The sequence below is a fragment of the Streptomyces sp. NBC_01171 genome, assembly GCF_045039805.1.
Lineage (GTDB): Bacteria > Actinomycetota > Actinomycetes > Streptomycetales > Streptomycetaceae > Streptomyces.
In genome coordinates this window covers 2,513,385-2,570,436 of the sequence record NZ_CP108609.1, presented here as the reverse complement: position 1 = coordinate 2,570,436, position 57,052 = coordinate 2,513,385, and the positions used below count along the sequence as shown (strand labels likewise).

The 57,052-nt window shown below is 71.5% G+C and carries 53 protein-coding genes and 1 pseudogene (2 of these 54 only partly in view); 31 read left to right on the top strand and 23 right to left on the bottom strand.

Features of this window, described 5'->3' with window-relative positions:
* From OG448_RS11645 to OG448_RS11635, 3 genes are all read right to left on the bottom strand, one after another.
* A protein-coding gene (locus tag OG448_RS11645; protein ID WP_030806556.1) for a succinate dehydrogenase hydrophobic membrane anchor subunit crosses the window boundary here: on the bottom strand, positions 1-4 show its beginning. 470 nt of this gene lie to the left of the window's left edge; the window shows 4 of its 474 coding nt (coding positions 1-4); it begins with the start codon at positions 2-4; its stop codon lies beyond the left edge, outside the window.
* Between the two features lie 5 nt (positions 5-9).
* Positions 10-390 (bottom strand): succinate dehydrogenase, cytochrome b556 subunit, encoded by a 381-nt coding sequence (sdhC, locus tag OG448_RS11640; protein ID WP_037774792.1) that lies wholly within the window; start codon positions 388-390, stop codon positions 10-12.
* A 188-nt stretch (positions 391-578) separates the two neighbouring features.
* Positions 579-1,109, bottom strand: a complete 531-nt coding sequence (locus tag OG448_RS11635; RefSeq protein WP_405558777.1) for a 2-oxo-4-hydroxy-4-carboxy-5-ureidoimidazoline decarboxylase — start codon at positions 1,107-1,109, stop codon at positions 579-581.
* 244 nt (positions 1,110-1,353) lie between these two features.
* On the opposite strand from OG448_RS11635, the gene OG448_RS11630 reads away from it, so the two are divergent.
* From OG448_RS11630 to OG448_RS11610, 5 genes are all read left to right on the top strand, one after another.
* On the top strand, positions 1,354-2,928 hold the full coding sequence (locus tag OG448_RS11630) for a beta-N-acetylhexosaminidase (protein ID WP_405558775.1): 1,575 nt from the start codon (positions 1,354-1,356) through the stop codon (positions 2,926-2,928).
* Positions 2,929-3,035: 107 nt separating this feature from the next.
* Positions 3,036-3,695, top strand: a complete 660-nt coding sequence (locus tag OG448_RS11625; RefSeq protein ID WP_405553323.1) for a DUF4328 domain-containing protein — start codon at positions 3,036-3,038, stop codon at positions 3,693-3,695.
* 92 nt (positions 3,696-3,787) lie between these two features.
* Complete coding sequence (locus OG448_RS11620) at positions 3,788-4,324, top strand: hypothetical protein (protein WP_405553321.1); 537 nt, start codon at positions 3,788-3,790, stop codon at positions 4,322-4,324.
* Positions 4,325-4,438: 114 nt separating this feature from the next.
* Complete coding sequence (locus tag OG448_RS11615; protein WP_405553320.1) at positions 4,439-4,840, top strand: hypothetical protein; 402 nt, start codon at positions 4,439-4,441, stop codon at positions 4,838-4,840.
* 142 nt (positions 4,841-4,982) lie between these two features.
* A complete protein-coding gene (locus OG448_RS11610; RefSeq protein ID WP_405553319.1) occupies positions 4,983-5,426 on the top strand; it encodes an Rrf2 family transcriptional regulator in 444 nt (147 codons plus the stop codon).
* A gap of 8 nt (positions 5,427-5,434) precedes the next feature.
* Here OG448_RS11610 and OG448_RS11605 read toward each other — a convergent pair whose 3' ends face one another.
* Together OG448_RS11605 and OG448_RS11600 are read right to left on the bottom strand one after the other, a co-directional pair.
* Positions 5,435-6,178 (bottom strand): SDR family oxidoreductase, encoded by a 744-nt coding sequence (locus tag OG448_RS11605; protein WP_405553318.1) that lies wholly within the window; start codon positions 6,176-6,178, stop codon positions 5,435-5,437.
* 106 nt (positions 6,179-6,284) lie between these two features.
* Entirely contained in the window at positions 6,285-7,115 is an 831-nt protein-coding gene (locus tag OG448_RS11600; protein WP_405553316.1) for an alpha/beta fold hydrolase, read from the bottom strand.
* 408 nt (positions 7,116-7,523) lie between these two features.
* On the opposite strand from OG448_RS11600, the gene OG448_RS11595 reads away from it, so the two are divergent.
* Positions 7,524-8,186, top strand: coding sequence for an RNA polymerase sigma factor (locus OG448_RS11595; protein WP_405553314.1), 663 nt, complete (start codon positions 7,524-7,526; stop codon positions 8,184-8,186).
* Positions 8,186-9,208, top strand: a complete 1,023-nt coding sequence (locus tag OG448_RS11590) for a hypothetical protein (RefSeq protein ID WP_405553312.1) — start codon at positions 8,186-8,188, stop codon at positions 9,206-9,208. Before OG448_RS11595 ends, OG448_RS11590 begins: the two co-directional genes overlap by 1 nt.
* Before the next feature lie 85 nt (positions 9,209-9,293).
* Here OG448_RS11590 and OG448_RS11585 read toward each other — a convergent pair whose 3' ends face one another.
* On the bottom strand, positions 9,294-10,085 hold the full coding sequence (locus OG448_RS11585; protein WP_405553310.1) for a L,D-transpeptidase family protein: 792 nt from the start codon (positions 10,083-10,085) through the stop codon (positions 9,294-9,296).
* Between the two features lie 80 nt (positions 10,086-10,165).
* Here OG448_RS11585 and OG448_RS11580 point away from each other — a divergent pair, with 80 nt between their 5' ends.
* On the top strand, positions 10,166-11,746 hold the full coding sequence (locus OG448_RS11580; protein WP_405553309.1) for a methylmalonyl-CoA mutase: 1,581 nt from the start codon (positions 10,166-10,168) through the stop codon (positions 11,744-11,746).
* 32 nt (positions 11,747-11,778) lie between these two features.
* Positions 11,779-12,432 carry a leucine efflux protein LeuE gene (leuE, locus tag OG448_RS11575; protein WP_405553307.1) on the top strand — a complete coding sequence of 218 codons (654 nt, stop codon included), beginning with the start codon at positions 11,779-11,781 and terminating at the stop codon, positions 12,430-12,432.
* Between the two features lies 1 nt (position 12,433).
* On the opposite strand, the gene OG448_RS11570 is transcribed toward leuE, so the two are convergent.
* Positions 12,434-13,807 carry an FAD-dependent monooxygenase gene (locus OG448_RS11570; protein ID WP_405558773.1) on the bottom strand — a complete coding sequence of 458 codons (1,374 nt, stop codon included), beginning with the start codon at positions 13,805-13,807 and terminating at the stop codon, positions 12,434-12,436.
* Positions 13,808-13,890: 83 nt separating this feature from the next.
* Here OG448_RS11570 and OG448_RS11565 point away from each other — a divergent pair, with 83 nt between their 5' ends.
* Positions 13,891-14,541, top strand: a complete 651-nt coding sequence (locus OG448_RS11565) for a TetR/AcrR family transcriptional regulator C-terminal domain-containing protein (RefSeq protein ID WP_405553305.1) — start codon at positions 13,891-13,893, stop codon at positions 14,539-14,541.
* 9 nt (positions 14,542-14,550) lie between these two features.
* Here OG448_RS11565 and OG448_RS11560 read toward each other — a convergent pair whose 3' ends face one another.
* Genes OG448_RS11560 through OG448_RS11550 form a run of 3 tightly spaced genes read right to left on the bottom strand, consistent with a single transcriptional unit; the run spans position 14,551 to position 18,007 of the window.
* Complete coding sequence (locus OG448_RS11560) at positions 14,551-15,657, bottom strand: acyltransferase family protein (RefSeq protein WP_405553304.1); 1,107 nt, start codon at positions 15,655-15,657, stop codon at positions 14,551-14,553.
* Between the two features lie 41 nt (positions 15,658-15,698).
* On the bottom strand, positions 15,699-17,033 hold the full coding sequence (locus OG448_RS11555; protein ID WP_405553302.1) for an alpha-2,8-polysialyltransferase family protein: 1,335 nt from the start codon (positions 17,031-17,033) through the stop codon (positions 15,699-15,701).
* The gene (locus tag OG448_RS11550; protein ID WP_405553300.1) at positions 17,030-18,007 is read right to left on the bottom strand and encodes a glycosyltransferase family 2 protein; all 978 of its coding nucleotides are present in this window, start codon (positions 18,005-18,007) and stop codon (positions 17,030-17,032) included. Before OG448_RS11550 ends, OG448_RS11555 begins: the two co-directional genes overlap by 4 nt.
* 198 nt (positions 18,008-18,205) lie before the next feature.
* On the opposite strand from OG448_RS11550, the gene OG448_RS11545 reads away from it, so the two are divergent.
* From OG448_RS11545 to OG448_RS11530, 4 genes are read left to right on the top strand one after another with little or no spacing between them, the layout of a single operon-like run.
* The gene (locus OG448_RS11545; RefSeq protein ID WP_405553298.1) at positions 18,206-19,513 is read left to right on the top strand and encodes a DUF6716 putative glycosyltransferase; all 1,308 of its coding nucleotides are present in this window, start codon (positions 18,206-18,208) and stop codon (positions 19,511-19,513) included.
* Between the two features lie 35 nt (positions 19,514-19,548).
* A complete protein-coding gene (locus OG448_RS11540; protein ID WP_405553297.1) occupies positions 19,549-20,805 on the top strand; it encodes a cytidylyltransferase domain-containing protein in 1,257 nt (418 codons plus the stop codon).
* A gap of 11 nt (positions 20,806-20,816) precedes the next feature.
* Positions 20,817-21,755 carry an N-acetylneuraminate synthase family protein gene (locus OG448_RS11535; RefSeq protein WP_405553296.1) on the top strand — a complete coding sequence of 313 codons (939 nt, stop codon included), beginning with the start codon at positions 20,817-20,819 and terminating at the stop codon, positions 21,753-21,755.
* Between the two features lie 46 nt (positions 21,756-21,801).
* The gene (locus tag OG448_RS11530) at positions 21,802-22,893 is read left to right on the top strand and encodes a hypothetical protein (protein WP_405553295.1); all 1,092 of its coding nucleotides are present in this window, start codon (positions 21,802-21,804) and stop codon (positions 22,891-22,893) included.
* A 20-nt stretch (positions 22,894-22,913) separates the two neighbouring features.
* Here the strand turns inward: OG448_RS11530 and OG448_RS11525 are convergent, their stop codons facing one another.
* Positions 22,914-23,564, bottom strand: coding sequence for a class I SAM-dependent DNA methyltransferase (locus tag OG448_RS11525; RefSeq protein ID WP_405553293.1), 651 nt, complete (start codon positions 23,562-23,564; stop codon positions 22,914-22,916).
* 232 nt (positions 23,565-23,796) lie between these two features.
* Here OG448_RS11525 and OG448_RS11520 point away from each other — a divergent pair, with 232 nt between their 5' ends.
* The 10 genes and pseudogenes from OG448_RS11520 (at position 23,797) to OG448_RS11475 (ending at position 34,251) form a co-directional block, all read left to right on the top strand.
* Positions 23,797-25,023: a M20 family metallopeptidase gene (locus tag OG448_RS11520; RefSeq protein WP_405553291.1), complete on the top strand. Its 1,227-nt coding sequence runs from the start codon at positions 23,797-23,799 to the stop codon at positions 25,021-25,023.
* Positions 25,024-25,320: 297 nt separating this feature from the next.
* Positions 25,321-26,376 (top strand): BMP family protein, encoded by a 1,056-nt coding sequence (locus OG448_RS11515; protein ID WP_405553290.1) that lies wholly within the window; start codon positions 25,321-25,323, stop codon positions 26,374-26,376.
* Between the two features lie 150 nt (positions 26,377-26,526).
* Positions 26,527-28,113, top strand: coding sequence for an ABC transporter ATP-binding protein (locus OG448_RS11510; protein WP_405558771.1), 1,587 nt, complete (start codon positions 26,527-26,529; stop codon positions 28,111-28,113).
* The gene (locus OG448_RS11505; RefSeq protein WP_030806647.1) at positions 28,110-29,237 is read left to right on the top strand and encodes an ABC transporter permease; all 1,128 of its coding nucleotides are present in this window, start codon (positions 28,110-28,112) and stop codon (positions 29,235-29,237) included. Before OG448_RS11510 ends, OG448_RS11505 begins: the two co-directional genes overlap by 4 nt.
* The gene (locus OG448_RS11500; protein WP_405553287.1) at positions 29,237-30,523 is read left to right on the top strand and encodes an ABC transporter permease; all 1,287 of its coding nucleotides are present in this window, start codon (positions 29,237-29,239) and stop codon (positions 30,521-30,523) included. The genes OG448_RS11505 and OG448_RS11500 overlap by 1 nt, the downstream gene beginning before the upstream one ends.
* Positions 30,520-30,921, top strand: coding sequence for a cytidine deaminase (locus OG448_RS11495; RefSeq protein ID WP_391295022.1), 402 nt, complete (start codon positions 30,520-30,522; stop codon positions 30,919-30,921). Before OG448_RS11500 ends, OG448_RS11495 begins: the two co-directional genes overlap by 4 nt.
* Positions 30,922-30,991: 70 nt before the next feature.
* The gene (locus OG448_RS11490; RefSeq protein ID WP_405558769.1) at positions 30,992-32,275 is read left to right on the top strand and encodes a thymidine phosphorylase; all 1,284 of its coding nucleotides are present in this window, start codon (positions 30,992-30,994) and stop codon (positions 32,273-32,275) included.
* A 178-nt stretch (positions 32,276-32,453) separates the two neighbouring features.
* Positions 32,454-33,167: a hypothetical protein gene (locus OG448_RS11485; RefSeq protein WP_405553285.1), complete on the top strand. Its 714-nt coding sequence runs from the start codon at positions 32,454-32,456 to the stop codon at positions 33,165-33,167.
* Positions 33,168-33,357: 190 nt separating this feature from the next.
* Positions 33,358-33,860, top strand: a pseudogene (locus OG448_RS11480) (Uma2 family endonuclease); the annotation flags it as partial.
* A gap of 10 nt (positions 33,861-33,870) precedes the next feature.
* The gene (locus OG448_RS11475; RefSeq protein WP_405553284.1) at positions 33,871-34,251 is read left to right on the top strand and encodes an STAS domain-containing protein; all 381 of its coding nucleotides are present in this window, start codon (positions 33,871-33,873) and stop codon (positions 34,249-34,251) included.
* Here the strand turns inward: OG448_RS11475 and OG448_RS11470 are convergent.
* Positions 34,135-35,148, bottom strand: a complete 1,014-nt coding sequence (locus OG448_RS11470) for a sigma-70 family RNA polymerase sigma factor (RefSeq protein WP_405553283.1) — start codon at positions 35,146-35,148, stop codon at positions 34,135-34,137. The genes OG448_RS11475 and OG448_RS11470 overlap by 117 nt on opposite strands.
* A gap of 130 nt (positions 35,149-35,278) precedes the next feature.
* The gene (locus OG448_RS11465) at positions 35,279-36,580 is read right to left on the bottom strand and encodes an MFS transporter (protein WP_405553281.1); all 1,302 of its coding nucleotides are present in this window, start codon (positions 36,578-36,580) and stop codon (positions 35,279-35,281) included.
* 63 nt (positions 36,581-36,643) lie between these two features.
* Between OG448_RS11465 and OG448_RS11460 the strand changes: the two genes are divergently transcribed.
* Positions 36,644-37,597 (top strand): LysR family transcriptional regulator, encoded by a 954-nt coding sequence (locus OG448_RS11460; protein ID WP_405553280.1) that lies wholly within the window; start codon positions 36,644-36,646, stop codon positions 37,595-37,597.
* A gap of 6 nt (positions 37,598-37,603) precedes the next feature.
* On the opposite strand, the gene OG448_RS11455 is transcribed toward OG448_RS11460, so the two are convergent.
* Positions 37,604-38,365, bottom strand: coding sequence for an alpha/beta hydrolase (locus OG448_RS11455; RefSeq protein ID WP_405553278.1), 762 nt, complete (start codon positions 38,363-38,365; stop codon positions 37,604-37,606).
* A 464-nt stretch (positions 38,366-38,829) separates the two neighbouring features.
* Here OG448_RS11455 and OG448_RS11450 point away from each other — a divergent pair, with 464 nt between their 5' ends.
* Complete coding sequence (locus OG448_RS11450; protein WP_405553276.1) at positions 38,830-39,183, top strand: ATP-binding protein; 354 nt, start codon at positions 38,830-38,832, stop codon at positions 39,181-39,183.
* Positions 39,184-39,309: 126 nt separating this feature from the next.
* On the opposite strand, the gene OG448_RS11445 is transcribed toward OG448_RS11450, so the two are convergent.
* The 5 genes from OG448_RS11445 to afsQ1 all read right to left on the bottom strand — a co-directional run bounded on the left by OG448_RS11445 (position 39,310) and on the right by afsQ1 (position 43,321).
* Positions 39,310-39,513: a PspC domain-containing protein gene (locus OG448_RS11445; protein WP_030806720.1), complete on the bottom strand. Its 204-nt coding sequence runs from the start codon at positions 39,511-39,513 to the stop codon at positions 39,310-39,312.
* A gap of 122 nt (positions 39,514-39,635) precedes the next feature.
* Positions 39,636-40,316: a VanZ family protein gene (locus OG448_RS11440; RefSeq protein ID WP_405558767.1), complete on the bottom strand. Its 681-nt coding sequence runs from the start codon at positions 40,314-40,316 to the stop codon at positions 39,636-39,638.
* Positions 40,317-40,455: 139 nt separating this feature from the next.
* The gene (locus OG448_RS11435; protein WP_405553275.1) at positions 40,456-41,067 is read right to left on the bottom strand and encodes a hypothetical protein; all 612 of its coding nucleotides are present in this window, start codon (positions 41,065-41,067) and stop codon (positions 40,456-40,458) included.
* A complete protein-coding gene (locus tag OG448_RS11430) occupies positions 41,064-42,647 on the bottom strand; it encodes an ATP-binding protein (RefSeq protein WP_405553273.1) in 1,584 nt (527 codons plus the stop codon). The genes OG448_RS11435 and OG448_RS11430 overlap by 4 nt, the downstream gene beginning before the upstream one ends.
* The gene (afsQ1, locus tag OG448_RS11425; RefSeq protein WP_158707462.1) at positions 42,644-43,321 is read right to left on the bottom strand and encodes a two-component system response regulator AfsQ1; all 678 of its coding nucleotides are present in this window, start codon (positions 43,319-43,321) and stop codon (positions 42,644-42,646) included. Before afsQ1 ends, OG448_RS11430 begins: the two co-directional genes overlap by 4 nt.
* A 271-nt stretch (positions 43,322-43,592) precedes the next feature.
* Between afsQ1 and OG448_RS11420 the strand changes: the two genes are divergently transcribed.
* The gene (locus OG448_RS11420) at positions 43,593-44,372 is read left to right on the top strand and encodes a SigE family RNA polymerase sigma factor (protein WP_405553271.1); all 780 of its coding nucleotides are present in this window, start codon (positions 43,593-43,595) and stop codon (positions 44,370-44,372) included.
* A gap of 220 nt (positions 44,373-44,592) precedes the next feature.
* Here the strand turns inward: OG448_RS11420 and OG448_RS11415 are convergent, their stop codons facing one another.
* The gene (locus OG448_RS11415; RefSeq protein WP_405553269.1) at positions 44,593-45,228 is read right to left on the bottom strand and encodes a uridine kinase; all 636 of its coding nucleotides are present in this window, start codon (positions 45,226-45,228) and stop codon (positions 44,593-44,595) included.
* 127 nt (positions 45,229-45,355) lie between these two features.
* On the opposite strand from OG448_RS11415, the gene OG448_RS11410 reads away from it, so the two are divergent.
* Positions 45,356-45,778 carry a hypothetical protein gene (locus tag OG448_RS11410; RefSeq protein WP_405553267.1) on the top strand — a complete coding sequence of 141 codons (423 nt, stop codon included), beginning with the start codon at positions 45,356-45,358 and terminating at the stop codon, positions 45,776-45,778.
* A 61-nt stretch (positions 45,779-45,839) separates the two neighbouring features.
* Here OG448_RS11410 and OG448_RS11405 read toward each other — a convergent pair whose 3' ends face one another.
* The 3 genes from OG448_RS11405 to deoC are packed head-to-tail and all read right to left on the bottom strand — an operon-like array spanning position 45,840 to position 49,154.
* Positions 45,840-46,754, bottom strand: coding sequence for an aldehyde dehydrogenase family protein (locus OG448_RS11405; RefSeq protein WP_405553265.1), 915 nt, complete (start codon positions 46,752-46,754; stop codon positions 45,840-45,842).
* On the bottom strand, positions 46,747-48,183 hold the full coding sequence (locus OG448_RS11400) for an aldehyde dehydrogenase family protein (protein ID WP_405553263.1): 1,437 nt from the start codon (positions 48,181-48,183) through the stop codon (positions 46,747-46,749). Before OG448_RS11400 ends, OG448_RS11405 begins: the two co-directional genes overlap by 8 nt.
* Positions 48,184-48,188: 5 nt before the next feature.
* Complete coding sequence (gene deoC, locus OG448_RS11395; protein WP_405553262.1) at positions 48,189-49,154, bottom strand: deoxyribose-phosphate aldolase; 966 nt, start codon at positions 49,152-49,154, stop codon at positions 48,189-48,191.
* Between the two features lie 142 nt (positions 49,155-49,296).
* On the opposite strand from deoC, the gene OG448_RS11390 reads away from it, so the two are divergent.
* The 3 genes from OG448_RS11390 to OG448_RS11380 form a co-directional block, all read left to right on the top strand.
* A complete protein-coding gene (locus tag OG448_RS11390; RefSeq protein WP_405553260.1) occupies positions 49,297-49,995 on the top strand; it encodes a PH domain-containing protein in 699 nt (232 codons plus the stop codon).
* A 120-nt stretch (positions 49,996-50,115) separates the two neighbouring features.
* Positions 50,116-50,736 (top strand): BMP family ABC transporter substrate-binding protein, encoded by a 621-nt coding sequence (locus OG448_RS11385; protein ID WP_405553258.1) that lies wholly within the window; start codon positions 50,116-50,118, stop codon positions 50,734-50,736.
* Between the two features lie 220 nt (positions 50,737-50,956).
* A protein-coding gene (locus OG448_RS11380; protein WP_405553256.1) for a LamG-like jellyroll fold domain-containing protein crosses the window boundary here: on the top strand, positions 50,957-57,052 show its 5' portion. The gene runs 4,560 nt beyond the window's last position; only the first 6,096 of its 10,656 coding nucleotides appear in the window; its start codon is at positions 50,957-50,959; its stop codon lies beyond the right edge, outside the window.

The window sequence follows — 57,052 nt, the reverse complement described above, 5'->3', positions numbered from 1 at the left end:
ACATCGGCGTCAGCTCCCGAACAGGACACGAGCGGCGTGGCCGAGGACCGGGTACAGGGCGCCGGCCATCAGGATGATCCAGACGCCGAGGACGCTCCACAGCATCTGCTTCTGGTAGCGCGGGCCCTTCGACCAGAAGTCGACGGCGATGACGCGCAGACCGTTGAGCGCGTGGAAGAGGATGGCGGCCACGAGGCCGTACTCCAGCAGCGCGACGATCGGGGTCTTGTACGTGGCTACGACCTTGTCGTAGTCCTCGGGGGAGACACGCACGAGAGCGGTGTCCAGCACGTGAACGAACAGGAAGAAGAAAATGAGGACGCCGGTGACTCGATGAGCCACCCAGGACCACATACCTTCCCGGCCGCGGTACAACGTTCCAGCCGGCACGGAAGAACCCTCCGGATGCGGGGACTAGGGCCGCGCCGGCTTCACTGTCGGTCGGGCCCGGCCGGGTACGGTCCACCGGCCCTCAGCATCGTATCCATGAGGCGCGGCGCGACGGACGGGGGGCCTGTTTCGGGTGATCCGGCCGCTTGTGGCATTCCGGCTCGTGCGGATCAGGACCGGTTCGCCCCTTATACGCCCGGCCGGGGCGCGTAGTGGCTGGTCGCGCGGGTGGCGACGGTGCCCAGATGAGCCGTGAGCCGGTGCCGGGCCAGGCCCCGCAGTTCCTCGGCGGCGATCACCCGCTCGTCCTCGGGATCGTTCGCCAATCGTGACCGGATGCCCTCCAGGACCCGGTCCAGCGCCTCCTCGGGGGAGGCGCCGCCCGGTGCGATCACGAAGACATGGCCGAAGCGGGCCTCGTAGGCGGCGTGCGCCGCGCCCAGCGCGGTGTGGGCGGCCGAGTAGGTGTCCTCGGGCAGCTCGGGCAGGGACTCGCTCGCCAGGGCGTCGGCCAGGTCGACGACCCGCAGGTCGTAGGCCGCCTCGTCCGCCGCCGCCAGCAGGGCGGCCAGGTCGGGGTAGGGGCGGTGCTCGGCGAGCCGGTGCGCCCAGCGGGCGTTGCGCAGACAGCGCAGGAGCAGCGCGCGGGCCTCCTCGGCCGGCGCCAGGTTGAAGGCGTCGAGCGGGGTCGGGAGATACGGCGAACGGTGCGCAGGCAGCGTGGGTCCTCATGGGAGGGGGCGACAGGGGTGTGCCGGGACGGCAGGGGGACCTGTGAAGGATGTGCCGACACGTTATCGAGAGTGGTCACTGTGTGTCCGGCTGATGCCCGAATTTCACTCGGACGGGAGAGTTTCGGAATGTCTCGGTGACGGGTGAACCCCGGATCGGTCGTACGTTGGGAGGGTGAGCCAGCACAGACACCGTGCTTCGGCACGGCAGCTCAAGCGGAAGCGGGCCATCATGGCCGCCGCGGTCGTCGGAACCGTGGTGACCGGGGTGGGCGTCGGAGTGTGGGCGTCATCCGGAGGGGGTGGTTCCGGTGGAGGCTCGGACGCGGGCGCGGTCGGCGCCTCGCGGCAGGCCGACCCGCCGACCCCCTCGCCCAGCCGCTCGTACCCCGTGTCGAAGGCGCCGCAGACGATCCCGGCGGTGCGGGAGCACACCGCGGCCCGCGGGCCGGGCTGGAAGCCGCAGGACGGCGGCCGGGTGGTGGTCACCGACCCGGCGCTGGCCGACGAGGGCAAGGTCATAGCCGGTGAACTGGGCCTCGACTACGGGGGCGAGAAGAACGACTCCAGGGCCGGTGACGTCCGGCTCGGCCTCGGCGGGAGCGGCAACCCGGAGTCGTACACCATGACCGTGCGCGACGGCCGGGTGGACATCAGGGGGCCCGCCGACGCGGGCGTCTTCTACGGGACCCGGACCCTCAAGCAGGAGGTCCGCGGTGGCGGCACCGCGCCCGAGGGCGTGGTCAAGGACGAGCCCGCCAAGCCCTCGCGCGGCTTCATGCTCGACATCGCGCGCAAACCGTTCTCCGAGACCTGGATCGAGGACCGGGTACGCGAGCTGGGTGATCTGAAGTACAACGAGCTGGGACTGCACTTCTCGGACGACCAGGCGTTCCGCATCCAGTCCACCACCCACCCCGAGATCGTCTCCGAGGACCATCTCACCAAGGCGCAGGTCAAGAAGATCGTCGACCTGGCCGCCGCCCGGCACATCACGGTCGTGCCCGAGATCGACTCACCGGGCCACCTGGGCGCCGTCATCGCCGCCCACCCCGACCTCCAGCTCCGTAACGTCAACGGCAAGGCCACGCGCGGCGCGATCGACATCTCCAAGCCCGAGTCCGCGAAGATCGTCGACGATCTGCTCGACGAGTACGCGGGCCTGTTCCCGGGCGACAAGTGGAACCTGGGCGGCGACGAGTACCAGGCGCTGGTCGTGCCCGACCCCGAGGCGTCCTATCCGCAGCTCGCCGCCGCCGCCCGCGACGCCTATGGCGCCGACGGCAACGTCGCCGACCTCACCACCGGCTGGCTGAACGGCCGCGCGGACACCATCCGGGCCCATGACCGCACCATGCGGGCGTGGAACGACGGCTTCCTGCGTGACTCCACGATCCAGCCCGCCAAGGACATCCAGGTCGCCTACTGGACCGGCAAGGAGATCGGCGCCCGGCCCCCGGTGGACTACTTGAGCGCGGGCCGCAAGGTCTACAACTACAACGACGAGTACCTGTACTACGTCCTCGGCGAGCCGAACGACTTCGTCTACCCGACCGGCCAGCGGATCTACCAGCAGTGGACGCCGCGGGTGATCCGGGGCACGAGCGCCGTGCCGGCGCAGTACGACGGCCAGATCCTCGGCGGCTCCTTCGCCGTGTGGTGCGACTTCCCCAACGCCCAGAGCGAGAGCCAGGTCGCGTCCGGCATCCGGATGCCGCTGCGGGCCACCGTGCAGAAGCTCTGGGACCCGGGGCCACCGGCTCTGTCCTGGCCGCAGTTCAAGGAGCTGGCGAACAGGCTGGGGTAAGTGGACGGAAGTGGGCTGAACACGTATGTTTCCGTGTTCGCTCGTGTGTACGCGGCTCTGGGGAGGGCCGCGTACGCCGTTTCAGCCGTACGGGGGGGAACACCTTCATGATCTGCGCCAGTTGCCACAGCACCGAGGCCGTCACCGGGGAGACGCGGTGCGCCCGCTGCGCGCCCGCCGTGCCCTTCGTACCGCCGGGCCCGCCGCTGCGCTCGCCGGTGGGGCTGGGGCAGGCCACCGCGGTGATGCTGGGGCTGGTCGGCGTCGGTGACCTGGTCGCGATCTGGGCCGACTTGGCGCAGCCGTCTCTTCCGGCCGGATCGGTCCTCGACATCGCGCAGGGGGTCCTGCTGCTCGCCACGGCGGTCGTGTACCTGTGCTGGCTGTGGCGGGTGCGGGTCAACGCCGAGGTCTTCGACGCGAGTTCGCAGAGCAAGGCGCGGGGGTGGACGATCGGCGGCTGGTTCATCCCGTTCGTGAACTTCTGGTTCCCGCGCCGGATCGTCCTGGACGCGTGGGACGCCAGCGCGCCGCAGGGGCGGCCGGCCGGGCACGGGCTGGTCGACCTGTGGTGGACGGCCTGGGTGGCCGGGCTGGTCGCCGACCGGCTGCTGCGGGTGGAGTCCGGGGCGGGGATGCTCGCCGTGGTCGACGGCATCGACCTCGTCGCCGCCGCGCTCGCCGCCGTGGTCGTCCTGAAGCTGACCCGGATGCAGAACGAGAAGGCGCTCCAGGGGCCCTCGCTGCCGTCCGCCGCGCTTGGCTGAAAACCGGTGACTGTGACACTCCGGGCCCGTCGCACGCAGTAAGGGGAAATGCGGGCTCCGTACAGGCGGTGCCCAGGCGAGGGAGGCATTCCATGAGCCTGGAGGAACTGATCGCGCAAGCCGACGCACGCGGGCTGGCCGCGAGCGGGCTGGCTTGTTCGGATCGGTGCGTGTCCCTGCTCGTCGACGACGACGAGTTGCTGCGTCCGCTGTGGGCGCATCTCGTGGACGACTCCGACTGGTCCGAGAGCCTTGCGAAGGTGCGGGCCGCGCTGGGTCCTGCGGAGCCTGGTTCCGGCGCGGACGAGGCGGCGGAGGTGGCGCGGGGGATGCTGCTGTCGGCTCCGGCCGAGCGGGACGGGGACGGGCTGCGGGAGTGGGCCGAGGCGTGCTCGTCGGCCTCGCTGCGGGTGCACCGGTTGCTGGACCCGGCTTGTGGGTCCGCCGAGGACACCGATGACGCGCTGCCGCTGGTCGCCGCCGAGCTGGGGCGGCAGACGGTCGTCCTCCAACTCCTCGCCGAGCACGGCCCGCAGGGGTTGCGGCGGGCGCTGGACGTGTCGGGGGAGGGGCGGCGGGTGCTGCGGGCGGTGGTGTCGCGGCGGGCGCGGGCTCAGGCTCAAACCTGAACTCGGGGTGGGTTCTGTGTCCGTCCTGTCGGCACGATGGGGCGGTCCTGCGCCGGTTGCCCGATCGGCGCCGAATCGTGTGACGCGCGGCCGGTCAGGACCGCTGACCCCTGTGTGACTACCCAGTACGCAACAACGCAGACGGACTACCGCCCCTCCGCCGCGGCACGCCCCGCGCGGTGGGCCGCGGACACGGTCGCCACCATGCGCGAGGGCGCCCGCCTACGCCTCGACTACTCGCCCCAGAGCCTCTGGCGCCTGGACCGCGTCATCGAGGAACTCCGCCACGACCACCCCCCGTACGAGGCCGTCGCCCATGTCCTCCGCGGCTTCGGCGCCTACACCGGCGAGGTCATCGCCCGCGAAACGGGCGCGGAGTGGTGCGCACCGGGGGATGCCCACTGGCTCCGCACCCCCGACGGCCGCCTGTGGGACCCCCTGGAGGAGGCGCGACTCGCCTTCACGGGGGAGGGCTCCCTCCGGGGCCTGTGCCGGGAGGCGACGGGGGCCTGCTGAGCCGGCCGCTCGCCGAACCACGTCCTCCCCCGGTTCCCGGCGGCGCACCGGGGTGAGTGACCCGGCCAGGCCCTTGCGACCCGCACCCCGTGCGGTCGGTGTAACATCAAAAGTTACGATTGAGGAAGGGTCGGCCGGGCTGATGAGTGCCAACAGCAGGATGAGCATCGCCGTTCACGTGCTGGCGTGGATGGCCCTGGACCGGCTCGACGAAGAGACGATCGCGACGTCGCAGCGCATCGCCGACAGCGTCAACACCAATCCCGTCGTGATCCGCCGCTGTCTGATGGAACTCCGCGACGCGGGCATCGTCCACGGCAAGCGGGGTGCCAAAGCCGGATGGACCCTGGCCCTGGAACCCGAGTCGATCACGCTGCGGGACGTGTACGGCGCGGTGGAGGGCAACGGACTGTTCGCCCTGCACCGCACTCCGCCCAACGAGGCCTGTCCCGTCGGCTTCGGCATCAGGCCGGTACTGAACTCGGTGTACGCCCGCCTGGACGACGCAGTGCGGGACGAACTCGCCGCGATCTCGATCGCCGACGTCCTCCGCGACGTGCAGGGGGAGCGACGCGTCGCCGGCTGAGCCCGTCGTCACACCTGCCGCTGACCTCCGTCGACGAAGAGTTCGACACCGGTGACGAACGTGCTCTGGTCGCCGGCGAGGAACAGCGCCACATCCGCGACCTCCTCCGGGCGCCCCATACGGCCCAGCGGAACCTGACTCACGAAGCCGTCCCGCATCTTCGCGGCCGACTCCGCGTCGGGCGCGAGGCCCGCGATCCCCGGAGTGTCGGTCGGCCCCGGCGCCAGCGTGTTGACGCGGATCGCCCGATCGCTCAGTTCGTTCGCCCACGTGCGGGAGAAGGAGCGGATGGCGGCCTTCGAGGCGGCGTAGACGCCGAACGCCTCCTCCCCTCGCGCCGTGCTCCCGGTGAGGATCACCGAGGCGCCGTCGTTCAGCAGCGGAAGCGCCTTCTGGACCGTGAACAGCGTGCCCTTGACATTGATACCGAAGGTCGAGTCGAAGTGCTCCTCCGTCAGGTCCTCCAGGGTGGCGAACTCACCGCCGCCGGCGTTGGCGAACAGCACGTCGATGCGACGGCCGCTCTCCGCCACCGCCTCGTACAGGCGGTCGATGTCAGCCAGGTTCGAGATGTCTCCCCGGACCCCCGTGACGTTCTTGCCGATCTCGGCCACCGCCGCGTCGAGCGCCTCCTGGCGGCGGCCGGTGATGAAGACGTGCGCGCCCTCGTCGGCGAACCGCTTGGCGGTCGCAAGGCCGATCCCACTGTTACCGCCGGTGACGACGGCCGTCTTTCCTTCGAGCTTTCCCACCGGATCCTCCATGCACTGCGGGCCGGCGTCGACGCCGCCTGGATGTAACAACTTACATTACACCCAGAGCCGAGGGGGTCGGGGCGGAAGCCGGTCGCGCGGGTGATCACCCCTCGATGAAGGAGAGGATCTCCGGGTTGAGGACGTCCGGGTGGAGCGACAGCATTCCGTGGGGCCATCCCTCGTAGCTCTTGAGCGTCGCGTTCTTCAGCAGCGCGGCGGACTTCGGCGCGGAGTCCTCGTAGGGCACCACTTGGTCGTCGGTACCGTGCAGGACGAGCACCGGGACGTCGATGCTCTTGAGGTCCTCGGTGAAGTCGGTCTCGGAGAAAGCCTTGATGCATTCGTAGTGCGCGTTCGCCGCACCCCTCATCCCCTGCCACCACCAGCGGTCGATGAGCCCCTGCGACACCTCGGCGCCGGGCCGGTTGAAGCCGTAGAACGGGCCCGTGGGGACGTCGATGTAGAACTGTGCGCGGTTGGCGGCGAGCGCCTCGCGCAGCTCGTCGAAAGCCTCGATCGGGGTGCCCTCGGGGTTGCTGTCCTTCTTGACCATGACCGGGGGCACCGCGTTGGAGATGACCGCCTTGGACACCCGGCCCGGCTTGGCCCGCGCCACGTAGCGGACCACCTCGCCGCCCCCGGTGGAGTGCCCGATGTGCACCGCGTCCTTCAGATCCAGCGCGTCGGTCAGGGCGGCCACGTCGGCGGCGTAGGTGTCCATGTCGTGCCCGGTCGACGGCTGGCTGGAGCGTCCGTGACCGCGGCGGTCGTGGGCGATGACGCGATAGCCCTTGGACAGGAAGTACAGCAACTGGTTGTCCCAGTCCTCGTGGCTCAAGGGCCAGCCGTGGTGGAAGACGATCGGCTGGGCGTCCCGGGGGCCCCAGTCGACGTAGAAGATGCTGGTGCCGTCAGGCGTGGTCACTGTGCCCATGGCTGATACCTCCGGCCCCCCGGAAATGTGTCGGCCCGCGTTTCTGCCACGCTACGCGCGCGCCGGTAGGGGTGCATGTCAGCGCTCGCGGGGCAGCGGGTGGCACGAACGGCCCGGCACACCGGCTCGAATGGCGTCCGTCCGGCGAATCCGACTCGGGGTGCCTGGACGGAGGGCCGGCGGTCAGAGCAACGGCCGGGGTCGCCACCCCCCACAGGAGAGACCCCGGCCGTTGCGTGGTGCGGACCGCGGGCGGTCCGTCATGTTGTTCTGCGTCATGGCCGCGTCCTATGTCACACCTGGGCGTGTCACGAGTCAGTTGCATCTTCCACAGACATGGACGAGCAGCGGTTTCAGGCCGTAACGTGCCTTTCGCGCCGACCGAGTGACGGGCGTAAAGGGAGTGCGGTGCAGGGGGACGACGCGGAGTTGACGGCCGCGGTGCGCGTGGCCCAGGCGGGGGACGAGACCGCGTTCCGTACGGTGTACCGGGCGGTGCATCCACGGCTGCTCGGCTATGTGCGCACGCTGGTGGGCGACTTGGACGCCGAGGACGTCACGTCCGAGGCGTGGCTCCAGATCGCGCGCGACCTCGACCGGTTCAGCGGGGACGCCGACCGCTTCCGGGGCTGGGCCGCGCGGATAGCCCGCAACCGCGCCCTGGACCACATACGGATGCGCGGCCGCCGCCCCCTGATAGGCGGCGACGAGACCGAACTGACCGGCAGAGCGGCCGAGTCGGACACCGCCGGTGAGGCCATCGAGGCCCTGACCACCGACGGCACCCTCTCCCTCATCGCCCGGCTCCCGCAGGACCAGGCCGAGGCCGTCGTGCTGCGCGTGGTGGTCGGGCTCGACGCCAAGACCGCCGCCGAGACGCTCGGCAAGCGCGCGGGCGCCGTCCGTACCGCCGCGCACCGGGGGCTGAAGCGGCTGGCCGAACTCCTCGGCGCCGATCCGGAATCGACGGGAGGGCTCGACGCGCTCCCGCCCCAGCGAACGCCGCGCGGTGGCGCGGTGCGGTCCGCGAGTGTGACGCATACGCGTACGCGGACGCAGAAGGACATGTGATGGCCGACGAGCACGACAAGTGGCTGGACGGTGAGACGTCGGAACGTCTGCTGCGCGGTGAGCCGTTGGAAGCCGTCGACGACGACGCCCGCGTCCCCGCCGGCCGGCTCGCCGGACTGCTCGGCGCACTGGCCGCCCAGGGTGCCCCCGCGCTCGGTGAACTCCCCGGTGAGAAGGCCGCGTTGGCCGCGTTCCGGGACGCGCGGGTCACCGCCCCGCGTGAGGGCGCGTACGGGTACGGCGACGCGGGCCTCGTCCGCATCGGCGCCCCCGCACCCGCCGCCCGCCGCTCCCGCTGGGGCCGGCCCGTCCGGCTCGGCCTCGCCGCGGCGCTGGCCGCCGGCACGCTGGGCGGGGTCGCGGTGGCCGCGGGGAGCGGGGTGCTGCCCGGCTCGTTCCGGCACGACGCCCCCCGGCCCGGCGCCTCCGTCTCCGCCGCCGAGAGCCCGGCCCGGCCCAGTGACCCGGCATCCCCGACCCCCTCACCCGGCACCTCGGGCACCCCGGACGCCACCCCCCGCGCACCGGCACCCGATGCCTCCCGCGACGAGGCCGGGAGCACGGGTGAGGCCACGGGCCAGCCCTCATCCGGCGAGCCCTCGCACCGCCCCGGCGCCCGCTGGTGGGCCGCCGCCACGGCCTGCCGTGACCTGCGGGAAGGCCGGGAGCCGGACGCCGGGAACCGGCGGACCCTGGAGGGCCTCGCGGGCGGCCCGACCCGGGTCGAGGTCTACTGCCGGGCCCTGCTCGCCGCCGCCGAGGTGAACGGCCGCACCCACGATCACCGGGACACGGACGGCAAGGGCGACGAGGAGACGAGCGGCCGACACGACGACGACCAGGGCGACGACGACGGCCGCACCCCCCGCCCCCGCCTCCACCTCAACTTTCCCTCGACCCGCCAAATCCCTTCTGACCTGCGGCTTTGCCAGTTCCGAAAATTTGTTTCGGAAAGGTGTGACGTTTCTGGGCGCGACGACGCAGTACTGAGTGAGCCGACTGGTCATCGGCCGTCGCACTGAGCCGGGGTTCCCCCCGTACCTCACGGCTCGTGCACCGGCGCGGGCGGGACACGTTCCCCCGGTCCCGCCCGCGCCCCCACTCACCTCACCGGTAGACCACGACCCGGTCGCCGTTGCGGACCTGCGCGAAGAGCGACGCGATCGCCCCCTCGTCCCGGACGTTCACGCACCCGTGCGAACCGCCCGCGTACCCGTGCGCCGCGAAGTCGTAGGAGTAGTGGATCGCCTGGCCGCCGCTGAAGAACATGGCGTACGGCATGGGGGAGTCGTAGAGCGTCGACACATGGTGCAGGGACTTCCAGTAGATGCTGAACACACCCTCGCGGGTCGGGGTGTACTGCGAGCCGAAGCGGACCGAGACCGTGGTGAGCGTCCGGCCGTCGACCATCCACCGCAGGGTCCGGCTGGTCTTGCTCACGCACAGCACCCGCCCGGTCAGACAGCGCGGGTCGGGCGCGGCGGCGGGCTGGCCGCCCATCAGATACAGCTCCCACTTGCCCGGCCGGTGCGTCATGGCCTGGAGCCGCTGCCAGGTGACGGGGTCCACGCGGCCCGTACGGGGCAGCCCGCGCTTGCCCTGGAACCCGCTGACCGCCTGCTCGGTGAGGTCGTCGTACTCCCCGGTCGGCCCGTCGTTCAGCCACTCCACCTGACGGAGCCGGGCCTGGAGCTCCCGCACGCCGGTCCCGCTGTCCCCGCGCGAGAACAGCACCCGGGCGCCCCCGGCGGTGTGGGGCCGGCCCGACGGCGTGTCGAAGTGGACCGGGTACTGGGGCTTCCCGTCCGCCCCCTCCGGCGGCGGCTTGCACCCTCCGAGCGCCACGGCGAGGGCGGCGGCCGAGGCGAACAGGGCGACGGTTCTCCCCGGAATCCTCATGCCGAGGATGCTTCCCCCGCGCGCCCGCCGCCGAACAACGAGGCATCGTGGAAGGCGAGCGCAGTCCTCCGGAGGCAGCCATGGCGCGAGAGTCGGAGTCGGGCACGCCGATCGAGCCGGTCTACGGCCCCGAGGCACTGACCGGCTGGGACCCCGCCACCGAGCTGGGCGAACCGGGCGCGTACCCCTACACCCGTGGCGTGTACCCGACCATGTACACCGGCCGCCCCTGGACCATGCGCCAGTACGCCGGGTTCGGCACCGCCGCCGAGTCGGGCGCCCGCTACCGGGACCTGATCGCCCACGGCGTCACCGGCCTCTCGGTCGCCTTCGACCTGCCGACCCAGATGGGGTACGACTCCGACGCGCCCCTCGTACGCGGCGAGGTCGGCCGGGTCGGGGTGGCGGTGGACTCGATCGAGGACATGCGGGAGCTGTTCGACGGGATTCCGCTGGACCAGGTCTCCACCTCGATGACGATCAACGCCCCGGCGGCCGTGCTGCTGCTCCTGTACGAGCTGGTGGCGGAAGAGCGGGGCATCAGGGGCGACCGTCTGACCGGCACCGTCCAGAACGACATCCTCAAGGAGTACATCGCCCGCGGCACCTACATCTTCCCGCCCCGCCCCTCGCTGCGGCTGACCGCCGACCTCTTCGCCTACTGCGCCGACGCGCTGCCGAGGTGGAACACCATCTCGATCTCCGGCTACCACATGGCCGAGGCCGGAGCCTCGCCCGCGCAGGAGATCGCCTTCACGCTGGCGGACGCGGTCGCCTACGTGCGCGCCGCGCTCGCGGCCGGCATGGAGGTGGACGACTTCGCGCCGCGCCTGTCCTTCTTCTTCGTGGCGCGTACGACCCTGCTGGAGGAGATCGCCAAGTTCCGTGCCGCGCGCCGGATGTGGGCCCGGATCATGCGGGAGGAGTTCGGGGCGCGGGACCCGAAATCATGGATGCTGCGCTTCCACACCCAGACCGCCGGGGTCCAGCTCACCGCCCAGCAGCCGGAGGCGAACCTCGTCCGGGTCGCCGTACAGGCGCTCGCGGCGGTCCTCGGCGGCACCCAGTCCCTGCACACCAACGCCTTCGACGAGGCCCTCGCGCTGCCCACCGACAAGAGTGCCCGCCTCGCCCTGCGCACCCAGCAGATCCTCGCCCACGAGACCGACGTGACCGCGACCGTCGACCCCTTCGCCGGGTCGTACGCGGTGGAGCGGCTCACCGACGACGTGGAGCGGGCCGCGCTGGGGCTGCTGCGCCGGGTCGAGGAACTGGGCGGGGCGGAGGCGGCCATCGAACTCGGTTACCAGAAGGGCGAGATCGAGCGGAACGCGTACCGGATCGCCCGCGAGACGGAGTCCGGGGAGCGGGTCGTCGTCGGCGTGAACCGCTTCCGCCTGGACGAGGAGGAGCCCTACACCCCGCTCCGCGTGGACCCCGCCCTGGAGACCCGCCAGCGCGAACGCCTCGCCCGGCTGCGATCCCGCCGCGACACCCGTACCGCCGACGCCGCCCTGACCGACCTTCGCGAGGCCGCCGAGGGCACGGCCAACGTCCTCCCACCCATGAAACGCGCCCTGCGCGCCCACGCCACCCTGGGTGAGGTCTGCGACACGCTGCGCTCGGTGTGGGGGATGTATCAGCCACCGGACGCCCGCTGAGCCACCACCGCCCGCGTGCGACACTCGCTCTCATGTTCGGCGTCATTGATCTGCCCGCCTACCTGGCCGGGCTGCTGCTCATCATCCTGCTTCCGGGGCCCAACTCGCTGTATGTGCTGTCCGTTGCCGCCCGGAAGGGGATCAGGCCGGGGTACACGGCGGCCGCCGGGGTGTGGTGCGGGGACACCGTGCTGATGACGTTGTCCGCGGCCGGGGTGGCCTCGCTGCTCCAGGCCAACGCGGTGCTGTTCGGGATCGTGAAGTACGCCGGTGCGGGTTATCTGACCTGGCTGGCGATCGGGATGCTGCGGGCCGCCTGGCAGATGTGGCGGACCCGGCGGGCGCCGGTGGTGGCGGAGGCCGTGGCCGAGGAGGGGCCGGAGGCCGAGCGGCCGTTCCGGCGGGCCCTGGTGGTCAGCTTGTTCAACCCCAAGGCGATCCTGTTCTTCGTGGCCTTCTTCGTCCAGTTCGTGGACCCGGCCTACGCCTATCCGGCACTGTCCTTCGTCGTCCTCGGCGCCTTCGCCCAGGCCGCCAGCTTCCTCTACCTCAGCGCCCTGATCTTCAGCGGTACCAAGCTGGCCGCCGCGTTCCGCCGCCGCAGGCGGCTGTCGGCGACGGCCACCTCGGCGGCCGGGGTGCTCTTCCTCGGCTTCGCGGTGAAGCTGTCGCTCGCCGCGGGCTAGTTCAGGCCAGGCCGACGCGGGCGAGGTAGCTGCCGAGCCCCTCGGTCGAGTCGCCCGCCCAGCCGACGTGGCCGTCGGGGCGGACCAGGAAGACGCCGGGGCCGTAGGAGGCCGGGGCGGCGGGCAGGGAGCGTACGCCGGGGAGTTCGGCGCCCAGGAGGGTCCAGTGCGGGCCCCGGAAGGCGTCGAAGAGGCGGACGCCGGCCACCGTGCCGTCCGGGGCGCGGTCGCCCGCCCGTACATCCGTGGGCTCGGCCCGGGTGTCCTCGCTCAGCGCCGACTCGCGGTGGCCCAGGTCGAGTTGGACCGTCGCCCTGCCCCGCTGGACCTCGCCCCGGTGCACGCCCGTGGAGAGGTCCAGCATGGCGGCGGCGTTGGCGTGGCGCTCCTCCTCGTAGGTGTCGAGCAGGGTCTCCGGGGCGCCGTCCCGCAGCACCGCGCCCAGCTTCCAGCCCAGGTTGTAGGCGTCCTGGACGCTGGTGTTCAACCCCTGCCCGCCCGCCGGGGAGTGCACGTGGGCCGCGTCCCCCGCGAGGAAGACCCGGCCCGCCCGGAACCGGGCCGCGAGTGCCGCGCGCGGCCGGAACTCCGAGGCCCAGCGCACCTCGGTGAGGTCCTCGGGGTCGAGATGCGTACCGGCGCCGACCAGCTTGCGCAGGCCCTCCAGGGACATGTCGGGCGTCTCGCCCTCGGGCAGCCGCGCGGCCAACTGGAAGTCCTCCGTACCGGCGAGCGGGCACAGCATCAGGCCGGTGCCGTCCTCGCCGGGGAAGGCGTGCCAGTGCTCCCGGTCGAGCCCCCGCATCCGCACGTCCGCGACCAGGAACGGGCTCGGGTCCACCGTCTCCCCGGTCATGCCGATCCCCACCGCGCGCCGCACCGCCGAGCGGCCGCCGTCGGCCGCGACCACGTACCGCGCGCGCACCGCCGTACCGTCCGCGAAGTGCGCGGTCACGCCCTCGGGGTCCTGCTCCAGGCCGGTCAGCTCGCGGTCGAAGGCGACCCGGCCGCCCAACTCGGTCAGCCGGGCGTGGAGCACCTCCTGGGTGCGCCACTGGGCGACCATCAGCGGGTCGGTGTACGGGGCGCCCTCGGTCGGCTCCACCGGCTCGAACATCGGCCGTACGCCGACCTGTCGGCCGTCCCGCCAGATCATCCGGGGCGGGTACGGGCCACCGGCGGCGCGGATCGCGTCCAGTACGCCGAGGTCGTCGAAGACCTCCTGGGTGCGCGGCTGGACGCCCTTGCCGCGCGAGCCGGGGAACAGGGCGCCTGCCCGCTCCACCACGAGCGCGTCCACCCCGCGCCGGGCGAGGTCCACCCCGAGGGTCAGCCCGGTCGGACCGGCCCCCACCACCAGCACATCGACATCCATCGGGGCATTCATGGCATATCTCCTTAACGCTGTTAAGTGCCGTTGCTCACGAGCGTGCCCTTAACGGCGTTAAGCTGTCAAGCGTGAGTACGGAACGACGCGCCCCCCTGGACCGCCGCAAGGTCGCCGACACCGCGCTGCGGCTGTTGAACGAGACCGGCCTGGACGGGCTGACCCTGCGCGCCATCGCCCGCGAGCTGGATGTCAAGGCACCCGCGCTGTACTGGCACTTCAAGCACAAGCAGGCGCTGCTCGACGAGATGGCGACCGAGATGTACCGGCGGATGACGGCCGGCGCGGTGCTCGGCCCAGCCGACACCTGGCAGGAACGGCTGTCGGCGGCCTGCCGGGGCCTGCGCACCGCGCTGACCGGCTACCGCGACGGCGCCAAGGTCTTCAGCGGCTCCCGCTTCACCGGCACCGAGCACGCCCCCGCGATGGAGTCCCACCTGCGCGTCTTCACCGGCGCCGGCTTCACCCTCGCCCAGGCGGTGCAGGCGATGCGCACGGCGAACATGTACACCATCGGCTTCGTCACCGAGGAACAGGGCGTGCGCCCGCTGCCCGGCGAGCGGCGCGAGGGGTACGACGTGGAGGAACGGGCCCGCCGCCTCGCCGAGTTCCCGCTCGCGGCCGAGGCCGGCAAGCTGCTCTTCGACGACTACGACGAGCAGTTCGAGGACGGCCTGAAACTGATCGTGGCCGGGATCGAGGCCACGTACGGCATCCGCTGAGGCCGGCCCTCAGCTCTTGAGCGCCCGGCGCAGCCGGGGTCCGAACGGCTTCTCCACGAACCGGTGCAGCAGCCACGCCAGCATCAGCATCCCCGCCACCGTCAGCCCCAGCGTCGGCCACGCGGCGAGCCCCAGCCCCCGGTGCAGCACCCGGACCGCGAACCAGCCCAGGTGCTCGTGCACCAGATAGAACGGGTAGGTCAGCGCGCCCGCCGTCACCAGCCACGGCCAGGACGCCCACCGGGTCCAGCCCAGCGCCACGGCCGCCACCGAGGCGAAGGCCAGCGTGACCACGGCGACGATCACCACCGGGTGCCGGGTGAAGTCGCCCTGCGCCCCCGGATGCCACAGCCCGCGCACGGCCGCGCTCTGCCCGAGCAGCCAGGACATCGCCACCAGGCCCCACAGCAGCGGGCTGCCGCCGAAGCGGTGGACCAGGTACAGCGCGAGTCCGCCGACGAAGAACGGCGCGTACTCCGGCATGACCAGCGCGTCGGTGAGGGCGTTGCCCGCGGTGGTGGAGATCGCGGCGGCCAGCGTCCAGACGCAGGCGAACAGCACGACGCGCCGGTAGGTCGCCCCGCGCCACACGACGAACAGGGCGAACAGCGCGTAGAACCGGACCTCCACCCAGAGCGTCCAGCACACGCCGAGTATCCGGGAGGCGCCCATCGGCTGCTGGAGCATGGTCAGGTTGACCAGGAACTCGTCCGCCCGCACCGGATGCACCACCACCGGCAGCACGAAGGCCGCCCCGGTGACCAGCACCAGCGCCACCCAGTACGCGGGATACAGCCGGGCCACGCGGGAGCGGAAGAAGTCGCCGAGCGTGCGGCCCCAGCCGCTCATGCAGATCACGAAACCGCTGATCACGAAGAAGAACTGCACGCCCAGACAGCCGTAGGGGGCGATCTGGGAGAGCCGGGGGAAGACCTCGGACGGGCTCTGGTGCCAGGACTCCGATATCGTCCCGCCGCGCCCGGTGTAGTGGTACAGGCACACCATCAGCGCGGCCACGAGCCGGAGCCCGTCCAGGGCGAGCAGCCGCCCGCGCGCCCCGGTGGCGACCGGCTGGGAGAGGCCGGCGGGCGGGGCGAGCGGCGAGGTGGCGGTCATCTGTGCAGTCCTTGGCGTCGAGACGGTCGGTGACAGGGGGTTCAGCCGCGGGCGGTCCGGCGCAGGCCGCGCGCGCGGCGGGCCACCCGGCGGACGGTGGCGTTGCGCGGGATGAACGCGAGCTGCGCGGGCACCCCGCCGGGCAGCCCCAGCACGGTCAGCCGACGGCGCTTGAAGTAGCGCAGGGTGGCCGGGTCCAGGTGCCGGGCGAGGAAGCCCTCGACCTCGGCGCGCAGCCGGGGCAGGATCTTGGGCTGCATGGCGAAGCCCACCGCGCGCACCAGCGAGCCCAGTTCGGTGACCTCCATGCCGCGCCGCCCCTCGGTGACGGCCGCCCGGTCACCCAGCTCGGGCAGCAGCGCGTCCACCACGGTGACCGGCACCCGGTTGCTGTTCTCGTACGGGGCGAGCCGCTCCAGCAGGGTGCCGGTGCCGACCCGCGCCACGGGCAGGCCGTAGAGCGTGGCGGCGGTCAGCAGGGCGGTGGAGAAGCAGCCGACGACCAGTGCCGGGCGCATCCGCTGGTACAGCACCTCCGCCAGCACCGGGGTGTCCAGCACCGTGAGGTCCGCCCCGAGCCGCTCCGCCTCCTCCTCCAGGGTGCGGGCGTAGCGAGCCGGTGCGGTGGGGTGCGGCTTGAACACCACGCGGTTGTGGCCCAGTTGGACCGCACCGCGCAGCATGCGGACGTGCAGTGCCTCCTCCTCGTCCGGGGTGAGGATGTCCAGCGCGGAGAGGTACTGGCCCAGCAGCAGCGCGGGTTCCTCGACCGCGGGCAACTCGTCACCGGTACCGGCGAGTTCCGCCAGCACCTTGGTGAAGGCGGCGGTCGGCACGATCTCGGCCGGGACCCCGAACTCGGTGAGCAGCAGCGGCTGAAGGCCCGGCACCAGGTCGAGGTGGAGCAGCCGGTCCACGCGGGTGCCGACCAGCGGGTCGATCTTGTTGCGGGTGGGGCCGTAACTCATCAGGCCGTCGGCGTAGACCGTGACCGGGGCGCCGGTGAAGATCTGCGCGAGCGCCAGCGACGGGTTGACCTGGATCGACTCGACCGCCAACTCGACGTGGGCGTCCCCCAGTCCCCACTCGTGGCGGAAGTACCGCTGCCACAGCGGCATGTCGTCCACCCGGGGCAGCCAGCCGCCGGGGTGGAAGGGGTGGATGGTCTCGTTGTACGACAGCACGTCGTCGAACCGGTCCCGCAACCGCTCGAAGCCGGGCATCTCGTCCAGCGGGGGCGTGGTCTCCGGGGTCGCCGCGTTGTTGCAGACGAGCAGCAGGCGCCGGTCGGCGGGGGCGAAGCAGCCGGAGTCCAGGGCGGCGGCCAGCGTGGCCACGCCGTACAGCGTGGACGCCTGGAAGATCTGGGTGGTCACGCGGCGGCTCCGGCGGGGGAGGGGCGGCGGCGCAGCCGGCGCAGCCGGGTGGCGCGGGCGAGGTCCATCGAGTCCAGCGCCTCGTTCAGCACGTCCTGCGGCATGCGCCGGAGGGCGGCCGCGCTCAGGGATTTCAGTTTTCTCGCCACCTGTGGCTCGAACCTTTCGATGCTTCCCAGATGGTGGGAAATGATCGCGCAATAGGTGCGCACGGCCTTCGGCAGCAGGGAATCCGCATCCCGGTCGGCGGCCGTTTCCGCTATGACCTGGTCGAACGCGCGCAGGAAATCGAGCTGGCGGACATCGCCGATCTGGGTCAGCGAGGAGGCGACCCCGCGCCGGTAGAACACGCCGAGCAGCCCCACCACGGCGAACGACTCCGCCTCCCGGTGCAGCCGCCAGATCCACGGCCGGTCCTCCGCCGTGCGCAGCCCGTCCGTGAAGTGCAGCAGTCCCCGGTCCGCGAGCCGCCGGTGGTAGATCCCGGCCCAGGCGTACGCGTAGTCCACCGACGTCGACCGGTCCGCTGGCAGGATGGCCGCCCTCGGGTCCAGGACGACACCGCGCCGGCCGTGCGGCACCCGGTGCACGGACCGGGCCCGCGCGGTGCACTGGACATGGTCGGTGCGCAGGAAGTCGCACCCCAACTCATCCATGTGCCGCACAAGTTGGTCGTAGTAGCCGGGGGCGAGCCAGTCGTCGCCGTCGAGGAACGTCAGGTACTGGCCGCGCGCCCGGTCCAGACCGGTGTTGCGGGCGGTCGCCAGCCCGCCGTTGCGCTCGTGCCGGACGACGACGGCGCCCGGCAGTTCGCGTTCGGCGCGCTCGAGGATGCCCGGTGTCCCGTCGCGGGAACAGTCGTCCACGAGAATGAACTCGTAATCGTCCCGCGCGTTCGCACGAAGACTCCTCAATGTGTCCGGCGCGTATTGCTGCACGTTGTAGAACGGCACGATGACCGAGAGCTTGACCACGCCGAGGACGTTAGGGCGGGGCCCGGCATTCAGGTCGACGCTCGTCTTGATACCGGGTGAACGACGCGTGGCGAAGCCGTGAACCGGGTTTTCCCGAACCCCGATCCGGGCCCGAATCCCCATTCGTCGATGTGCTGTTAACCGTTTGTTGAGTTCGGGTTGGGCGGGACCTACGAATCGCTTCCTAGCGTCTTCGGCGTGCCAGCAAGTGCAACGAAGTCCCCGCGGATCGCCGTCCTCGCCGATTCCGACACCCGGTGGAAGTGGGGCGCGCTCACCGCGCGCCGTATCGCTCCCGCCGCTGCCGGACGGCTCGACGGCTACCTCCTGCGGGGCCGGGCCACCCCGACGCCCCGCCAGCTCGCGGAGACCGGCGCCACCGCCGACTCGCTCCGGGAGGTCACCGGCGCGGAGTTCCTGCGCGCCATGACCGGGGAGTCCTACGACATCCTCGTCCTCGCGCTGGTCGGCGGCGGTGTGCAGGCCATGCTGCACGGCCTCCGGCACGCCTGGGGCAGCGGCCCGCGCCCGGTGGTCGTCACCGGTTACGTCGGTGTCGTCTACGAGAAGCTCGCCGACGGCCTCCTGCTGCGGCACGGCGCCGACCTCGTCCTCGCCAACTCGGCCCAGGACGCGGACCGGTTCCGCGCCGTGTACGAGGGGGTCGGCGCGGACGCGGGCGCGGTCACCGAGGTCGCGCTGCCGTTCCTCGGCGGGGAGGCGTACGCGGGTGAACGGGCCCCCTGCACCGTGACGTTCGCCGCGCAGCCCTCCGTACCGGAGAACCGCGCGGACCGGACCTACCTGCTGGAGAGGCTCATCGCCCACGCCCGGCGCCACCCCGAGCGCGAGGTGCTGCTCAAGCTGCGCTCCAAGCCGGGCGAACACACCACGCACATCGAGGAGTTGCCGTACCAGAAGCTGGTCCGGGGGCGGGAGCTGCCGGCCAACCTCCATCTGGTGTACGGGCACATGGGCGAGGTGCTGGACCGGACCGACCTGCTGGTCACCGTCAGCTCCACCGCCGCCCTGGAGTCCCTGCACCGGCGCGTCCCCACGGCCGTACTGACCGACCTCGGGGTGCGGGAGGCGCTGGGCAACCACCACTTCCTCGGCTCCGGCTGCCTGACCTCCTGGGACCGGCTGGACGCCGGGCACCGCCCGGAGCCCGACCCGGAGTGGCTGGCCCGGCAGGGCGTGGCCGCCGACGGCCCGTACGCCACCGCCTTCGACGCCGCCCGCACCCGGATCGCCGCCCTGCTGGAGCGGTCCGGCGCGCTGCCGCCGCTCGACCCCTACTACACCCCCGAGACCGCGCCCGGCTATCTGCCCGGCATCCTCGCCCGCCACCACCTCGGCCCCGACGGCGCCCCGCTGCCCGGCAGCCCCGCCACCCGCGCGGAGGCCGGACCCGTCCGGCAGATCGTGCGCCGGGCCGCCCGCGGCGCCTACCGGCACGGCGTCCAGCGGGTCGCCCCGGTGATCCGGCGGATGGGCGAGCTGTGAACACCGCACCCTCTTCCTCCCAAGGAGCTGACCCCATGACCCACTGGCCCGCCGATCCGGGCGACCCGCCGCGCCGGGTGCTCGCCGTGATCCCGGCGCGCGGCGGCTCCAAGGGGGTGCCCGCCAAGAACCTCGCCCCCGTGGGCGGCGTCCCGCTGGTGGCCCGCGCGGTGCGCGCCTGCCTGGCCGCCCCCGCCGTCACCGACGTCGTCGTCTCCACCGACGACGCGGCCGTGGCCACCGCGGCCCGCGCGGCCGGCGCCGAGGTCGTCACCCGGCCCGCCGCCATCGCCGGGGACACCGCCACCTCCGAGGCCGCCGTGCTGCACGCCCTGGACGCCTTCGAGGAGCGCGCCCGGGCAGCCGTCGACGTGGTGCTGCTCGTGCAGTGCACCAGCCCCTTCCTGCTCGCCGACGACATCGGCCGGGTCGCGGAGGCGGTCGTCCGCGACGGCGCCGACACCGCCGTCACCGTCGCCCCCTTCCACGGCTTCGTGTGGCGCGACGACGACCCGGCCGAGCCCGGCACCGGCTATGGCGTCAACCACGACAAGGCCGTACGCCCCCGCCGCCAGGACCGCCCCCAGGACCTGCTGGAGACCGGCGCCGCCTACGCGATGGACGTCACCGGCTTCCGCGCCCACGGGCACCGGTTCTTCGGCCGCACCGAGCTGGTCCGCACCGACCCCGCCCGCGTGCTGGAGATCGACGACCCGCACGACCTGGCCCGGGCCCGCGCCCTGGCACCGCTGCTGGACACCGTCCCGGCCGGCGCGCTGCCCACCCGCGACGACATCGACGCCGTCGTCCTCGACTTCGACGGCACCCAGACCGACGACCGGGTGCTGATCGACACCGACGGGCGGGAGTTCGTCTCCGTGCACCGGGGCGACGGGCTCGGCATCGCCGCGCTGCGCCGCGCCGGGGTGCCGACGCTGATCCTGTCCACCGAGCAGAACCCCGTCGTCGCCGCCCGCGCCCGCAAGCTCCGGCTGCCGGTGCTGCACGGCATCGACCGCAAGGACCTCGCCCTCAAGCAGTGGTGCGAGGAGCAGGGCATCGCCCCCGAGCGGGTGCTCTACGCCGGCAACGACGTCAACGACCTGCCCTGCCTCGCCCTCGTCGGCTGGCCCGTCGCGGTCGCCGACGCCCACGACGCCGTACGCGGCGCCGCCCGCGCCGTCACCACCGTCCCCGGCGGTTACGGCGCCATCCGGGAGATCGCGGGCTGGCTCCTCGGGCCCTCCCTCGACACCCTTCCCGACCCCGTCCCCACGTCCCACAGCAAGTAAGGAACACCCTGATGAGCAGCAACTCCCGCCTCCGCACCTTCGGTTCCCGCGAGGCCGGCCCCGGCCGCCCGGTCTACGTCACCGGCGAGATCGGCATCAACCACAACGGTGAGCTGGAGAACGCCTTCAAGCTGATCGACGCCGCCGCCGAGGCCGGCTGCGACGCCGTGAAGTTCCAGAAGCGCACCCCGGAGATCTGCACCCCGCGCGACCAGTGGGACATCGAGCGCGACACCCCCTGGGGCCGGATGACCTACATCGACTACCGCCACCGCGTGGAGTTCGGCGAGGACGAGTACCGCCAGATCGACGAGTACTGCAAGGAGAAGGGGATCGACTGGTTCGCCTCCCCGTGGGACACCGAGGCCGTCGCCTTCCTGGAGAAGTTCGACGTGCCCGCCCACAAGGTGGCCTCCGCCTCCCTCACCGACGACGAGCTGCTGCGCGCCCTGCGCGCCACCGGCCGCACGGTGATCCTCTCCACCGGCATGTCCACCCCGAAGCAGATCCGCCACGCGGTCGAGGTGCTCGGCTCGGAGAACATCCTGCTCTGCCACGCCACCTCCACCTACCCGGCCAAGGCCGAGGAGCTGAACCTCCGCGTCATCAACACGCTGGAGAAGGAGTTCCCGAACGTCCCGATCGGCTACTCCGGCCACGAGACGGGCCTGCAGACCACGCTGGCCGCGGTCGCCCTCGGCGCCGTCTTCGTCGAGCGCCACATCACCCTCGACCGCGCCATGTGGGGCTCCGACCAGGCCGCCTCCGTCGAGCCGCAGGGCCTGATGCGCCTGGTCCGCGACATCCGCGCCATCGAGGCGTCCCTCGGCGACGGCGTCAAGAAGGTCTACGACTCCGAGCTGGGCCCGATGAAGAAGCTGCGCCGGGTCTCCGGTGTGGTCGCCGAGGCGGAGATCGCCGCCGCCGCGGGCGAGCCGGTCACGGTCTGACCCCAACTCGCCCGACTGCTCTACGACGGGACGGTCACAACCCCCCATGAGCCCTCGCGCCGGACACCCCGGCCCCCCTGCCCGCACGCTCGCCTTCGTGGAGAGCCCGGTGCAACTGCTGAACGTACTGGAGTGGGCCCACGCGGGCGGGGTGCCCGCGCGCGAGGGGGCCGGGGCGGGACTGACGCTCGTCGTGCTCGCCCCCACCGACCCCATGACCCGGGGCCAACTGCGCCGCATGGCCGACCTCGCCCGGGACGAGGGGTACGAGGTGCGCTGGGAGGAGGCGCGGGGCGGCGCGAGTGCCCCGTTCCAGACCGTCGGCACGCTGGCCGGGGCGCTCAGACGGGCCGGCCGGATCGTCATGGGCGACCCGTTCTCCCGCTACGTACAGCTCCTGCTCACGATCACCCGTGCGCCCGAGCTGGTCGTGGTGGACGACGGCACCGCCACCATGGAGTTCGTCGCCCAGTTGGCCCGCGGGGAGCGCCTGGTGCGCTGGCACCGCAAGGGCGGCCCGCCGGGCCCCCGTGACCTGCTCTTCGCCCCGGTCTCCGCCACCGCCCGGCGCCGCCTCACCCCGAGCGGCGGCCGGCGCGTGGAGGTCTTCTCCGCGATGCCGGTGACCGAGACCCCGGACGGCGTCACGGTCACCGCCAACGAGTTCGCCTGGACCCGCGCCCGCTTCGGACCGCCCCGCGTGACGAAGACCGCCGACCTGGTCGGCACCTCCCTGGTGGAGACCGGTGTGGTCGACGCCGACCGCTACCTCGCGGCCGTCCAGGCCCTGGCCAAGGCCCACGGCGCCACCCGGTACTTCGCCCACCGGCGCGAGAGCACCCCGAAGCTGCACCGGCTGGCCACCGAGACCGGCCTGGAGGTCGTCCGCCCCGACCTCCCCCTGGAACTGATCGCCCGCCGGGGCCCGATCGGCAGCACCGTGCTGAGTTTCCCCTCCACGGTCGTCCACACCCTGCCCCTCGCCCTGAAGGGCACCGGCGTCCGCGTGGCGGTCTGCGACATAGACCCCGCCTGGCTCACCGCCCACGCCTCCCCACGAGCCCAGGGCTTCCTCTCCGGGGTGACGGGCACGGCCCGCGACACACACCGGCTGACGACGGTGGTACCGGGGACCTGAGGCCCAGTCTTCCGTGAGGGTCAGTCCTTCCGCGCCAGCACGAACCCCCGCGCCCGGGCCTCCTCGCCCTGCGGCTCGCGGACCACGGACGCCACCAGGGTCAGGCCCGCTTCCGTGAGGCGGGCGGCGATGGCCGCAGGGGAGCGCATGTAGTAGTCCAGGTCGATCTCGTGGCCGAAGCGTTCCGTCAGGTGCAGGTGGTCGGCGTCGCCGGTCTGGAAGGCCAGCAGGACGGGGGCGCCGGCGCGCAGGGTGCGGTGGAACTCGGCGAAGGCACTGGGGAGGGTGTCGTCCGGGACGTGGATCGTGGAGTAGAGGGCCAGGATGCCGCCCAGGGTGGCGTCCGGGAGGTCCAGCGCGGTCATCGAGCCGACGTGGAAGCGCAGGCGCGGATGGGCCGCACGGGCCAGGGTCACCATCGCGGGGGAGAGGTCCACCCCGAACACCGGCACGCCGAGGCTGTCCAGCAGGGCGGTGACGAACCCCGGCCCGCTGCCCAGGTCGGCCACCGGGGCCGGGCCGTTCTCCTTGACCAGCTCGGCGAAAGCGCTGACCAGGGAGCGGTCCAGGGGGTGGAGGAGGCCCGAGGGGAACCGCTCGGCGTACTCCTTGGCGATCGCGTCGTAGGACGAGCGGGTGGTGTGCAGGAAGTCCGCGGTGCTGTCGGTCACGCCGCCGCACCCTACCGGCGCCGCCACGCCGCGCGGGTCCGGTCCATGGACAAACCGAGCGCCGGGGCGGCTGGCGTGGTATCCGTGGAGGGAGAAAGAAAGGTTTTACCCAACCCAGTCCACCGCCATGCGTCCGCCGGTCAAGTTTTCTCCCCCCAACGGGCTGAACTTTTGTTGATCGAGGGTCAGTTGACCGTCCGGGCGTCCTACCCTTCAGAGGGTGAACCGATTGATGACCCGAGAGACCGTGGCCGACCTCCCCGGTGCTGTGCTCCCCGGCGCGCTCAGCGAATCACTGCACGCCGAGCTCGTAGCCTTCCGCCGCGACCTGCACATGCACCCCGAGCTGGGCAACCAGGAGTTCCGCACCACCGCCGCCATCAAGGAGCGGCTGGAGCGGGCCGGACTGAAGCCCCGCGTCCTGGTCACCGGAACCGGGCTCATCTGCGACATCGGGCACACCGAGGGCGAGCGCTCCGGCGTACCGCTGCTGGCCCTGCGCGCCGACATCGACGCGCTGCCCATCCCGGACACCAAGGACTGCTCGTACCGGTCCACCGTGCCCGACCGCGCCCACGCCTGCGGCCACGACGTGCACACCACCGTCGTGCTCGGCGCCGGCCTGGTCCTCGCCGAGCTGCACGCGCAGGGCATGCTGTCCCGGCCGGTGCGGCTGATCTTCCAGCCCGCCGAGGAGCAGCTCCCCGGTGGCGCCCTGACCGCCATCGCCGATGGCGCGCTCGAAGGCGTCGGCCGCATCCTCGCCCTGCACTGCGACCCCAGGGTGGAGTGCGGCCGGATCGGTCTCAGGCACGGCCCGATCACCAGCGCCTGCGACCGGCTCGACGTGGCCCTGGTCGGCCCCGGCGGGCACACCGCCCGGCCGCACCTGACCACCGACCTGGTCACCGCCGCCGCCCGCGTCGCCACCGACGTGCCCGCGCTGATCGCCCGCCGCGTCGACACCCGCAGCGGACTCGCCCTGACCTGGGGGCGGATCGAGTCGGGTCACGCCCCCAACGTCATCCCGCAGCACGCCGAACTCTCCGGCACCGTCCGCTGCCTGGACCTGGACGCCTGGCGGGACGCGCCCGACATCGTGCACGCCGCCATCGACGAGGTCGCCACCCTGCACGGCGCCAAGTCGGAGATCACCTACGTGCGCGGGGTGCCGCCGGTCGTCAACGACCGGGAGTCCGCCGAGCTGCTGCGCCGCGCGATGGTCACCCGCTGCGGGCTGGACTCGGTGGAGAGCACCGAGCAGAGCCTCGGCGGTGAGGACTTCTCCTGGTACCTGGAGCACGTCCCCGGCGCCATGGCCCGCCTCGGCGTCCGCCGCCCCGGCGAGCGGACCGTACGCGATCTGCACCAGGGTGACTTCGACGCCGACGAGAACGCGATCACGGTCGGCGTCGAACTCTTCACCGCGGCCGCGCTGATGGCGTCGCCCGAGGTCTGACCTGCCCCGCACGGCAGCACACGGACGGCCCCCGCGAGGCATGCGGGGGCCGTTCGCGCAACACATCCGCAGGCCATTCGTATCCGCCCCGAAACATGGCGGACCGAGGCTCGGTAGATCGAGTTCAAGTGCCGTTTGCCTCGGTTCGATAACGGCTGCCCGAGAGGTGTTTTTCTGACATCTACGCGCGTTACGATGCCGCGAAGCCGACGCCGACGGGGCGTCTCGGCCGGGGCGTCGTCAGACGCTTCCACCAAGCGCCATGGTGGCGCTCAGGTCAGGTGAAGGAGCCTTCCCGTGCGCCGGGTAGCCAAGCTTTCCGCTGCGTGTATAGCCACCGCAGCTCTCGCCCTTTCTGCCACGGCCTGTGGCAGCACCTCCTCCGAGAACGACAAGTCGTCCTCCTCCTCCGGTGACGGCAAGGGTGTCAAGATCGGTCTCGCCTTCGACGTCGGCGGCCGTGGTGACCGTTCCTTCAACGACTCCGCCGCGCGCGGTGCCGACAAGGCGAAGGACGAGTTCGGCGGCTCCGTCAAGGAGCTGACCGCCAAGACCACCGACACCGAGGCCGACCGCGAGCAGCGCCTCTCCGACCTGGCCGACGCGGGCTTCAACCCGATCATCGGTGTCGGCTACGCGTACGCGCAGTCCATGGGCAAGGTCGCCAAGAAGTACCCCAAGACCAGCTTCGGCATCGTCGACTCGGTCGTGGACGCGCCCAACGTCGACAGCATCACCTTCACCGAGGAGCAGGGCTCCTACCTGGCCGGCGTCGCCGCCGCGCTGAAGACGAAGAAGTCGCACGTCGGCTTCATCGGCGGTGTGGACGTCCCCCTGATCAAGAAGTTCGAGGCGGGCTTCGTCCAGGGCGTCAAGGACACCAACTCCAAGATCAAGGTCGACACCCAGTACCTGAGCCACGGCTCGGACACCTCCGGCTTCGCCAGCCCCGACAAGGGCAAGGAAGCCGCGCAGGGCATGCTGGACAACGGCGCCGACGTGATCTACTCCGCCGCCGGCTCCTCCGGCAACGGTGCGATCGAGGCCGTCAACGGCAAGAAGGGCGCCTGGGCGATCGGCGTCGACTCGGACCAGTACAACATCCCGGGTCTCGCCAAGTACAAGGGCTCGATCCTCACCTCGATGGTCAAGAACGTCGACCTCGGCGTCTACGACTTCGTGAAGTCCGTCCACGACGGCAAGGCGCTGGCCGGCGTCAACAGCTACTCCCTCGCCAAGGACGGCGTCTCGCTGTCCACCAGCGGCGGCTTCATCGACGACATCCAGGCCAAGCTGGACGCCGCGAAGAAGAAGATCGTCGACGGCTCCATCAAGGTCAAGACCACCCCGTGACCTGATGGGTCCGTCAAGGACCCCGGCTCGGCGTGGGGGCGCCTCAGGTGCTCCCCGCCGGGCCGTAACAATGTGTCAACTCTACGCGTGTAGTACTGAGTTGTCGCGCTAGCGTCGCCGACGCCTGGCTTCCCCCTCGCATCCCTCCGCATCCCCCTTCCCCGAGGAGAGTGCGCCATCAACGCGTCCAGCCCTCCCGCTGCCGTCGAACTCCGCGGCATCACCAAGCGTTTCCCCGGCGTCGTCGCCAACCGCGACATCGACATCACCGTCCGCCCGGGCACCGTCCACGCCCTGTGCGGCGAGAACGGCGCCGGCAAGTCCACCCTGATGAAGATCCTCTACGGCATGCAGCAGCCGGACGAAGGCACCATCACCATCCACGGCGAGCAGGTCACCTTCGGCAACCCCGGTGACGCCATCGCGCGCGGCATCGGCATGGTGCACCAGCACTTCATGCTCGCCGACAACCTCACCGTGCTGGAGAACGTAGTCCTCGGCGCGGAGAAGCTGCACGGCATCGGCGCCAAGGCCCGTACGAAGATCAGGGAGATCTCCGACGCGTACGGCCTGGGCGTCCGCCCCGACGTGCTCGTGGAGCGCCTCGGTGTCGCCGACCGCCAGCGCGTGGAGATCCTCAAGGTCCTCTACCGCGGCGCCAAGACCCTGATCCTGGACGAGCCGACGGCCGTGCTGGTGCCCCAGGAGGTCGACGCACTCTTCGACAACCTGCGGGAGCTGAAGGCCGAGGGCCTGACCGTCATCTTCATCTCGCACAAGCTGGGCGAGGTGCTGTCGGTCGCCGACGAGATCACCGTCATCCGGCGCGGCACCACGGTCGGCACGGCCGAGCCCAGCACCACCACGCCCAAGCAGCTCGCCGAGCTGATGGTCGGCAGCGAGCTGCCCACCCCGGAGACGGAGGAGTCGACCGTCACCGACGTCGCCCTCCTTCAGGTCGACGGGCTGCACCTGGCCCAGACCGACCTGGACGGCATCGAGCGCGTCATCCTCGACGAGATCTCCTTCACCATCCACAAGGGCGAGGTCCTGGGTATCGCCGGCGTGGAGGGCAACGGCCAGTCCGAGCTGGTCGAGGCGATCATGGGCATGCGCGACCCGGACGCCGGCACGGTCACGCTCGACGGCGCCGACGTCAGCCACGTCCCCACCCGCCGCCGCCGCGAGGCGGGCATCGGCTACATCCCTGAGGACCGCCACCGGCACGGCCTGCTGCTCGAGGCGCCGCTGTGGGAGAACCGCATCCTCGGCCATGTCACCGAGCGCCCCAACTCCCGCCGCGGCCTGCTGGACCCGAAGGCGGCGCGCACGGACACCGAGCGCATCGTCGCCGACTACGACGTGCGCACCCCGGGCATCGACGTCACCGCGGCCTCGCTGTCCGGCGGCAACCAGCAGAAGCTGATCGTCGGCCGCGAGATGAGCCACAGCCCCAAGCTGCTCATCGCCGCCCACCCCACCCGCGGTGTGGACGTCGGCGCGCAGGCCGCGATCTGGGACTACATCCGCGCGGCCCGCCGCGACGGACTCGCGGTCCTGCTGATCTCCGCCGACCTGGACGAGCTGATCGGTCTCTCCGACACCCTGCGGGTGATGTACCGCGGCCGCCTGGTCGCCGACGCCGACCCCTGCACGATCACGCCCGAGGAGCTGGGCTCCGCCATGACGGGAGCGGCCTCCGGCCACCTGGAGCACATAGAGGACGACGCGCGATGAACAAGCTGACCTCACGGATCGACAAGGAGCGGCTGCTCCTCGGCATCGCGGCGCCGCTGCTGGCCATCGTCGCGGCCCTCCTGGTCACCGCCCTGGTGATCCTGGCCACCGGCAAGAGCCCCGGCGCCGCGTTCAGCGACATGGTGACGTACGGCTTCGCCTCGGACAGCCAGGTCTACATCCTGAACAAGGCGACGACGTACTACCTCGCGGGTGTCGCGGTGGCCATCGGCTTCCGCATGAACCTGTTCAACATCGGTGTCGACGGCCAGTACCGGCTCGCCGCGTTCGTCGCCGCCGTCCTCGGCGGCGCGCTGACCGTGCCCGGCTGGCTCGCCATCCCGCTGATCATCCTGGCCGCCATGGTGACCGGCGCCCTGTGGGCGGCCATCGCCGGCATCCTCAAGGTGACCCGGGGTGTCAGCGAGGTCATCGCCACGATCATGCTGAACTCGATCGCCACCGCGATCATCGGCTACCTGCTCCAGCCCAGCCAGCTCGGCCAGCTCGACAAGGCCGGCACGCTGGTCTCCACCAAGCCGCTGCCGGAGTCCTCCTGGTTCTTCCAGATCGACACCGGCCCGGCGGGCATCCTGTGGGGCTTCATCGTCGTCGCCGTGATCGTCGGCATCGGCTACTGGTTCGTGCTCGGCCGCACCCGGTTCGGCTTCGACCTGCGCACCGTCGGCCAGTCCGAGACGGCCGCCGCGGCGAGCGGTGTCGGTGTGAAGAAGATGATCGCCACCAGCATGATCATCTCGGGCGCGGTGGCCGGTCTCATCGGCATGCCGACCCTGCTCAACGACAGCCACCAGTTCAGCAACGACTTCCCGGCGGGCATCGGCTTCACCGGCATCGCCATCGCGCTGCTGGGCCGCAACAACCCGGTGGGCATCGCGCTGGGCGCCCTCCTGTGGGGCTTCCTGGAGCGCACCACCAACCACCTGGAGTTCCAGGGCTACGACAAGGAGATCCTCGGCGTGATCCAGGGCGTCATCGTCCTGTGCGTCGTGATCGCCTACGAGGTCGTGCGCCGCTACGGCCTCAAGCGCCAGCAGCAGCGGGTCGGCGCCGAGCTGGCCGCCCGCGCCGCCGCCCCGACCGAGATGCAGGAGGTGGCGTGATGACCGCCACGATGACGGACGCGCCGCCGCCCGCGGCGCCCAAGGCGGACAACGCCGCCCAGCCGGCGGGCCGTTCGCTCGCGAAGATTCTCATGATCGTCGGCGGTGCGCTGCTGCTCGTGGCCGTGGTCCGGGTCATCACCGGGGCCAACCAGCTCACCTCCGAGGGTCAGGTCAGCGCGGCCCTCGGGCTCGCGGTGCCGATCGGGCTCGCGGGCCTCGCGGGCCTGTGGTCCGAGCGGGCCGGCGTGGTCAACATCGGCCTCGAGGGCATGATGATCCTCGGGACCTTCGGCGCCGGCTGGATCGGCTGGCAGTCCAGCCCCTGGCTCGGCCTGCTGTGCGGCGTCGGCTTCGGCGTCCTCGGCGGCCTGGTGCACGCGGTCGCCACGGTGACCTTCGGCGTCGACCACATCGTCTCCGGTGTGGCGATCAACCTGCTCGCGCTGGGCGCCACCCAGTACCTCGCCAAGCTGTTCTTCGCCGAGGGCACGGCCGCCGAGGCGGGCGGCAACCCGAAGCAGTCCCCGCCGGTGAACTCGCTCGGTGACGTCACCGTGCCCGGACTCTCCGACGCGCTGCACTCGGTCGAGCAACACCACTGGTTCCTCATCTCCGACATCGCGGGCATTCTCGGCGGTATCGTCACCGACGTGTCCGTGGTCACGATCCTCGCCGTGCTGCTCTTCGTGGGCAGTTGGTGGGTGCTGTGGCGGACCTCGTTCGGCCTGCGCCTGCGCTCCTGCGGCGAGAACCCGGTCGCGGCGGAGTCCCTGGGCGTGAACGTGTACCAGTACAAGTACGCGGCCGTCGCCGTCTCCGGCGGTCTCGCCGGGCTCGGCGGCGCCTTCCTCGCGCTGGTCACCTCGCACACCTACCTGGAGGGCCAGACCGGCGGCCGCGGCTACATCGGTCTCGCCGCGATGATCTTCGGCAACTGGCGTCCCGGCGGTCTCGCCATGGGTGCGGGCCTGTTCGGCTACTCCGACGCCCTCCAGCTCCGCAACGGCGGCGTCACCGTGCACGCCCTGCTGCTCCTGCTGGTCGTGCTGCTCGCCGCCCTCGCGGGCTGGAAGCTCTACCGCAAGGCGCTCTGGCAGGGCGTGATCAGCGCGGTCATGGCCGTACTGGTCCTGGCCTGGTACCTGTTCACCGACGAGGTCCCGAGCGACTTCGTCGGCGCCACCCCGTACGTCGTCACGCTGCTGGTGCTGTCGCTGTCCGCGCAGCGGCTGCGGATGCCGAAGGCGGACGGCATGCGGTACCGGAAGGGGCAGGGCAAGTGACCACCGCGACCGCGTTCGACTGGGAGAAGCTGCGCGCCGAGGCCCGCGAGGCCATGGCCCACGCCTACGCCCCCTACTCGGGCTACCCGGTCGGCGTGGCCGCCCAGGTCGACGACGGCCGTACGGTCACCGGCTGCAACGTGGAGAACGCCTCCTACGGGCTCGGGCTGTGCGCCGAGTGCGGGCTGGTCTCGCACCTCCAGCGCACCGGCGGCGGGCGCCTGACACACTTCACCTGTGTGGACGGCACCGGCGCCCTCCTCGTGCCGTGCGGCCGCTGCCGGCAGCTCCTGTACGAGTTCGGCGGGCCCTCGCTGCTGCTGGACACCCCCGAGGGCGTCCTCCCGCTCTCCGAGATGTTGCCGCAGGCCTTCGGCCCGGACCATCTCACCAAGTAAGTCCGTGCGGCCCCCCTGCTCGCTCTGCGAACAGGGGGGCCGTACACCTGCACCTCCCGGAAGGAACTCCCTGGCCATGGACGCCATCTCCGTCATCCGCAGCAAGCGGGACCGCGCCGCACTGACCGACGAGCAGATCGACTGGGTCATCGACGCGTACACCCGCGGCGAGGTCGCCGACTACCAGATGGCCGCCCTCAACATGGCGATCCTGCTCAACGGGATGGACCGCCGGGAGATCGCCCGCTGGACCGCGGCGATGATCGCCTCCGGCGAGCGCATGGACTTCTCCTCGCTGTCCCGGCCGACCGCCGACAAGCACTCCACGGGCGGCGTCGGCGACAAGATCACGCTTCCGCTGGCCCCGCTGGTCGCCGCGTGCGGCGCGGCCGTCCCGCAGCTCTCCGGGCGCGGCCTCGGCCACACCGGCGGCACCCTGGACAAGCTGGAGTCCATCCCCGGCTGGCGCGCGCTGCTCTCCAACGAGGAGATGCTCTCCGTGCTGGACGGCGTCGGCGCGGTGATCTGCGCGGCCGGTGACGGCCTGGCCCCGGCCGACAAGAAGCTGTACGCGCTGCGCGACGTGACCGGCACGGTGGAGGCGATCCCGCTGATCGCGTCCTCGATCATGTCGAAGAAGATCGCGGAGGGCACCGGCTCCCTGGTCCTGGACGTGAAGGTCGGCTCCGGCGCCTTCATGAAGAACATCGAGGACGCGCGTGAGCTGGCCTCCACCATGGTGGGCCTCGGCACCGACCACGGCGTGAAGACGGTCGCCCTCCTCACCGACATGTCCACCCCGCTCGGCCTCACCGCGGGCAACGCCCTCGAGGTCCGGGAGTCCGTCGAGGTCCTCGCGGGCGGCGGCCCGGCGGACGTCGTCGAGCTGACCCTCGCGCTCGCCCGCGAGATGCTCGACGCGGCCGGCCTCAAGGACGCCGACCCGGCCAAGGCCCTGGCCGACGGCTCCGCGATGGACGTCTGGCGCCGCATGATCGCCGCCCAGGGCGGCGACCCGGACGCGGCTCTCCCCGTCGCCCGCGAGCAGCACGTGGTGACGGCCCCCGCCTCCGGCGTCCTCACCCGCCTCGACGCCTACGACATCGGCATCGCCGCCTGGCGCCTCGGCGCGGGCCGCGCCCGCAAGGAGGACCCGGTGCAGGCGGGAGCGGGTGTGGAGCTGCACGCGAAGCCGGGGGACGCGGTGGTCGCGGGCCAGCCCCTGCTGACCCTGCACACGGACACGCCGGAGCGGTTCGGCTACGCGCTGGAGGCTACGGAGGGGTCGTTCGACATCGCGCCGACGGGCACGGAGTTCGCGGCTTCGCCGGTGGTGTTGGGGCGGGTGGACTAAGCCGGAAGATGACGCCAAGGGCCTGATGCTCACGGGGATCAGGCCCTTCCTGCGTCTCTGGTGCCTGTCGGGGGACGCTTGGGAGAGACCCCGGATCGGCTTCCATCTAGCGCAGCGATCAACCAACTGGTTAGGTGAGAGGCCCAGTTGGGACGTAACGACCTATGGAGTCCAAGGTATGGCAACAGGTGCCTCCGACGAGGCGGACCCGGCGGCAGCCGCACCTGGGCAACGAGCCCTCGCCCTGCTGGACAAGGCACTTGATGCCCAAAGCCCGCTGGTGCGCAAGAACATCGCCCGAGCCCGCCAGCGGAACCCGCAGGCGACACCGGCACAGGTGATCCGCAATCTGGAGCGGATGTACGTCAGCGCCCTGGCCGGGACGGGTGCCGCAGTGGGAGGAACCGCGGCCGCGCCCGGAGTTGGCACGGGAGTCGCGCTGGCACTGTCGGCGGGCGAGGCCCTGTCGTCCCTTGAGCTGAGCACCCTGTTCGCGCTCTCGCTCGCCGAAGTCCACGGCATCCCCCTCGACGAGATGGAGCGCCGTCGGACGATCGTGATGGGAATCCTGCTCGGTGGGAAGGGCTCCGAGACCATTACCAAGGTCGCCCAACGTACGGGGCAGCATTGGGGACGTCAGGTCGTCGCCAGGGTACCCGTCGAGACACTGCGTCAGGTCAACAGCATCTTGGGGAAGAACTTTGTCACCAAGTACGGGACCAAGCAGGGAATCATCGTCCTCGGCCGGGTGGCACCGTTCGGTATCGGCGCTGTGATCGGCGGTGGCGCCAACGCTGCCCTCGCCACTCTGGCCGTACGAGCCGGGCGCCGCGCATTCGGCCCGCCCCCGACGTCGTGGCCATGGCCGACGTCCGAGAACTTGCACGACTGACCCTCGACTGAAGGGCGTCGAGAGCGGGCAGGCACTCGCATCGGCTTGGCGTAAATCGACAGCCCTGCCCGCGTGCATGAGTCCGAAGACGTAACCCGATGCCCCGGGCCCGTCCACGGCCCTCCCGTTCTCCGCCGTTCATGAAACGTTGGCTCTACCTGGTCATGACACGTCGCGATCATCTCGCCGGCCCGAGGGCAGCAGGGTGGAGATCATCGAGGGGATCGTCACCGTGTCGCCCGCTCCCGCGTACCGCCACAACGTGATGGCGGCGCGCATCCAGCGTCGCCTCTACTCCGTGATCCCCGAGGACTGGGAGATCTTCCAGACACTGTCCATCGCCGTGCCTCCCGCCTGGGCATGTTCATCCCTGATCTGGTCGTCGCGCCGCTGCAGCCGTCCGAGACGGAGTCGCACATCCCGGCATCCCTCGCCGAACTCGTCGTCGAGGTGACCTCGCCGTCCAACGCTCGGCACGACCGGATCAGCAAGCCGGCCGCGTACGCCACGGCGGGCATCCCGCTCTGTCTGCTCGTGGACCCATGGGCCCCGGGTGGCCCCACTGTCACCCTCTACGGTGAGCCGAAGGACGACGTCTACCGGGTGCTCAGCGCGGTGAAGTTCGGTGACACCGTCCACCTGCCCGAGCCGTTCGACGTGGCGATCGACACCAGCGAGTTCCCCGTGGACTGATCGCCGTCCGATGAGTTGTGGGTGTCCCCCCGGTCTACCGGACGTGGACCCCAGGACCGACCCCGTGCTCGTGCTGCGTGGCCCCGTCACCCGGGATGGGGTGGCGGGGCTGTCCGATGTGGTGCGGGAGTTGGTTGCCGGCACCGGGATCGTTGTGTGCGACGTGCGCGGGCTCGGACCGCCGGGGCTCGCGCACGTCGATCTGCTCGCCCGGCTGGAGCTGGCCGCCCGCCGTGGAGGCGGGCGGATACGGCTGCGGGACCCCGACCCCGCGCTACGCGCCCTGCTCGGGCTCGTCGGGCTCGGACTCCAGGTGGAGGGGGAGGTCGAAGAGGGGGAACCAGCGGGGGGTGTCGAGGAAGCAGTGGAAACCGGTGATGCGGCCTCCTGAGATCTCCAGGATCTGGACAGCCCAGGGGGTGAAGCCGCCCTTCTCCGGGTCCGGTTTGTAGTGGGCGAAGCCCGGGAGGCCGTTGACCTGGACCGGGAGGAGGCGGGAGCCCGCGCAGGAGGCGCCGATGGTGGACATGAAGCCGGTGATGTCGGCGGGGCCGAGCAGCCACAGGTCGAACGGCGGCATCGTCATCACCGCGTCCTCGTGGAGCAGGGCGGTCAGCGCCGTCATGTCGTACCCCTCGAACGCCTTCACATAGCGCTCCAGGAGCTGTTTCTGCTCCTCGTCCAGCGGGTCGGAGACAGCGGCCTCGGCGCCGGTGTCCGCGCGCTCGGCGAGGGTGGCGCGGGCTCGCTGGAGGGCGCTGTTGACCGAGGCGACCGTGGTGCCCAGCAGCTCGGCCACCTCGCCGGCCCGCCACGCCAGTACCTCGCGCAGGATCAGTACGACCCGCTGCTTGGGCGGCAACTGCTGGAGCGCCGCCATGAACGCCAGCCGGATCGACTCGCGGGCCACCGCCGCCTCCGCCGGGTCGGTCACCGCGGGCAGCACCCGCGCGTCCGGCACCGGCTCCAGCCAGGTGTGGTCCGGGCGCGGGGAGAGCGCGGCCCGCGCCAGCGGGGTCGGCTCGGTGAGGTCCATCGGGCGGGCCCGCTTGTTGCCCGCGGCCAGCATGTCCAGGCAGACGTTGGTGGCGATCCGGTACAGCCAGGACCGCAGACTGGACCGGCCCTCGAACTTGTCGTAGCTCCGCCAGGCCCGCACCAGCGTGTCCTGCACCGCGTCCTCGGCCTCGAAGGACGAGCCGAGCATGCGGTAGCAGTACCCGGTCAGCTCGGTCCGGTGCTTCTCCAGTGCGACATCGAGGTCCGCGGTCGCCGTGCCGTCACTCATCGTCCACCCACCCCTGTGGCCGTCCCGTACGCGCGCCGTCGCGCCCCAGTACTCCGGAAGCTACCGCAGCCCACTGACAATGGCCCCCGGAGTCGGGAAACCCGCAGCTCGGGCGGGCGCGCGCACCGGCTCAGTGCGCCGGTACGGCCTCCCGGCGCGCGGCGGTCCGGGCCGCGAGGGTGCCCAGCGCGGTGATGGCGACGACCCCCACGACGGCGAGCAGGCCGACGCCGACCGTGCCCGCCCAGCCGCCGGAGTGGAAGGCGAGCGCGCCGACGGTGCTGCCCGCGCTGGAGCCGATGTAGTACGACGACTGGTACAGGGCGGTCGCCTGGGCGCGGCCGTGCGTGGCCGTCTTGCCGACCGCCGAGGAGGCGACTGCGTGGCCCGCGAAGAAACCGGCCGTGATCAGCACCAGGCCCAGCAGGACCAGCGGCAGGGACGGCACCAGTGACAGCAGCAGGCCCGCCGCCGTCGTACCGCCCGCCGTGTACAGCGCGCCCCGGCGGCCGAGGCGGCCCACCAGCCGGCCCGCCGACGACGCGGAGACCGTGCCGACCAGGTACACGAGGAAGATCGAGCCGATGATGCCCTGCGGCAGGGAGAACGGCGCCTCGGTCAGCCGGTAGCCGATCACCGTGTACACCCCGCCGAACACCGTCATGAACAGCGCGCCGATCGCGTACAGGCGGCGCAGCAGCGGTGAGGAGAGGTGGTCGCGGACCGCGCGGGCCAGCACGCGGGGGCGCAGCGAACCCGCCTCGAAGTGCCGGGGCGCGGGCAGCAGCAGCCGGAACGCCACCGCGCAGCCCACCGCCACCAGGCCGATCACGCCGACGGCGATCCGCCAGCCCCACTCCTGCGCGACCCAGCCGGTGATGACCCGGCCGCTCATGCCGCCCACGCTGTTGCCCGCGACGAACAGGCCGATCGCCGTGACCAGGGCCTTCGGCCGGACCTCCTCGGCCAGGTACGCCGTCGCGGAGGCGGGCAGCCCCGCGAGCGCGGCACCCTGCACGGCCCGCAGCGCGACCAGCGCGCCGATGGACGGGGCGAACGGCACCAGCAGGCCGACGCCCACCGCGACCATCAGGGACGCCGTCATCACGGTCCGGCGGCCGAACCGCTCCGACAGCGCGCTCATCGGCAGCACGAACAGGGCCAGCCCGCCGGTCGCCGCCGCCACGGTCCAGCTCGCCTCGCCGGCCGCCACCCCGTAGTCGTCGGAGATCAGCGGCAGCAGGGCCTGGGTGGAGTACAGCAGCGCGAAGGTCGCCACGCCCGCGAGGAAGAGGGCGAAGCTCATCCGGCGGTAACCGGGGCCGCCCGGCGTCAGCCGCGAGTCGGCCGGAGCCGGAGCGGGGGTCTCGGGGGAGGGGACGGGCGTGCGGGCGTCCACGCTGATGGACGCCCCGGTACTGGCGGGAGACATGCCTCGAAACTAAGGACGCGACCACTCATCCGTCCAATGCATGGAATCGCCATAATCGTTCCCATGGAGCATCAGCAGAGGTCACGGCCGCGCCTGTCACCGTCCGGTGACACAGAAGACATGGCGCTGCTGCTCGCGCCCCGCCTCGCCTACTTCGCCGGGGTGGCCCGGACCGAGCACGTCACCCGGGCCGCGCACGAGATGAACGTCCCGCAGTCCACCCTCTCCCGCGCGATGGTCCGCCTCGAGCAGGACCTCGGGGTGGACCTGTTCGCCCGGCACGGCCGCACCGTCTCGCTCACCCCGGCCGGCCGCACCTTCCTCGGCTCGGTGGAACGTGCCCTCGCCGAGGTCGAGCGGGCCGCCGAGGAGGTGCGCGCGGACGCCGACCCGGCCACCGGCAAGGTCGCCTTCGGCTTCCTGCACACCATGGGCCCCGAGACCGTGCCCGGCCTGCTGCACGCCTTCCGCGCCGACCATCCCGGAATCCGCTTCAGCCTGGTGCAGAACTACGGCGAGGCCATGCTGGAGCGGCTCAGGGCGGGCGAGCTGGACCTCTGCCTCACCTCACCGGTGCCGGACGCGCCCGACCTGGTCGCCCGGCGGCTGGACGAGCAGAAGCTCCGCCTGGTCGTCCCGGCCGACCACCGCCTGGCCGGCCGCCGCCGCATCCGGCTCGCCGAGGCGGCCGACGAGACCTTCGTGACCCTGGAGCCCGGCTACGGCCTGCGCCGCATCACCGACGACCTGTGCCGTGAGGCCGGGTTCCGGCCCAGGGTCGCCTTCGAGGGCGAGGAGACGGAGACCTTGCGCGGGCTGGTGGCCGCCGGGCTCGGGGTCGCCCTGCTGCCGCCGCCCACCGTGCCCCGGCCGGGCGTGGTGGAGCTGACGGTGACCGCGCCGAGGGCGGTCCGCGAGATCGGCGTCGCCTGGCTGGCCGACCGCCCGGACACCCCGCCGGTGGCCGCCTTCAAGAAGTTCCTGCTCTCCAGGAGGGGCAGTCTGCTCCCCTCCTGAATCCGTCTACTTACGCAGCGACTTCCCGAATCCCGACGCCAGTGGCATCCGCAGCCCTATCGGCGGCGGTGCCGCGAGCGCGTCCTCCACCGGGCGGGACAGCGGGCTGCCGAACAGGGCGCCCAGGGCGAAGTCCACGGTCAGCGCCAGTACTTCGTCCCGGTGCTGGTGCAGCGCGTGACCGTCGGAGTGCACCTCGAACCGGCACACCTCCCGGTTCACCTTCTTCGCGCGGGCCGCCAGCCTGAACGACAGCTCCGGGTCGCACCGTTCGTCGTTCGTGCCGTGCGCGATCAGCACCCGGCGCCCCACCAACTGCTTGACCGGCTCGTCGGCTTCACCGCCCTCCTCCGGCAGCCAAGGCGCGATCGCCACCACGGAGTTGACCGCCTCGTGGCCCCCCGCGCCCAGCGCGGCCCGGCCGCCCATGTCCACCCCGACCAGGCACACCGGTACGTCCCCGTACCGCCGCACCACCTCGTCCGCGGCCCAGTTCGCGTCCGCCGCGAGGTGGGCCTCGGTACCGTTCCAGCCGCGGTAGCGGTAGTGGACGGGGTGGACGGCGAGCCCTTCCTCCCGGCCGGCCCGGGCCAGGCTGCGGGCCAGGGCGCGGACGAAGGTGCCGGGCAGGAACGGGGACGGACGGCGGGTGGAGACCTCGTCCCCGCCGGGGAGCACCAGCACCGCTCCGCTCACCGCGCCCGGCACGGGGCCGACCGCCTTTCCCAGCCTGGCCGTCCGGACCGGCGTCGTCGCTTGCTGTCCCATGGCAGAACACTGTCAGAAGGCGAGGTGTACGAAACCCTTCCCGGCGGTCACCATTGCGTATCGACGCGCACGGGGTACGGATCGCGCCACTGTGTGAACGGCCGGAATGCGACGTCCTGTCGAGGACTCCGGCCGCACGCTCGATTTCCGGTGCCCGTTCTGAAGTCAATGCGATGAAATCAAGGTTCATTCCTTTCGATGAACGCTCCACGGCGGCCCAGGACTTCACCCACCCCGGATGGGAACGACGGCCGTCCGAACGGCCGTTCCCGCACGCCGCTGTCACCAGCGCGTATACGGGAAGAGAGTGGCTGTATTACTTATCGTGCGCCCGAAAAATACGTACAGGCATTCACAGTCCGTCCGCATTTCGGTGATTGCGGTGGGCGGCCCGTGATGTTTACGGTCATGGACCGCTCGGATCATCCGTGATCCATGTCTCCGCATTCAAGGACGCATTCGCCATGAAGCAGTCTGCTGCCAAGACCCTCGGTGTCGCCGCCCTCGGTGCCGCTTTCGCCGCCGCCGGTGCGGGCGCTGCCGACGCGGCTCCGCTCGCCCCGGACGCCCTCCCCGTCGTGGGTTCCGTCGCCCACACGCTGCCGGCCGCGAACGTCACCCAGGCGCTGCCCGGCGCCGTCGAGGCCGTCTCCCAGGGGCAGGGTGTGATCGGTGGCGGGCTGAACACCGCGCGCCCCGCCCTGCAGAAGGTGCTCGCCCAGGGGCCGACCGCCCCCGTCGCCGGACTGCTCGGCGGTCTGCCGCTGCAGGGCCTGCCCACCCACGGCCTGGGCCTCAACGGCATCCCGCTCGGCTGACACCCGCCTCGCGCACTGCTCCCCACGCGCGAGGCCCACGCACGACGCCGCCGAGGCCGTCCGGCGCTCTCCGGGACGACCTCGGCGGCGTTTCGCGTACGCGGAAACCGGCCGGGTGGCGCTCACTCACCAGGCGGTGGTGCGGGCCTTGTCCTCGGAGGGCAGCAGGATCCACAGGGCTATGTAGAGCAGGAACTGCGGGCCGGGCAGCAGGCAGGACACCAGGAAGATCACCCGCATCGTTCCCGCCGACATACCGAAACGCCGGGCCAGCGCGGCGCACACGCCGCCGATCATGCGGCCGTTGGTGGGGCGGGCAAGGGCGGTCATGGCGGGCTCCTCCGTCGTCGTCGGCCCGCGACCGGGCCGCCTGCCGGGGCGGGCCGAGTGCCGCGCCCCCGTCTGTCGTCGTATGCCCAACGGTACGGAGACGAAGCGGGAGAAGCATCACTCTAAGGGGCGATACCGACCCTGGGAATCGTCGGGGTCCGCCCCTGAGAAAGCTCCCCGCGCACGCTCACCGCACCAGCGGCCGGACCCGAACCCCCGGCCCCGCCGGCCCGGTCCGCCCCGCGCGCCTCCCCGGCCGGATACCGGTCGCAACTCCCGGACACACCCCCGGAGATGTCCTCGGGGGCGCCCCCGAACCCGCCACGGCCGCCAAGTCCCCCACGACGCCCGTACCCCTCCTCCGACACGCCGCCCCGGCCCAGTCGCCGCCGCAGCCACGCCCGCCCCGCCGGGACCACCGCCAGATGGGTCAGCAGCACCCCCGCGGTGTTCAGCAGCAGCACGTCCACATCCACCACCCGCCCCGGCACCCCGGTCTGCAACAGGGCGATGCCCAGGGAGATCAGGGCGCCGGCGGCGGCCGTACGGAACAGGGAGGCCAGCCCGGAGACGCTGAGCCTGCCGTCCGCCATCGGCAGCAGGACACCCAGCGGGGCCAGCAGCGCCAGGCCCTCGCCGATGCGGAGGCCCGCCTCGGGCCAGCCCAGCGTCAGGTCGGCGCGCAGCCCGGCCAGCGGGCGGAGGTTGGCGGGGCGTACCCACGGCACGTCCAGGGGCCGCAGCGTCAGCCAGGCGACGAGCGCGAGATGCGCGACGAGGAGGATTGCCCCGGTCACTCGGATGCGGTTCGCGGCGCTGCCGCCGATGGAGCCTTGACGCTGCACGTCCACCAAGACGCCACGCCGCGCGCGATCGGTTCCGTTTCGGCGCCCCCCGCCCCGGTGAGGCGTGCGCCACACGCGCACCGGGCAGTGCCCCGCCTCAGTTCAACGCGACGGAGCCGGACGGGGGCCGAACCCGGCCCGGATGGTCGCGCAGGTCCTCCGTGCACTCGTACCGGCGCGGCGCGGCCGGGGCCGGACCCGCGAGGATCACCGAGCCGTCGCCCTCCGCCGCGGCCGAGTCGGAGAAGGTGCACACCACCTGGGCGAGCGCGGGGGAGCCCAGCTTGTCCGGGGCGGTGCTCAGCCGCAGCGCCTCCTCGGGCTCCTCGCGGCCCGGACCGGTGACGGTGATGCCGCCCGGCACCCGGGTCTGGTAGCCCGCCGCGCGCTCCCCGGCGGAGGGCGCCGAGGCGAGCTGGTCCAGCAGGCCCTGCGCGACCATGACCCGGCGCCGCGCGTCCGGCGTGCCCTCCGGCACCCGCACCGCCCGGTCCACGGTCACCAGCGAGGCCCCGCACAGCAGGAACACCTGCACCGGAACCCCCTCCGGCGACTGCGTGGCCTGCCCGGACCCGGCCGGCGAACACGGCAGCCGCGACGGCGCCCCGCCGAAGTCGGTCGGCACCTCCGTCGGCCGGATGCCGCACCCGGTGAGCAGCGCGCCCAGCAGCGGCAGCGCCAGCAGTCCTCGTACCGCCCGCCCGCTCACGCGCCCTCCCCGCCGCTGCCCCCGGCCAGGGAGTCGCCCTTCTCGTCGTCGCCGGGCTCCTCCGTCAGGCGGGAGGCGTCGCGCGGCAGCCGGAGCGTGAACACCGCGCCCCCGTCGGGGGAGTTGGCGGCCGTGATCTCCCCACCGTGGATGTGGGCGTTCTCCAGCGCGATGGAGAGGCCGAGTCCGCTACCCTCCGAACGCGGCCGGGACGCACTGGCCTTGTAGAAGCGGTCGAAGACGTGCGGCAGCACCTCCTCGGGGATGCCCGGCCCGTGGTCGCGTACCGCGATCACCAGGTCGTCGCCCTCGATGCGGACCGAGACCCGCACCGGGGAGCCGCCGTGCTTGAGGGCGTTGCCGATCAGGTTGGCGAGGATGACGTCCAGGCGGCGCGGGTCGAGCCGGGAGTGGATGCCGCGTTCGGCGTCCAGCTCGACCGCGTCCAGCCAGGCGCGGGCGTCGATGCAGGCGGTGATCTGGTCCGCGAGGTCCACGTCGTCCAGGACCAGCCGGGCGGTGCCCGCGTCGAAGCGGGTGACCTCCATCAGGTTCTCGACCAGGTCGTTCAGCCGCCGGGTCTCGCTGACCACCAGGCGCACCGCGGGCTCGATCATCGGGTCGATGCCGCCGCCCTCGAACCCCAGCTCGTCCTCCAGCACCTCCGTCACGGCGGTGATGGCGGTCAGCGGGGTGCGCAGCTCGTGCGACATGTCGGCGACGAAGCGGCGGGAGGACTCGTCACGGGCGGCCATGTCCGCGACCCGCTTCTCCAGCGCCTCGGCCGCGTTGTTGAACGTCCGTGACAGGTCGGCGAGTTCGTCCGTGCCGGTGACCCGCAGCCGGGTGTCGAGCCGGCCCTCGCCGAGTCTTCGCGCGGCAACTCCCAGCCGGTGCACGGGCTTCAGCACGGTGGTGGCGGCGGCCTGCGCGAGCAGCGCCGAGCCGATCAGGGCGAGCCCGGTGGCGATCCCCAGCGACCAGGCCAGGGAGTTGAGGTCCTTGGCCTCCGGCTCCAGCGACTTCGCCATGTAGCCGGTCGAACCGCCGTCGACCACCTTCGTCCCGGCCACCAGGAAGGGCGTGCCGCGCTCGGTGACGCGCTGCCAGTACAGGTGATACGGAGACTTGTTGGAGCCGCTCGTCTTCTGCCGCTTGTTCACCGCGGCGCGCAGCGACGGGGGCACGTCCTTCAGCGAGAAGCCGCTCAGGCCTCCCGAACCGCCGTACACCGTGCGGCCGTCGGGGTCCTGGGCGACCAGCAGCACGCTGAAGCGCTGGCTGCTGCCCGCCATCTGACCTGCGGCGCGCTGGAGTTCGTCCTGCGTGGGATGTGCGGGCAGCGCGCCCGCGCGGTTCTGCATCTCCTGCCGGAAGTCGCGCAGCACCGCGTCCTGGGCGCGGGTGAGCACCGCCTCCCGGTTGAGCCAGTACGCGATGCCCGACGCGGACACCGCGGCCGTCAGCGCGACCAGCCCGAAGACCAGCACCAGCCGCAGCCGCAGGCTGGTGAAACGAAGTCCGGCCAGCTTCCTCCCCCGTTCGGCCGTCCAGCGGCCGAATCCCCCGCGCTCGCTCACTGAGGGGCGTCCAGGCGGTAGCCGACACCACGGACCGTGCGGATCAGGGTGGGCGAGGACGGCACGTCCTCGACCTTCGCCCGCAGCCGCTGCACACACGCGTCCACCAGGCGCGAGTCGCCCAGGTAGTCGTGCTCCCACACCAGTCGCAGCAACTGCTGCCGGGACAGCGCCTGGCCCGGCCGGCGGCTCAGCTCCAGCAGCAGCCGCAGCTCGGTCGGGGTGAGCTGGAGGTCCTCGCCGTTCTTCGTCACGGTCATCGCGGAACGGTCGATGACGACGCTGCCGAAGGTCGCCGAGTCGCTGGACTCGCGCTCCCCGCGCCGCAGCACGGCCCGGATACGGGCGTCCAGTACGCGGCCCTGCACCGGCTTGACCACGTAGTCGTCGGCGCCGGATTCCAGCCCGACCACCACGTCGATGTCGTCGTTCCGCGCGGTCAGCAGGATGATCGGCAACTGGTCGGTGCGCCGGATGCGGCGGCACACCTCGAACCCGTCGATGCCGGGCAGCATCACGTCCAGCACGATCAGGTCAGGGCGCTGCTCACGCAGCAGCTTCAGGCCGTCCTCGCCGCTCGCGGCGGTGGCGACCCGGTGCCCCTGGCGCGTCAGGGACAGCTCAAGGGCCGTACGGATGGCGTCGTCGTCCTCGATCAGCAACAGGGAAGGCACGGGCTCATTCTGGCCCATGCACCGCCCGTCGTACGACCCGTGCCGCCCCGGGTTCTTCCGCGGCGGACGCGAGCCGGACACCGCGTACCAAACCGCCCTCTCCCACTTCCCGGCCGCCGGAACCGGGCACGACCCGCCCACGACGGCCCCTGTGACAGGTCTGTGACAGTCGGCGGACACGGCCATGAAGGACGCTCGGCAAGCTTTTCGGCAGGCGGGAGAGCACCACCGGCCACGCCGAGCACCGGAAGTCCACGACGGGGAGCGCGAGATGAACACGCCACACGGCATGAGCACCAGCGCAGTGGTCACGCGTCTGCACGACGCACACCGGGGGGCAGAGAATTCCGGGAAGTCCGGTGCCGGGACCACGCTGCCGCCTCACGGCCGCGAGTCCCAGGGAGTACGGGGGTGCGCCCGCGGCACCGGGCGTCAGCACACCGGTTACATGACGGTGGTCGACGCCCGCACGGGGGAGGGGCACGGGGGAAGCGCGCACAGGGAGGAACCGGGGGAGCGTCGCTCGCTGACGGAGGCGGAGTTCACCGCCTACGTCCAGGAGCGCCGCGCCTCCCTGTACGCGACCGCCTACCACCTGACCGGTGACCGCTTCGAGGCCGAGGACCTGCTCCAGAGCGCGCTGTTCTCGACCTACCGGGCGTGGGAGCGGATCAGCGACAAGGCCGCGGTCGGCGGGTACCTCCGCCGCACCATGACCAATCTGCACATCAGCGCGTGGCGCCGCCGCAAGCTGAACGAGTACCCGACCGAGGAACTGCCGGAGACGCCCGCCGGTACGGACGCGATGCGCGGCACCGAGCTGCGCGCCGTCCTGTGGCAGGCGCTCGCCCGGCTGCCCGAGCCGCAGCGCACCATGCTGGTGCTGCGGTACTACGAGGGCCGTACCGACCCGGAGATCGCCGACATACTCGGCATCAGCGTCGGCACGGTGAAGTCCAGCATCTGGCGCTCGCTGCGGCGCCTGCGCGAGGACGAGGTCCTGAGCTTCGGCCGGGACCACGAGGACGCCTTCGGCGAGCTGGTGGCCTGAAGGACGGGTCCGTCGGGGGACGGACCCACGGGGGAACGGGGGGGAACGAGCCGTCACGGCTCGGCCCGAGGGGAAACGGGGAATCGCGGGGGCCCACCGGGGGGAGGGTCCGCGCGAGAACCCGCAAGGGGAAACACGGGGGAACAACCGGGGGAACGCCGGAAGCGGGGCTGGACGGCTGGGGGGCCGTACAGTCCCGCTTCTTCATGTCCGCGCCCGGTTACGCCGCCGTCTGCTGCCGCGCCTGCCGGCCCGCCGCGGCCGCCGCCATCCGGCTCAGCGCCTCGTCGCGGTCGCAGGCGTGCGCGCCCAGGGCCACCTGGCGGGACACGATCGAGCGTTCCGCGCGCAGCAGCCGCCAGCCCCGGCGCAGCAGGAACGGCACCGACTTGCGCCCCTCCTTCAGATCGCGCAGGAAGCGGCGCCGGAACGTGGTGACCGGACCCCGGGTCAGACACAGCGCGTCCGCCAGCACTCCCAGCTCACGGCAGCGCTCGACGATCTCCGCCGCGAAGATGCCCTCGGCGATGAACAGCGGGGTACGGCCGATGTTCAGGGTGTCCTCGCCGGTACGTGCGCTCGACGAGATGTCGTACACCGGCACCGGGGTCGCGCCGGACGCGCACAGGCGGGCGATCGCCGCGAGGGCCACGTCGGCGTCCCAGGACAGCGGATGGTCCCAGTCGATGTCCGAGCTTCCGTCCACCAGCGGCAGGGTGGGGTCGTCGCCCTCCTTGTAGAAGTCGTCGAGGCGCAGCACGGGCAGCCCGGAGAGGGCGGCGACGAGTGACTTGCCCGAACCGGAGGGGCCGCACAGCAGCACCACACGGGCGGGGGACGGGGGATGGATGCTCACGGAACACCAGTTTGACGCATGGTGGCCGTGCTGCCGACCCCGCGGGTTCGCTTTGGAGTGCGCGTCACACCTCAACTACTCTACGTGTCGACCGTATTACCCTGCGCACCAGAAGGCGGCACCACCGATGGCCCGACACTCCGCACCCCGGTCTCCCCGTCAGCCCGCCGCACGGCGCGCCCTGATCGCCCTCGCGTCGGCCGGGGCCGCCCTGGCGGCGGGGGCGAGCACGGCCCACGCCGACGCGGCCGCGCCGCTGGTGGACGTGCCGCCGCTGCGCTCCGCCGACCTCGGCGACATCGATCCGCAGTCCGGGGTGAAGGCGCTGACCACGTCGGTCGGTTACACCACCGGCACCGTCGCCGGCCTCAAGCCCAACCCGCTGGCCGGCACCGGCACCGACCCGCTGAACAACGGCATCGGTACCACCGTCGCCGACTTCAAGCCGCTCAACACCCAGGCCCTGACCGCCCCCATCGCCCAGGCCCCGTCCATGGGCGCGGTCCCGGTCGTCGGCCAGACCCTGGGCCTGCTCACCCCCAAGGGCTGACAAGCGCGAAAGCCGCGCCGTCCCCTTCGCCATGAAGGGGGCGGCGCGGCTCCGTGTGCGGTCAGTACGACGAACCCGACGCGCCCAGCGCCCCGGTGGGGTGCCAGACCGTCTTGGTCTCCAGGAAGGCCGTCATCCGGTCGATGCCCGGCGTCGCCGTGTAGTCCACAGGCTGTGGACGGAGAACCCGCTTGAGGTTGTCCGCCGCCGCGATCTCCAGCTCCTTGGCCAGCTCCGCGTCGGCGCCCGCGAGGTCGATCGCGTTGACGTCCTGGTGCGCGGCCAGCGGCGCGCCCAGCTCGGCCGTGCCGCCCGACAGGATGTTGACGACACCGCCCGGCACGTCGGAGGTGGCCAGCACCTCGCCGAGCGACAGGGCGGGCAGCGGGGCCTTGGCGGAGGCGACGACGACCGCGGTGTTGCCGGTGGCGATCACCGGGGCCAGCACCGAGACAAGGCCCAGGAAGGACGAGTCCTGCGGGGCCAGCACCGCGACCACACCGGTGGGCTCGGGCGAGGAGAGGTTGAAGTACGGGCCCGCGACCGGGTTGGCGCCGCCCAGGACCTGGGCGATCTTGTCGGTCCAGCCCGCGTACCAGACCCAGCGGTCGATGGCCGCGTCCACGACGGCGGCGGCCTTCGCCTTGGACAGGCCCTCGGCCCCGGCGACCTCGCGGACGAACTGCTCCTTGCGGCCCTCCAGCATCTCGGCCACCCGGTACAGCACCTGGCCGCGGTTGTACGCGGTCGCGCCGGACCAGCCGCCGAACGCCTTGCGCGCGGCCACGACCGCGTCACGGGCGTCCTTGCGGGAGGCCAGCGGGGCGTTGGCCAGCCAGTTGCCCTTGCCCGCCGCGCCGGCGGCTGATGTATTCGTGGTCACTTCGTACACCCGGCCGCTTTCGGAGCGGGGGAACTTGCCCCCGACGTACAGCTTGTAGGTCTTGAAGACGGAAAGTCGGGTGGCATCAGACATCGAGGTACGCCTCCAGGCCGTGGCGGCCGCCCTCGCGGCCGAAGCCCGACTCCTTGTAACCGCCGAAGGGCGAGGTCGGGTCGAACTTGTTGAACGTGTTGGACCAGACGACCCCGGCGCGCAGCTTGTTCGCCACGGCCAGGATGCGGGAGCCCTTCTCGGTCCAGATGCCCGCCGACAACCCGTACTGGGTGTTGTTGGCCTTGGCGACGGCCTCGTCCGGGGTGCGGAAGGAGAGGACCGACAGCACCGGGCCGAAGATCTCGTCGCGGGCGATGGTGTGCGCCTGGGTGACGTTCGTGAACAGCGTCGGCGCGAACCAGTAGCCGGAGGACGGCAGTTCACAGGCCGGGGACCAGCGCTCGGCGCCCTCCGCCTCACCCTTCTCCGCCAGCGCGGTGATCCGGGCCAACTGCTCGGCGGAGTTGATCGCGCCGATGTCGGTGTTCTTGTCCAGGGGGTCGCCGAGGCGCATCGTGGACAGGCGGCGCTTGAGGGCGTCCAGCAGCTCGTCCTGGATCGACTCCTGGACCAGCAGCCGCGAGCCCGCGCAGCAGACCTGGCCCTGGTTGAAGAAGATGCCGGTGACGATGCCCTCGACGGCCTGGTCGATGGGCGCGTCGTCGAAGACGATGTTGGCGCCCTTGCCACCCAGCTCCAGCGTGAGCTTCTTGTCGGTGCCCGCGACCGTGCGGGCGATCTCCTTGCCGACGGCCGTGGAGCCGGTGAAGGCGACCTTGTTCACGTCCGGATGCGCGACCAGCGCCGCGCCCGCGTCGCCGTAGCCCGGCAGGATGTTGACGACACCCTTGGGCAGGCCCGCCTGGCGGCAGATGTCCGCGAAGAACAGGGCGGACAGCGGGGTGGTCTCGGCGGGCTTGAGGACGACCGTGTTGCCGGTGGCCAGCGCGGGGGCGATCTTCCACGCCAGCATGAGGAGGGGGAAGTTCCAGGGGATGACCTGGCCGGCGACGCCCAGCGGGCGGGGGTTCGCACCGAAGCCGGCGTGGTCGAGCTTGTCGGCCCAGCCCGCGTAGTAGAAGAAGTGGGCGGCGACCAGGGGGAGGTCCGCGTCGCGGGTCTCCTTGATCGGCTTGCCGTTGTCCAGCGTCTCCAGGACGGCCAGCTCGCGGCTGCGCTCCTGGATGATGCGGGCGATGCGGAACAGGTACTTGGCGCGCTCGGAGCCGGGCAGCGCCGACCACGTCCCGAACGCCTTGCGAGCGGCCTTGACCGCGCGCTCCACGTCCGCCTCACCGGCCTGCGCGACCTCGGAGAGGACCTCCTCGGTGGCGGGGGAGACGGTCTTGAAGACCTTGCCGTCGGCCGAGTCGGTGAACTCGCCGTCGATGAAGAGGCCGTAGGAGGGGGCGATGTCGACGACGGCGCGGGACTCCGGCGCCGGTGCGTACTCGAAGAGGGAACCCATGGTGATCAGTCCACCGTCACGTAGTCGGGGCCGGAGTAGCGGCCGGTGGCCAGCTTCTGACGCTGCATCAGCAGGTCGTTCAGCAGCGAGGAGGCGCCGAAGCGGAACCAGTGGTTGTCCAGCCAGTCCTCGCCCGCGGTCTCGTTGACCAGGACCAGGAACTTGACCGCGTCCTTGGTCGTCCTGATCCCGCCCGCGGGCTTCACGCCGACCTGGACGCCGGTCTGGGCGCGGAAGTCGCGCACCGCCTCCAGCATCAGCAGGGTGTTGGCGGGGGTGGCGTTGACGGCGACCTTGCCGGTGGACGTCTTGATGAAGTCCGCGCCCGCCATCATGCCCAGCCAGCTCGCCCGGCGGATGTTGTCGTACGTCGACAGCTCGCCGGTCTCGAAGATGACCTTCAACCGGGCGCTGGTCCCGCAGGCTTCCTTCACGGCGGTGATCTCGTCATACACCTTGAGGTAGTCGCCCGCGAGGAACGCGCCCCGGTCGATGACCATGTCGATCTCGTCGGCGCCCGCCGCGACCGCGTCCCGCACGTCGGCCAGCTTCACGCCGAGGGCGGCGCGGCCGGCCGGGAAGGCGGTGGCGACCGAGGCGACCTTGACGCCTGAACCGGCGACGGCCTCCTTGGCGACGGCCACCATGTCGGGATAGACACAGACGGCTGCGGTCGTCGGGGTCGTCCGGTCCGTGGGGTCCGGGTGGACCGCCTTGGCGCCGAGCGCCCGGACCTTGCCGGGGGTGTCCGCGCCTTCCAGCGTGGTCAGGTCGACCATCGAGATGGCGAGGTCGATGGCGAACGCCTTCGCGGTGGTCTTGATGGAACGGGTACCGAGCGCGGCGGCACGCGCCTCCAGGCCAACCGCGTCGACGCCGGGCAGCCCGTGGAGAAAGCGGCGCAGCGTGCTGTCGGACGCGGTGACGTCGGCGAAAGCCTTTGCGGGGGATGCGGTGGTGGGCATGGTCACCAGACGAGCATATCTACGCGCGTAGCGGCTGTATAGCCCCAGGGGTGGGGTTGTGCGGGGTCACACCGCCGCAGGTCACGGATGCGTTCCTCTATCGGGCCAGGTGGTGGTGGTCGCGCCCCCTTCGTGCACAATCGGGGCCATGACGACCCCGGACCACCAGTCACCCGCGTCGCGGCCCGTGGTGCCCGCCGCCAGGGACCGGATCTACCGCTCGCCGATGGGACTCGTGGGCGGTGTGCTCGTGCTGGCCCTCGTCATCTGGCTCGGCTGCGACGCGCTGTTCCGCGGCCACGGCCGGGTGCCGTGGCTGGCGCTGGCCGTGATGATCCTGGTCGTGCCGCTGGTGACGGCGTTCACCCTGCGCCCGGCGGTCTTCGCCAACGCGGAACGCCTCCGGGTCCGCAACCCCTTCCGCGTGATCGTCCTGCCCTGGGGCGCACTGGCCACCCTCCGCTCGGGCTACTCCAACGAGGCGCTGGCCACCTCCGGCACCAAGTTCCAGCTCTGGGCGATCCCCGTCTCCCTGCGCGCCCGTAAGCGCGCGGCCAACAAGCGGGCGCGGGCGGCGGCGCAGGCGTCCCGCGGTGCCCAGGGCGGCAACCGCTTCGGCGGGGTCTTCGGCGGCGGGGGAGCGGGCGCCTTCGGCGCCGCCGAGGCGGTGGACGCCCCGGTCCGCGCCGAAACCGACAAGATCATGGACGACCTCCGCGATCTCCACGAACGCCACGGCGAGGCGGAACACGCCCAGGGCGAGATCACCACCCGCTGGGCCTACGAGATCCTGATCCCGGCCCTCGCGGGCGCCGTACTGCTGGTGATCCTGCTGATCACGGGCTGATTCCGGTCACGGTCGGCGGCGGACGGAGCGACTCCGGCCGCCGCCGATTTTTGTGACGCGCTCTCTTCGCGCCTCCGCGCGCACCCCATCCGACATCCGAAGGACAGAGGAAAGACGGCAGTGAAGACCCGGCGCGGCTGGCGCGCGAACACGAAGGCGCCGGAGAACCGGTACAAGATGGGCCTCCTGCGCGCGATGACGGCCGCGGCCCGGCTGTCGCGCGACCGGAGGGCATGGATCGCCGCCGGCGCCGTGCTGGTGGTCGCGGTGGCGGTGGGGGTGTGGGTCCAGCTCGCCGGACGGCAGGACGGGCCGCCCGACACCCGCGCCCGCCAGTACAGGGAGTTCGACGCCTGTTTGCTGACCGGCGACAAGGGCATCGCGGAGGGCACCCGCGCCGCCTCGGCGTGGGAGGGCATGCAGCGGGCGTCGTCGGAGACACGGGCCCGGATCAACTACGTGCCGGTGACGGGCGCGCAGTCGGTGACCAACACCCGGCCGTTCCTCAACAGCCTGATGCAGCGACAGTGCGGGGTCCTGATAGCGGTCGGCGCCCCCCAGTCGCGGGTCGCCCAAGAGGCGGCGGCCCAGCATCCCGAGGTGTGGTTCGTCCTGGTCGACGGGGCGTCAACTGCCGGGAGGGGCAAGGCCGGGAACGTCACCGTGGCCGAGCCGGACGACTCGCTGCCGGGTGCGGTGGCCGACGTGATCAGGCGGGCCGTGGACGCCTCCGGGCAGTGACACACGGGGAGTTGTAGTAAAGATCAGTTAAAGGTGATGGCCTTGTGTAGGTCAAATGATCGAAGGTGAGAAAAACTTACGAAGTTTTGCTGACTTCTTAAGTTAAGGCTCTCCCATGCGTGTTCGCTGGGTCCGTAGCCCTCGCTTGTTCCCGCCGGGCGGTTCCGGCAGACGTCGAGCGAGGGCTACGGCTCTTTCGGTACTTGTCTCCCTCTCCTTCATGCTCACCACCGAGACAGCGGCGGCCACCGGCGCCACCCTGCCGGCGCTGAGCATGCCCGAACTGTCCTTCGCCGGCCTGGCGAAGTGGGCCCACAGCTCCTCCCTCGACACCCCTGACCAACAGGGCGGCACCGCGCGGGGCAAGAGCCACCACGCCTCGTCGGCGGCCACCAGCACCAACCACACGGCCGGCCACAAGCCCGGCCGGGGCAAGGGCGAACTCGGCGCCTACCACCGCCATGTGACCCAGCCCGAGAAGACCACCACCAAGGCCCTGGCGTCGGGGAAGAGCTTCAACCCCCGCACGAGCAAGCGGGACGCCAAGAAGTCCACCGCGACCTCGGACTACTTCGTCAACGCCGACGGCTCCACCACCGTGCGCCACTACGACGTACGGGCCAACTTCAAGTCGGCGGACGGCACCTGGAAGCCGATCGACACCAGCCTGAGGAAGAGCGACGACGGCCGGTTCGAGCAGACCGCCAACTCCGTCGACGTCGACTTCGCCCCGGACGCGGCCGACGACCGGCTGGCCTCTCTCGGCCTCGGCAACGGCCGTTCGGTCGCGTACTCCCTCCTCGGCGCCCGTGAGACCGAGGCGTCGAAGGACGAGAACGGCACCCTCCTCTACGCCGACGCCCTGCCCGGCACCGATGTGCAGCTCGCGCCGATCGCGGACGGGTTCAAGGAGAACCTCGTCCTGCGTTCCAAGGACGTGGACAACTCCTGGCTGTTCGCGCTGGACGCGAAGGGGCTGACCCCGCGCATCGGCAAGAACGGCGACGTCGAGTTCACCGGCGCCGACGGCAAGGTCGCCGCGACCGTCCCCCACGCCTACATGGAGGACTCGCGCATCGACCGGCGCTCCGGTGACGGCGCCCGCTCCCGCGAGGTCACCTACGAGCTGACCACCGTGGACGGTGAACCGGCGCTGCGGATGACCGCCGACCGGGCCTGGCTGGACGACCCCGAGCGGGTCTACCCGGTCACCGTCGACCCGACGACGGTCGTGAACGCCAGCCAGGCGACGTACGTCCAGAACGACTACAACTCCAACCGCTCGGCGGAGAACCAGATCAAGGTCGGTTCCTACGACGCGGGCACCACCAAGGCGAACTCCTTCCTCCAGTTCTCGTCATTGGGTTCGACGATCGCCGGACGACAGGTCTCCGCCGCGACCCTGAACGTCTGGGCGCTGTGGTCCGCCACCTGCACCCCCGAGGCGTTCTCGGTCTACCCGGTGACCCAGTCGTGGTCCCCGTCGACGACCACCACCTACCCCGGTCCGGCGTACGGCTCCGCCATCGGCTCCACCACGCCCGCCCCCGGCGCCTCCTGCACCAACAGCACCGGCAGCACCGGTGTCGGTGTGAAGATGCCGGTGACGCTGTCGACTTCCTGGTTCACCCAGGTCGCCGCGGGCGGCGTCAACTACGGCCTGGCGCTCGCCGCGCCGACCGGTGACGGACTGCACTGGAAGAAGTTCCACTCCGACGACTCGGCCACCTCCGGCTGGCGTCCCTCTCTCGACCTGACCTACGGGACCAACGTCGAGCCGCAGGTCAACGCTTCGTACCCGCCTGAGAACTTCCAGGCCAACACCCTCCAGCCGGAGCTGCTCGTCTACGCGAGCGATGCAGACAAGTCGCCGAACGCGGCGCTGTCGTACTCCTTCGAGGTGTACGACGCGGACTCCGGCAGCACCACGCCCGTCGTCACCTCCGGCGCCCTGACCAAGGGGAGCTGGAAGATCCCGGCGGGCAAGCTGAAGTGGTCGAAGAACTACGCCTGGTACGCGGGGGTGAGCGACGGGCTCGACGAGACGACCTACTCCAGCCGGTTCACCACCGCCGTCCCGCAGCCCCCCGTCACCTCGGGCCTGGCCCAGAACACCGACGGCCACGACTTCGACCCGAGTGACGCCAACTTCACCACCGACGACTCCGACGCGGACGTCGAGGTGGTCGGCCCCTCGCTGGAGATCGACCGCTCGTACAACAGCATCGACCCGCGGGTCGACGGTGCCTTCGGCGCCGGCTGGTCGACGGTCGCCGACATGAAGGCCGCCGAGGTCAAGAACCCGTCCGGCACCGTCACCAGCGTGATCATCACCTACCCCGGTGGTGAGCAGGTCGCCTTCGGCCGCAACACCGACGGCTCCTTCCAGCCTCCGCTGGGCCGGTACGCGCGGCTCCAGCCGGTCACCGACGGCTACACGCTGACGGACAAGGACTTCACCGAGTACGCCTTCACGCAGACCACCGCCAAGGCGGGCACGAAGGCGATATCCAGCATCAAGGACTACGCGGGCCGCACGGAGACGTTCACCTACAACACCTCCAAGCAGCTCACGAAGATCACCAACGAGAAGTCGCAGCGCTCGCTCGGCCTGACCTGGATCACGCCGTCCGGCGCCACCACGGCGCACGTCGCCTCGGTCGCGACCGACGCGGCGGTCAAGGACGACTCGTCCACGGTGCAGACCTGGAACTACGGCTACAACGGCGACCAGCTCACCTCGGTCTGCCCGCCGGCCACCCCCACCAAGTGCACGACCTACGGCTACGCCACCGGCAACCACTACCGCACCACGGTGCTGGACGCCGACCCGTACGCCTACTGGCGGCTCGGTGAGGCGTCGGGCGCCACCGTCGCGACGGACACGGTCGACAACAACCAGGGCCGCTACAACGGCCTCTACCACAACGTGACGCTGGGCGGCGCGTCCGTCCTCGCCGGTTCCACCCAGAAGACGGCCGGCTTCAACGGCACCACCTCCTACGTGGAGATGCCGAGCGCGCCGGGAGCCACGCCGTCGTACATGACGGTCTCGCTGTGGTTCAAGACGACCACAGCGGGAGGTGTCCTCTTCTACTACGGCGACAAGCCGCTGAGCGACTCCGACCCGGTCGCCAACACCAAGAAGAACACGCCCGCCGTGTACGTCGGCACCGACGGCAAGCTGCGCGGCTGCCTGGCCATGTCGCCGGGATGCATGTCGACGATCACGTCGGGCGCCTCGGTCACCGACGGCCAGTGGCACAACGCCGTGCTCACCGGCATGGCCACCAGCCAGACCCTGTACCTCGACGGTGTCTCGCAGGGCTCGCTGAGCGGCACCATCAACGACTGGGAGCAGCCCTACCTCTCCCTCGGCGCCGGTGTGAACACCGACGGCTGGCCCTCGATGAACCCGAACGACAAGCTCGGGCACTACACGGGCCAGATGGCCGAAGCCGCCGTCTACTCCGAGCCGCTCGACCCCTCGGTGATCACCGCGCAGTACCAGGCCGCGAAGCGGTCCGCCGGTCTGCTGAACAAGATCACCACGCCCGGCGGGAAGACCCAGGCGTCGGTCGTCTACGGCACCACCGACGACCTGGTCAAGCAGGCCACGGACTCCGAGGGCGGCACCTGGAAGCTCAACCCGCCTGTCGTGACGGGCTCCTCGCAGGTCTACCGCTCGGCGGTGATGGGCTCGGTCCCGGCCGGCTACTGGCGACTCTCCGACACCCTCGGCGCGCAGCAGGCGGCCAACGAGGTGCACACCGGGTTCGGCACCTACAACACCGTCACGCAGGGCGTGGCCGGTCCGTTCGGCGCCGGTGACGTGACCGCGGCGTCCTTCGACGGCGCGTCGTCGTACGCCGAGATCCCGTACGCCCCCTGGCACCGCTCGGGCGACCGCGCCGTGGAGCTGTGGTTCAAGACCAGTGCTCCCGGTGTGATCCTCTCCGACCAGGCCCAGGCACCCGCGGGCACCCCGTCCGGGTCCTGGAGCCCGCTGCTGTACGTGGGCACCGACGGCAAGCTGCACGGCCACTGGTGGAGCGCCACCGGCTCGGGCGCCTTCGGCTCCACGGCCGCCGTCAACGACGACACCTGGCACCACGCGGTGCTGTCGGCCTCCGGCACCACCCAGACGATGTACCTGGACGGCGCCAAGCAGGCCGACTTCACCGGCGCGGTGGGCGACCAGAGCAGCACGCGGTCGTTCGTCGGCGCGGGCTTCGCCAAGTCCTGGGAAGCCTCTCCCGGTGACCTGAGCTTCTTCGACGGCTCCGTCGCCGAGGTCGCCACCTACGGTCACCCGCTGACCGAGGACCAGGTCGAGCAGCACTGGTCGGCGTACAAGGCGTCGTCCGGTGTCGCGCCGGTGCGCACGGTCACGCTGACCGACCCGACCGACAAGACGCTGAAGTACGTCTACGACGCGGAGATGGGCAACCGTCTGCTGGCCGCGATCGACACCGACGGCAACCGGACGACCTACGGCTACGACACGGGCGGCTTCCTGCACACCGTGACCGACGCCAACGGCAACCGGAGCACCACGGGCTACGACGTGCGCGGCAACACGGTCTCGCAGACCAGTTGCCAGGACACGACGGCGGACAAGTGCGCCACCGAGTACTACACGTACTACCCGGACGCCACGACCGCCTTCCCGGCGATGGACCCGCGCAACGACCTGCTGCTCACCGAGCGGGACGGCCGTTCCTCGGGCCCCACCGACAACACCTACCTCACCAGCTACTCCTACGACACCGGCGGCAACCTGCTGTCGGTCACCAGCCCCCCGGTCCCCGGTAGCCCCAACGGCCGTACCGCCACGACCACTTACACCACGGCGTCCACCCCGGCCGCCGAGGGCGGCGGCGCCCTGGCACCGGCCGGCCTGACGGACACCGTCACCACGCCGGGCGGCAGGACGACGAAGTACACCTACTTCTCCACCGGCGACCTGGCCTCGGTCACCGACGCCAACGGCGCGAAGATCACGTACACCTACGACAAGCTGGGCCGGCAGATCTCCCGCACGGAGACCTCCGACTCCCAGCCCTCCGGCCTCACCACGTCCCAGACGTACGACAAGAACGACCAGGTCCTCACCGAGACCGGCCCCGCGGTCACCAACCGCGTCACGGGTGCGGTGCACCAGGCGAAGACGACCACGGGCTTCGACGACGACGGCAACGTCACCTCGCAGACCGTCGCCGACGTCCGGGGCGGTGACGCCTCGCGTTCGACGTCGATGACGTACGACGCCTACAACCGTCTCGCCTCGCGGACGGACCCCGGTGGCGGCACCACCTCGTTCGAGTACGACGTCTACGGCAACAAGGTGAAGGAGACCGACCCGCTGGGGACGGTCAACACCTACACCTTCGACGCCGAGCAGCGGCCGCTCACCACCAATCTGCTCGACTACACCGGCGACCCGGACAACCCGTCGGCGCCGACGACCCTGGTCCAGGAATCGCGGGCGTACGACCCGGCCGGACGGCTCGCGTCGATCACCGACGCGATGGGCTGGGTGACCGCGTACACCTACACCGACGACGGCCTGTCCGCCTCGGTCACGCGCAAGGACCCGGCGAACGGCAAGCAGTTCGTCGAGGAGGCCAACACCTACGACCCGGCCGGAAACCTGATCAAGCAGGTGACCAACGACGGCCGGACCACGTCCACCTTCGCGGTGGACGCGGCCGACCGCGTCGCCTCGTCCGTGCTCGACCCGACGGGCGTCAACCGCAGCACCAAGGTCTCCTACGACCCGGACGACAACGTCGTGACGGAGACCGAGACCGACCCGGCCACCGGTGACGTCGACCGGACGGACACCCGCTACGACGCGCTGGGCAATGTCACCGGCTACACGGAGCACGACGGCACCACCGCTCCCGTGGCCCGCTGGAAGCTGTCGGAGCCCAGTGGCCTCACCGCCCAGGACTCCTCCGGCGGCAACAACAAGGTGGCGCTGGGCAGTTCGGTCACCCGCTCCACCGAGAAGGGCGGTTCCGCCGTCCTCAACGGCACCACCACCGCCTACGGGCAGGCGAACGGTCCGGCGGTCAACACCAGCGGTGACTTCACCGTCTCCGCCTGGGTCAAGCTCGGCAGCACCGCCGCCAACAGCACCTTCCTCGCCCAGGACGGCAAGCTCAACAGCGGTTTCCAGCTCTACTACTCCACGGTCTACGGCTGGACCTTCAACCGCCACTCCACGGACGCCGTCGGCGCCGCGACCGTCCGGACCAGCTCCGGCACCGCCGCGGTCAAGACCGGCACCTGGACCCACCTCACCGGTGTG

Bases quoted from the DNA above. Each gene is read 5' to 3' on its own strand.
- OG448_RS11475 (WP_405553284.1), top strand. From the start codon at position 33,871: ATGAGTTGTGGGTGTCCCCCCGGTCTACCGGACGTGGACCCCAGGACC.
- OG448_RS11600 (WP_405553316.1), bottom strand. From the start codon at position 7,115: ATGGGCACAGTGACCACGCCTGACGGCACCAGCATCTTCTACGTCGAC.
- OG448_RS11540 (WP_405553297.1), top strand. From the start codon at position 19,549: ATGACCCACTGGCCCGCCGATCCGGGCGACCCGCCGCGCCGGGTGCTC.
- leuE (WP_405553307.1), top strand. From the start codon at position 11,779: ATGTTCGGCGTCATTGATCTGCCCGCCTACCTGGCCGGGCTGCTGCTC.
- OG448_RS11590 (WP_405553312.1), top strand. From the start codon at position 8,186: ATGGCCGACGAGCACGACAAGTGGCTGGACGGTGAGACGTCGGAACGT.
- OG448_RS11505 (WP_030806647.1), top strand. From the start codon at position 28,110: ATGAACAAGCTGACCTCACGGATCGACAAGGAGCGGCTGCTCCTCGGC.
- OG448_RS11585 (WP_405553310.1), bottom strand. From the start codon at position 10,085: ATGAGGATTCCGGGGAGAACCGTCGCCCTGTTCGCCTCGGCCGCCGCC.
- OG448_RS11465 (WP_405553281.1), bottom strand. From the start codon at position 36,580: ATGTCTCCCGCCAGTACCGGGGCGTCCATCAGCGTGGACGCCCGCACG.
- OG448_RS11470 (WP_405553283.1), bottom strand. From the start codon at position 35,148: ATGAGTGACGGCACGGCGACCGCGGACCTCGATGTCGCACTGGAGAAG.
- OG448_RS11625 (WP_405553323.1), top strand. From the start codon at position 3,036: ATGATCTGCGCCAGTTGCCACAGCACCGAGGCCGTCACCGGGGAGACG.
- OG448_RS11410 (WP_405553267.1), top strand. From the start codon at position 45,356: ATGGCCCGACACTCCGCACCCCGGTCTCCCCGTCAGCCCGCCGCACGG.
- OG448_RS11570 (WP_405558773.1), bottom strand. From the start codon at position 13,807: ATGGATGTCGATGTGCTGGTGGTGGGGGCCGGTCCGACCGGGCTGACC.
- OG448_RS11535 (WP_405553296.1), top strand. From the start codon at position 20,817: ATGAGCAGCAACTCCCGCCTCCGCACCTTCGGTTCCCGCGAGGCCGGC.
- OG448_RS11520 (WP_405553291.1), top strand. From the start codon at position 23,797: ATGACCCGAGAGACCGTGGCCGACCTCCCCGGTGCTGTGCTCCCCGGC.
- OG448_RS11610 (WP_405553319.1), top strand. From the start codon at position 4,983: ATGAGTGCCAACAGCAGGATGAGCATCGCCGTTCACGTGCTGGCGTGG.
- OG448_RS11450 (WP_405553276.1), top strand. From the start codon at position 38,830: ATGAAGCAGTCTGCTGCCAAGACCCTCGGTGTCGCCGCCCTCGGTGCC.
- OG448_RS11445 (WP_030806720.1), bottom strand. From the start codon at position 39,513: ATGACCGCCCTTGCCCGCCCCACCAACGGCCGCATGATCGGCGGCGTG.
- OG448_RS11620 (WP_405553321.1), top strand. From the start codon at position 3,788: ATGAGCCTGGAGGAACTGATCGCGCAAGCCGACGCACGCGGGCTGGCC.
- OG448_RS11580 (WP_405553309.1), top strand. From the start codon at position 10,166: ATGGCGCGAGAGTCGGAGTCGGGCACGCCGATCGAGCCGGTCTACGGC.
- OG448_RS11420 (WP_405553271.1), top strand. From the start codon at position 43,593: ATGAACACGCCACACGGCATGAGCACCAGCGCAGTGGTCACGCGTCTG.
- OG448_RS11405 (WP_405553265.1), bottom strand. From the start codon at position 46,754: ATGTCTGATGCCACCCGACTTTCCGTCTTCAAGACCTACAAGCTGTAC.
- OG448_RS11460 (WP_405553280.1), top strand. From the start codon at position 36,644: ATGGAGCATCAGCAGAGGTCACGGCCGCGCCTGTCACCGTCCGGTGAC.
- OG448_RS11560 (WP_405553304.1), bottom strand. From the start codon at position 15,657: ATGACCGCCACCTCGCCGCTCGCCCCGCCCGCCGGCCTCTCCCAGCCG.
- OG448_RS11400 (WP_405553263.1), bottom strand. From the start codon at position 48,183: ATGGGTTCCCTCTTCGAGTACGCACCGGCGCCGGAGTCCCGCGCCGTC.
- OG448_RS11500 (WP_405553287.1), top strand. From the start codon at position 29,237: ATGACCGCCACGATGACGGACGCGCCGCCGCCCGCGGCGCCCAAGGCG.
- OG448_RS11530 (WP_405553295.1), top strand. From the start codon at position 21,802: ATGAGCCCTCGCGCCGGACACCCCGGCCCCCCTGCCCGCACGCTCGCC.
- OG448_RS11390 (WP_405553260.1), top strand. From the start codon at position 49,297: ATGACGACCCCGGACCACCAGTCACCCGCGTCGCGGCCCGTGGTGCCC.
- OG448_RS11455 (WP_405553278.1), bottom strand. From the start codon at position 38,365: ATGGGACAGCAAGCGACGACGCCGGTCCGGACGGCCAGGCTGGGAAAG.
- OG448_RS11485 (WP_405553285.1), top strand. From the start codon at position 32,454: ATGGCAACAGGTGCCTCCGACGAGGCGGACCCGGCGGCAGCCGCACCT.
- OG448_RS11630 (WP_405558775.1), top strand. From the start codon at position 1,354: ATGGCCGCCGCGGTCGTCGGAACCGTGGTGACCGGGGTGGGCGTCGGA.